Source organism: Acinetobacter sp. Ag2 (assembly GCF_001005515.1).
In the GTDB taxonomy this organism is placed as follows: Bacteria; Pseudomonadota; Gammaproteobacteria; order Pseudomonadales; family Moraxellaceae; genus Acinetobacter; species Acinetobacter bereziniae.
Genome location: NZ_LBNA01000030.1, coordinates 1 through 55,139, shown reverse-complemented (window position 1 = coordinate 55,139; position 55,139 = coordinate 1). Strand labels below are relative to the sequence as shown.

Sequence of the window (55,139 nt, the reverse complement as noted above, 5' to 3'; positions counted from 1 at the left end):
GGCGATTCTAGGCGCGAAATACGAAATTTAGTCATTCTACACGAGTAGTTCGGAACGACGAAGCGACAAAAAACACACTAGTCACGAAGGGTTGTGGCTAAAATTATCTCAGGCTACGTTATGAAACTTAAAAATAGTCTCGCTATTCTCTTCATTTCATGCTTTACCTGCTCAATCTTAACCTACAACGCAAGCCATTTATGAAATGTCCACAGCCCCTATTATGTTCATCAAAATGAGCATTCAATTTTTGGATGCTCTTAAGTTGGATGCTCTTAAAGTTGAGCACTCTCAAAGATTGATAAAACACCCATAGGCTTTCTACCGTAAAGCGACATGGATGTCGCTACTCCATTGTAAGCCTGTATGGAAGGCTTCTCTGCAATAAAAAGTCTTAAAGATCTAGAAGAAGCTAAAATAACAATTAGAATGATTTGAGCTTAAGAGACCCGAATGCGGCAACGCCATTGTTGATCTGGTTGTTTAGAAGACTCCCAAGCTCTGATATGAACCAATTCAATATAATCTTGTCCCGGTTTCTCTGCTGTAAAACGGAAAGTTTTGGTTCCACCCACACCTACAGCACCTTCTTCACTGTCATTTTGTAAATAAGTTTCTTCAGTTTTAAATATTTTAAGTGGCTGTAATAATTGCCATTGATAACCCGTGCTTGGATTTTCAGGAGCATTGAACAACAACACCTCTCCCACTTTCATATCCATGAGCGTTGGGCACTTTTGTTTGAGGGTGTATTCATGTGTTTTACCTACGCTAGGATTTGGACTTTGACAAGCAACCAGCCCCAAACTGCAAACCAACAAAGTAAAACACGCTAAACCTTTCATTTACCACACTCTTTATTGTTCAATTGACCTAAAATTATACATCTCACCTTAGCATCTTCTCGGATTTGGCTCAATTGAATTTAGATATTTTGCTTTTCTAACCATTGAATCGAATTGACTCGAATCAGTTTACAAGCACCATCTCCCACCCCATTCCAATCTAAAGCCGATTTCCAAACCAAATCTTTATCATTCACCTGAACCAAATCGCCCGTTAAACGAACCAAGTCTCCACGTTTAACTTGTTTAATTTTTTTGGCAATTTCAGGATTGGCAGGAATGATGTGCATATTACTGACCAATTGAGTTGCCAGTTGTGCAGGAATAGGCGGGCGAGCCATTTTCCAATTGAGGAATCGGTCATATTGATTGATTGAAATTTGACGGGCAATTTCAGGTTCAGTAAATAATCCCCGTGTCACAGCATAGTCAATCGGTGAGAATTTTGCCTGTGCATCGTCATGATATTCTTTTGACCCTAAAATACGAAACTCACCACGGAATGGCTCCAGAACAGAGACTTTCTGATTTTGATCAATCGGCGCTAAACCATTGGCGATATTAAAGGCCGGATTGGATAATTGTGCCTTTGGCACAGCAGTAGATTGAAAAGCATTGACCTGAAAAGCACTCAGTGCCATCAATGCTGCACAGACTAACTTTTTATTCATAACATGCTCCTCAAACTCAGTACTCAACCAGCAAAATATCTAGACTTAGTATTAACCGATAAACTTAAAATAAAATCGAGTTTCGGTAACAAAATACAGAAATTTCGTCCTATTTTTGTCTTATATTCAAAACTCGCATTGGTTAGAATCATGATCATACTCTTAAAATGACCAAATTATGATTTATAAATATTATCAACAACGCATTTTTCCTCACCTGCTTAATCAAGTCATGCAAACACCCAGCATGATGGAAGGTCGTGCAGAACTGATTAAAAAAATCCGTGGCGAAGTATTAGAAATTGGTTTTGGGACAGGCTTGAATTTACCTTTTTATCAAGCAGTTGATCAACTCTATGCACTTGAGCCAAATCCTGATGTATATCGTCTTGCTCAAAAGCGAATCTTTGATACTCCCTTTCATATCCAGCATATCCAAGCCAGCGCCGAAAAATTACCTTTTGCAGATCATTCAGTTGAAAATATTGTCAGTACATGGACCATGTGTAGTATTGCCAACTTAGCACAAGCACTCCAAGAAATTCATCGTGTATTAAAACCTGAAGGCAACTTACACCTGATTGAACATGTTCAGTATCATGACAATTCGACCTTGAAAAAGTTACAAGACCTTTTGACCCCAATTCAAAAAGTCCTCGCTGATGGATGTCATCTAAATCGCAATATTGAACTTGAGTTATTAAACGCTGGCTTCAAGTTTTCTGAAAAATATTATTTCGATGCAGAAGATCTACCTAAAGTGGGAAGACGCATGTTTATGGCAAGAGCACAAAAAATTTAATCGGCAAAATCAATATGGATTGTTTCAAAACGTACCCGCCCTTCACGGATGGCTTGAGCAATTGCTTGTTGTCCTTTGGTCAAACGTGCGCCACCACTCTTGATATCAATCAATACCACTTCAATATCTTCAGCCAAGCCTTCACCATCTCGAAAGTCGGTATAGCCATCAAAAATCACATAGTCGATAGGATCACCTAAAAACTTGGCATCACTCGGCAAATATTGGAACTCAGGCATGATTGGCGCAAGTTGTTCCGCCATCTTTCCTTTTAGAACAGCACGACTGGTATTCACACTGCGCTTTTGCGCATGTGCAAGTGCCTGTTGATGTTCCAGTTCAAGCTCAGTGATGTATTGTTCATACTCTGCTTTAATCTTGCCATTTCGCGTACTTGATAACACGATTGTCGTTAAAACGATGCCAATACATGCTCCTATCAACATCGCCATCCAGATAGACATGCACTTTCCTTTCTGTAAATCCTTGGCACAATGTAAACAACTACTAAAGTTTTGTCATGTGTAACCTATATGCTTAAAATTAATGCTAAAGTAGCCAAGGGCTAGCGGACAGATATTATTGATATACGATGAAAACAATACTTGTTGCAAATTTAAAAGGCGGTTGTGGAAAAACAATTACAGCAATTACTTTAGCCACAGCATTGGCACAAAAAGGTTATAAAGTTGCATTAGCCGATGCTGATGGACAAAAGTCAGCACTACAATGGTTAAAACAGCGCCCTGAACAAGCAGCGAAAATTCAAAGTCTCGATTGGCGACATGAAAAATCAATAGGAGATGCACCTAAAAATCTCGATTATTTGGTCATTGATGCACCTGGTGCTTTAACTGGTGAGCATGCTGAACAGTTAATCAGTGAAAGTCATGCTGTGGTCACTCCACTACAACCCTCATTTTTTGACATCGACAGTACTCGACGCTTTCTCAAACACATCCAAGACATTAAAAAAATTCGTAAGGGGAAAGTTGCGGTACACTTGATTGCCAATCGGATGAAAGCCAACAGTGCAAGTTCCAAAGATATTCAACAATTTTTTGAAAAGATTGATCAGCAACCCGTTGCATGGATTTCAGAACGTACAGCATATGGTCAATTGGCGATGCAGGGCTTAAATATTTTTGATAAGACCCAAAAGAATTTTTTAACCATTCAAGAACAATGGCAACCACTGCTTGATGCTTTAATAGATGATCCAAGTGATTGGTTCTAAAACCAATCTAAAGCAGGTCGGATAAAGCAAGCTTAAAATTTGCCACATTTGATTTTTCAGTTAATATTGAGTGAATCACTCAGCAATTTTTAGAGTAGTTAGTGCAAGACTTCACTTCAAACTTACAACGCATCTTATTGTTTGGGTTATTGTTTATCCTGATTTTCTTGGGCTACGATATTCTCAAATATTTTATTGTCCCTGTATTATGGGCATGTATCATCGCCTATATGACATGGCCAATGTATAAGCGCATATTAAGAATGTTTGGTCCGAACCGACCTACATTAAGTGCCTCAGTAATGATTACGCTGGTTGTTTTAGTGGTTGGCATTCCACTCACCTTTGCGATTTTTATTTTGCAGCATGAAGGTCGAAATTTGTATTTTGACCTACAACGCCAATTATCATCGGGTCATTTAACCGTTCCTGATTTTATTCGTGAACTGCCTATTATCGGAAAGGAAGTCAGCCGAACTGTTCGTGAAATAAATGCAGATCCGACATCACTTTCTCAAACCATTGGTCTTTGGATTCAAGGACATTTGAACTATGGCAAATTCGTACTGAATGAGATCACCAAAAATTTAGTCAAACTGGGCTTTGCCGTCATGTCTTTGTTCTTTTTCTATCGAGATGGTCAAACCATTTTGGAGCAAGTCAGCAAGGCATTACAAATGCTGATTGGACCTCGTATCCATCATTATCTGGATACGATTTCTGAAACCACACGTGCTGTGGTCTATGGCGTCGGTTTAACTGCGGTTGCACAATCTATTCTTGCAGGCATCAGCTACTTTGTTGCAGGCGTACCAAATCCGATGGTGCTAACGATTGCCACTTTCCTGATGGCACTCATCCCATTTGGACCACCTGTCGCTTATGGTGCAGTATCATTATGGCTATTTTCCCAAGGTCAAACAGTTGAAGCAATCGGCGTGATGGCTTGGGGTGTCTGTATTGTCAGTACCGCAGATAATGTGATTCGTCCATTGGTCATTTCAGGTGCAACAAAAATTCCATTCTTATTGATTATGTTTGGTGTGCTGGGCGGATTGGCGAGTTTTGGGCTGGTTGGACTCTTTATTGGTCCTGTTATTTTGGCAATATTATTGGCAATTTGGCGTGAATGGCTACATGAAACCACGGAGTCTGGTATTTTAATGCCTGATGCGACAATGGCATATGAAATTGAAGAAAACGACCCGAAAAAGCCTGATTAACTCGATCTCCTGATACATGATCTGCTAAATATTTTATTTGGCGGATTGTTTTTATCTCGCTACAAGATACAGCATAATCAATGCCAATTTACCAGTTATTAAATAAATTTATACAATCAGATATTTAATTCACATTGTTTATCCATACATGCTTTGTTTGAATGGTATTTAAATCATGATCAAAGCTATTGGATGCGAATAATGACATCTACTTTTTTTAAAACATCAATACTTTGTATGTGTGTAGCGCTTTTTACAGCTGCATGTAGCACAACACCGCACACGACTAAACTTCAAATACCTCAAAAAACGATCGATGTTCATGCTGTTTCAGCACAAGGTATTGGTGCAAAGATTGGTACAATTAGTTTTCAAGACTCGCCAAACGGTTTAAATATTTCAACTCAACTCAGCCAACTTCCTTCTGGTTTTCACGGTTTTCATATTCATGAAAAAGGGTCTTGCGCGCCTGCTGAAAAGGATGGAAAAATGGGGGCTGCCCTCGCTGCTAGCGGGCATTACAATCCTCTCCAAACTGGACATGGCACACCAAATGATGGGCATATGGGTGATTTACCTGTATTGAATGTTGATTCAAATGGGAATGCTAAAACCACATTGATTGCCCCACGATTGAAACTTGCTGATATACAAGGTTTAGCCATTATGATCCATGCAGGTGGTGATAACTATTCTGATCATCCAAAACCTTTAGGTGGCGGTGGAGATCGTATTGCTTGTGGTGTAATCCAGTAACCAAATCATTATTCTATAAAAGCCAGAGATGTGGATAAACATATACTTATCCACATCTTTCCTTGTTTTTCTATCAACGTGTATCACAAAGACACTCATCCAAATCATTCTGTTGATCAGTAATTTGTACTTTTAAAACATTTAATTCGTATCTACATCATAAAAAATGATGCATCATCAATCATATTGAAATTAAAATTTTCTTCTCTTCATCATCAAAAGGAGAAATAGAATCAAGGCGCTTGATTGTTTAAACACCTCATTTGATTTCAATCATCCATATGCAATGCGCTTTATCGTTTTATACAAATTATTGAAAGACTTGGCGACTTCTTTATTCTGTACTGTTGAATCATCGTGAATATGTCTAGCATAAGGTGATAGGAATGTCGCCATGCGGAGCGAAGGGATATAGGCAAAAAAGCAATACTTTATTGGCAGTGCAAAAATGCAGTTAAACAAAAAATTTTGATTAGAGTGACGTTCGGATTGATTCTCTTATTTAAGTGAAACTATATTTTACTCTATGCGTTTTTCAACAGCTTGACTATAGCAGATTCTACTCAAGATCTTCCCCAAAAAGTATATAAAAATTTAATCTAAACGGTTTTTATTAATATGAGATAATTTAAATAATAATAGATAAAAATGTTAATATTGTCACGCTTTAATAATAATAAATAAAACACATTTTTACTTTATTAATAAAGTATTACCCAACCATACACTTAGAAAAACCAATGCGATAAAATAAAATTCCAAACACTTCAACCAAAAAATTTTTAACCCAATTTGAATTTAAAATGAATTTTTTTAAAATAAATACAACTTAAAAACCAATCAAACAACTCACTGATATTTAAAAAATAAATATATTTAACAATTAAATTAAAAAGACATTATCTGCAATTAAAATAATATTTTTAATTTTACAATCTAGTAAAAATCAAATAAATTAAATCCGCACTTTAGCAAATTAAATAATTAACTCATTTAAAAAGGCTTTTATTTTAATGAAAAAGATCGTAATACCAATACTTATGCTGTGTATAAACTCCACGTTTGCAAGTGAAAATAATGGGTCGAGTCGATTTACACCAAGCGATCTTTCTATATCTTTATCTTCTGGGCTTTTACTGAACTCCAAAGCCAAAGAACTGGTTTATATGGATGATCAAAGCAAAGCATCCGAACTCACTTGGGACACCAACAGCGCGAATATCATCAATGCTGAAATAAATTGGCAAATCCATCCTAAGTTTTCTTTTAATGCGAGAGGCTGGAGTACATTATCTAAAAACTCATCGGTGATGAATAACTATGACTGGATGTCGGAAACAGATAGAGATTTACTGACGGATTGGTCTCATCATGATCGTACACCACTCAACTTTGCGAATGAGTTTGATTTCAATGTCAATATCAATCTACTGGATACACCACATTATAAGTTAGGTACTTTATTGGGTTATCAGCAAAATAGGTATTCATGGTCAGCGATGGGTGGCTCATATTATCATTCAGAACAAGATGATGATGGGGATTATATTGAGGGATCAGCCCTAAGTAATATAGGTGAATTTGATCCTAATGAGAAAGTCATTGGTTATAAACAAAAATTTAAAATGCCTTATATCGGTATCTACAATAAGTTTGAATACAATAACTTTGAACTTAATACCACATTGAAATATAGTAATTGGGTCAATGCATCAGATCGTGATAATCATTACACACTTGATACTACATTTGATACTAAAGCCAATAATGGAACATATTATGGAGCTATTGTAAATGCGGGATATAATATTCGACCAGATACAAAATTATTTACTGAGTATGCATGGAATGAATATAAACATGTGAAAACTGACTCAATCATGATTGAAAATCAAACCAATGAAATCACACGCTCTAAAAACGGTGGTGGTATTTCAAATAAATCTCAAAGCGTGAGCTTGGGTATCGCTTATACGTTCTAATGCTTTTTTAATGTGAATGACTGTCTTTATCTACTCGGTTAAAGCCAATTTGATGTTGTGCTTTAAAAATCTTACGATCCAAGACCTGTGAAGATGAAAATTCAGCTTTACAATATGTGGATAACCATGCAGTTATCCACATATTACTTTATTTTTGATGAGCAAGTGCATAACGGCGGCAGTGATCCAAATAACCCGCTTCATGTACACTGATTAATTCCACAATACTGCGCCATAACCAAAATGGAGCATCTATGGTTTTAGACTGATTTCGTTGCAGTTCTTTGAGCCAACTATTTCGAGTTGAATCATCCATTTGCCGAACATGTGCCCGTCCTACCACAAAAGCCAAATAAAACGCCAAATATCTCGCCCCAGTTTGATTCATGCCCTCGATTTCTAATTTTAAATCCTGCGGTAATAACTCACGAATAAAGATCGATCGCTCTAAAAATTTGGTTGCTCGCATTCGCTCACCCAGATAAGGGGATAAATGTCGTGCACCTTCCACAATTCGCATTGCATTGTCTTTCGGCATCGGCGCATTTGAATAGCGAGGTGCTAAAGCTGTGGTGGCTTCTTTTAAATCCATTAAACACAAGCCTTTACCATCTCTGACAATATGATTGGATGAATCCATTAAAACAATATAGCGCAATAAGCCTAAAGAACTGCAACCTTTCACCCAGTATGCCGAATCAATCACTTTGAGCTGTGCTGATGCATCACGCTGCCCAATCATTTTGACCAAATCTTCTATATCTGGTTGAGCAAAAACATTGTGTATTTCCAACTGCTCTTTTTTTAATAACGGCCAAAATCGTTTACCCAAGGTAATTTGTGGTTTTACATCTTCCAAACGTTCTTTTGCTAAGCTTTTCCATGATCGTTTCACTGCTTTTTCCATCACACTGTGTACTAAAGCAGGACGCTGTAACTGATCACTTGTTCGACCACTACGTTCCAGCGCATAAATATAGCCAGCATACAGCGCTTCAATCATTTGTGCAGTCACCACACCCGGCAAGTCTGAACTGCGTACTGCTGTTGCTAAAGATAAACCTAAACGAATCAAATCATTGGCTGGATTACCAATCACAGTCTGATCCAAGTCCCTAATTTCAATGTCAATCTTCCCTTCAGCATTGGCAACAGGACCTAAGTTCCCAGTATGGCAATCGCCACAAATCCAAATTGCAGGACCTTGAGGAATGGAGCTAATTTCAGCTTGTTTGAGCCAATCATAATATTTAGCAGTATTGCCCCGTACATAAGCATGGATTGAACGTGCCATTTTTAAATTACGGCGTTCGGTTAACTCAGCATTACGATAACGCGGTTGTGTAATTGCGGTGTTTTGTTTTTTTGACATTGTCGATATTTTTAAGCATTCAATGATTTATTCTGGATGTTTTTAATCTGCTGCGTAATAGGCAATCTGTATATAAAATGTTGAATTTTCCTATTAATTTTTACATTTCCACAGCGAATAAAGCATCTGAAAGTATCTTAAATGGGTAAAATATAAAGACTCCCTATCTGCGAAACGATATTGTGAATAGCGTTCATCAAATCTTTCAAAATCTAAAGTCAAACTCAACATTCATTTATTGCTTACAGATTTTGATTGTTTTCACAGGAACAACGCTGGGGCTTTATTTTCTTGGTTATCAGCAATTGATTGTTCCTTTGACGCTTGGAGCAATTGCAACAGCATTGACTGACTTTGATGATCGTCTCAGTATTCGTTTAAGAAATCTTGGATTGGTGTGTGTTCTATTTTTTAGCGTCAGCAGTATCTTAGATTTTTTACATCCCTATAAACTTTTATTCTTAATTTATTTATCCCTTTCCAGTGCCGCTTTTATATTAATGGGTGCATTGGGGCAACGCTATGCCACCATTTCTTTTGGTACTGTGTTACTTTCAATTTATACCATGTTTGGCTTAGGTGAATATTCTGAGTGGTATCAACAGCCGAGTTACTTTGTCATGGGAGCGCTCTGGTATGGTCTGACTTCGATTATTTTTTATCTACTTAAACCAACGCAAGCTGTACAGGACAATTTATCAAACAGTTTCAATAATCTTTGCGATTTACTCATGGCAAAAGCCAAACTGTTCGACCCTGATAATAAAGACAATGTTGAACAACTTTTATATGATCTTTCATTAAAAAATAGTGTTGTGGTACACAGCTTAAATACCACCAAAGCATCATTACTGACTCGTTTGAAAGCCTCACGCGCCAATAAAAATACCATTTATTGGCTGAATTTATATTTTCTCGCCCAAGATATCCATGAACAAGCCACATCCAATTATCTACATTATGAAAGGATCCAACAGAACTTTAGCCGTACCGATTTAATTTATCGAATTCAAAAGAATGTACGTTTACAAGCACAGCATTGTCAAAAGCTCGCTGAGTCTATTTTAAAACGTCATACTTTTACAGTTCATGCAGACCATAGTACGGTCTTAGCACATTTAGAAAGTTCCATGCATAATTGGATTCAACAAAATCCACATAATTTAGAAGTAAAAAACTTAGTTTTGGTTTTAAGAAATTTAAAAAATGTTCAAGACCAGTTCACCAACCTCAGTATTGAACAGGTCAATTATCAACAAAGCTACAGTCAACACCGGGATAATTTAAATTTATTGGATGATGATATCCACGGCATACAAGATCTTTGGCTCAAGATCAAACAACATTTAACCCCAAAGTCAGCCCTGTTTCGTCATGCTGTCCGGATTGGTTTTGTGTTCGCTGTGGGCTATGCCATGTCTTTATTGCCTTTTGCCAAAAATGGTTACTGGATTTTATTGACCAGCTTATTTGTCTGTCAAATCAGCTACTTTGCCACGAAAAGCCGTTTAAAAATGCGAACCTTGGGCACTGTTTTAGGTGTCATTTTAGGAATTCCAATCTTATATTTTGTACCCAGTATTGAAGGTCAGTTGGTACTTACCATTATTTTTGGGGTGTATTTTTTCTATTTGCGTTCCAAAAAATATGCCATGGCGACATTAATGGCAACCCTGATGGTCTTGTTGATTTTTAATCTTAAAGGTGCAGGCTATGCCATCATTTTACCGCGCATCATAGATACACTTTTAGGCTGTTTAATCGCATGGTTTGCTGTCAGCTTTATTTGGCCGGATTGGAATTTCCGAAATATTTCCAACAATATTCTAAAGAGCAGTAAAGCAACCCTAGATTATTTCGATGCTGTGGTAGAACAATATCAACAAGGACGCACAAACAGTATTGATTATCGTAAAGCCCGTCGTGCAGCCCACAATGCGCAAATTGAATTATCCACCATGATTTCCAGCCTTAGTGCCGAACCCAATCCCAATCAAGATTTAATTCATCATGCATTTAGGTACTTGGTCTATAGTCATAGTCAACTCAGTTATGTATCTGCTCTCGGCAGCCATCGTGAACAGGTACATGATCAACAAATTTTAGATTTAATGCTTTGGTGTAAACACACCTTGAATGAGGCTTTACTCAATCAAGCCCCTTTAAATGAGGCTGCGATTGACCAGAAATTGGCAGAAATACAAAGTTTAAGTGATCAAGACAATTTATCAGATGATTTACTATTAGCCTTAAAACAAATCAGTTTATTATTGGAAACCTTACCTGAGTTGTTAAGACTTAAAACAACTTTACTTGGATTAGAAATTAAATAGAAATGACGACATGATTTGAGAGGGTTCAAATGAAACTTAAACAGCATTTAAAATTATTCGCCGCTTTATTCACGCTAGGTGCCATGACATCTAGTTATGCAGATACTCAATTTAATCAAAACTTAGAGCAATTTTTAGAATGTAAGAAAACGCTCAGTGATTATTATGGTCTAGGTTTTGAGTTTGAAGACAATCTAAAAAAGAATGGTTGGATCAAACAAGGGGAAGATTATTCATATGTGAGTAAAGAACCCATCAAAGTCTTTGGTCAAACAAGCCATGAAATTAGTTTGGTTGCTGGTGGCATGTTGGCTGTATTTAAAAATGCCAATACCAAAGAACTTGCTGAAAAATTTAAAATTTCTCAAAATCGATTTTTTAAAGATATGCCGTATTTTTCAGGCGAAAAAATTGTAAAAACTGATCCTGCGACCAAAGACGCTGAAAAGTCTGTTCGAAAACTGACCCTTGCTGAATCCAATCCTGTTATCAATGAAGGAGAAAATAAAACTTATCTGGGTTGCGTTTATATCTCCGAGTTTGAACAACAGCAACAAGAAGCTGCACTTGAAGCCGCACAGTAATCAACAAACATTGAAATCGAGAATGCTTAAAGATTTAATGCAATCCCAATTCTGCATACTTTTCAATAAATCATAAAAAACTGATGTGTAATAATGACTTTCGATTGTGATATTTTAACAACATGATCGAGGTCATTTTTTACACTGAATAACATCACTTAATGGAACTGATGAGAGTGATAAATATATTCAACTTTTGAACACAATTCGGTTAGACTCAAGATTCATTCTCATTTGACTAAGTGACCATGAATATCAAAACTTTACGTCTTGTTGGTTTTCTTGAAGGGATTTCCTTTCTTCTCCTGCTGTTTATTGCAATGCCGCTCAAATATATTTGGGATAACCCAATCTATGTGAAATACGTTGGTATGGGACACGGCTTACTCTTTATTGCCTTTCTTGCCGTTCTATTTATTGTTTGTCAAAAGCAAAAATGGTCACTCAAAATGTTTATTTTAGGCTTAATCGCTTCAATTTTACCTTTTGGACCCTTTGTCTTTGATCATAAATTAAAGCAAGCGCAATCTTCTTAATCTCCATTAGGTACACAGTTTTAAAGCTCCCTTTCCTTTAGGAAAGGGAGCTTTTTGAATTTTAAAAAATACCGTCTACCTGACGTTGTTTCATAATTGCTTTTAATAACCCACGTGGAATTGTGAACCATAAAGCAATCAATGCAAAACATGACAAAGCATACGCCCAGAGATGGAAGTGCTCATATAAAATTCGTATCAGTTCAATGACAAAGAAAAAGGTAAACATCATCAAGACTGAAACAGCAGCGGCAACTGTACCTTTAGAAACCTCTGAAGACATCAAGGCAAAACGATACAGCACGGAGAAACTGATCCCTTCACCAAAACTCACCAAGGTCATGCCTAAAATGACGCAATATAAAAAATATTCGCGCCAGATCACACCTGCGAACACAATCACAGTGCCCAAAAGCATCAATGGCAAGCCAATTAACACTGTTTTTCCAAGCGCCAAACGATCAATCACTCGAATCAGCACAATATTACCTAAGATCAGCCCGCCCAATACAGGAAACTGCGCTAATCCATATTGCAGACTCGTCAGCCCTAGTTCTTCAACCAACATCACTGGGGACAGAGCAATCCACAGCATTAAAGGCATCGCCACCATAGGCAGACCTAAAGTCATTCCCATAAAGGTCTTATTCTTAAAGACTTTCTTATAGTCATCCCAAATATAACTCAAGGGGTGTTTTGGAATACTGATGCGACGCGCTGGCATTTTAGCCTTTAAACCAAACCAACTCAGAAAGGCTAAAAATGCAATGCCAATAAAGCCCCAATGCCACGATACATGATCAATCAGGAAAGCACCTACGACAGGTCCAATTAACGGCGCCAGTAGAGAAATGTTAGCCATGAGTGCCATGACTTTAATTGCATCACGTTCTTCAAAAGTTTCCTGAATTGCAGCATAACCAACCGCTGCAATCACGGATAAACCAAAGCCTTGTAAAAATCTCAAAGCGAGAAAACTTTCAATATGATGTGTCAGTAAGATCAATAAGCAGGTGATAACAAAGAATGCCACACCAGCCAATAAGACTTTTTTTCGTCCTAATCGGTCAGATAATGGCCCCAATAAGCCTGCGACACATGCACCACCAAGCAGATAAAAGGACATCGACGACGGTGCCCATGCACTACTTACGCCAAATTCCTTGGTAATCGCGAGCATAGCAGGCTGAACCAAATCATTTCCGATATACACTGAAAACTCAAAAAGCACCAACGCCAATGGAAACATGAGCGTAGCGCGACTCAAACTTGCAGTGTGTTCTTGTTGCACAGAATTTTGCATTGTTTTCTACATATCATTATAGGCTTGCTGGAGTGACACTATTTTTCTAAAGATAAGCGTCATCCCAATGACAAGCACTGAAATTTAAATATTAAGTTGTGGAATTTACGTTGAATAAGGGGTCAACACCGCATTCACAAGATGTCTAATTCAATAGGTAAAAAAGTAATGCTTGCAGCAAATTTGTGAGATTTATAACTGAACCCTACTATAAAAAAGTTTATAGAATGTACACACAGGGTTGAGTTTTTGTAGTGTAACACAGACATTTTTCGAGAGGAAGTTGAACATTTAATATTCTTAGGCTACTCTAAATGTCACATAAATCTATATGAATAAATTAAATGAAAAATAAAAATCCAGTTTCATTGATCATCATCGGCATGATTTTACTTCTGGTCGGTGGTGGGCTTTATTTTATGAGTTCCGGATCCCATATCAGTGCTTCTGATCAAGCCAGATGTGAAGAATTAGTGCAAAAAAAATATGGTGAAAACTCTGGCTCAATTATCTCAAGCTGTAAAACGGATACAGGTTTTGTTGCCATGATGGACGCTCAAGCCAATGCGACAGGCTCAGCAGAAGATACAGCGAAAGCAATTAGCTCAGCCAATCAAAAAGAACTTGGTTTAGGTATATTCGGCAAATTCCTGATGGGTCTATGTGTGGGAATTGGAATTGCATTGCTGATCAAAGGTCTGATTGGTTTAAAAAATAAACCACAAACTGGCATTTAACACTTTACAGTAAATTATACGTTGAGCTTGCTGTCATTGATCATCTAATACCTTAAACTTGATGAATGTACCATTTTTAATATCATCATATGCTTCAAGAATTTGATCATAGCTGTTCATTACAAATGGACCATGACCATTGATCGGCTCTTGAAGTGGTTTGCCTGTCAGCAACAATAACTTGCAATACTGTAAAGCGGTGATCTCAATATCCTGCCCTAAACTCGACATCACAGCCAAGCCTTGTTCTTCGAGAATTTCATCTTCAGGCTGAAATTGAACTTTACCAGTTCTTAAATAAATCATAGTGGTGTCGCCAATATTCGCAGGTAGAACCACACGATGCCCTGGCTGGACTTCGATGTCTAAAACTTGGAGTGGCGAATGCGTTTTGGCTGGTCCTTGGGCATTTCCATAATGCCCAGCAATGACCCTGACTGTTCCTGCGGAATGGCTAAGTTCAATCACTGGAATATCCGCTTTGCGCAGACTTTGATAACGGGGTGGATTCATTTTATCTTTGGCAGGCAAATTCACCCACAACTGTACCATTTCAAAATACCCCCCTGTTTTTGAGAATGCCTCACTAAACACTTCTTTATGTTGGACTCCTGAAGCAGCCGTCATCCATTGCACATCGCCTGCAGAAACGATCCCTCCGCCACCCGATGAATCTCGATGTTCGAGTTCTCCAGCAAAAATCAGCGTGACGGTTTCAAAACCTCGATGTGGATGTTCACTCACGCCTTTGCGTAAATTGGTCGGTTTTAAAACTCCAGGTCCCAAGTGATCAAGTAACAGAAAGGGAGAGACGGTATTGCCTAATTCATAGTGTGAAAATACAGAAAGTACAGGATAAAAATCCCCTATCGCAAAACGCGTATCATTACGATGGATAAAGGCGAGGGTTTTCATACTGTCGATCTTCTCTAATAGTTAAACGCATTAACCGTAAAAATGCTGTTTTAAATTAAAGCTATATGCTGTGAGATATTGCTTTAATTTTTCAATATCATTGGTCGGTTCAATTGCCCTTAAATTTAAAGCTTCAATCTTATCTTCCAATAATTTTAAGATCTGCACTTGTTCAATCACCGGTAATTGCGCTTTTTCTTTTTGCTGTTTTTTGATTTCTAAATAATCCTCTGCCCAATGACGAAGTGGGTCATTGGCATCAATTTGATCGAACAACTGTGTGATCTGGAGTTCAGGCATAATCTGTTGTGTTGCAAGTTCTGCGGACATCAAACCACGAATCGAATAAAACACTTTTTTATAAGTAAAATTATCTGCCGTTTGCATGACTTGCATACCGCCTTTAGCTAGCGATAAGTAATGATAATACAGCGCTTTATAGTCTATTCGTTCCAGCAAACCTGCTCTAAAGCTTTCCCACTCAGGAAATTGATTAAAATAGACAATATGCGCTCGTACCCATTCAAGTACTGTAGGATTACTCTTTGCCAAAAGTCCAAACATCTTATTTTAATCAAATGAAACAAAGTCAAAATCACCATCCATGATTTCGATTAAGTCACGATGTTGACGATAATCATAATATTGAGCTTTAGAAGGTAAATGGAAACCACGCACATCGTAATCGCTGTCTGGACTTGCCATGCCCCATAATCGACTACCACTTTCGATATAAAATAGTGGATGTTCATCTCGATTTTGGAATAAGTTTTGAATTTCTTGTTGGATGTTCATTGTGTTCACATTTTTGGTAATCTATAAGTTTTATATCATTAATTTCAATGAATTTTGAATTTTCTTTAGTTTTTGAATACCTATTTTTATCGAATTGATTAAGCATGCTGAAGCCTGATTAAGCTCAAACTATCACTCAGACAAGGGAGCAAAAATTCACTCTCGTTAATTGATTCTATTGATATTCTAAAAACGCATCATATCTGGTGCGTTCTCAAGCAAATGTCTTATCCATTCTTCAATAAAACATATGAATAGCGAAAAACAGCTATCCTTTGGACACCAATTTTGGATTTCTTAATAAATTTTCATGACGCTCTAAAGCCAATTCTATGAGTTGAGTAATTAATTCAGAATAAGTGATCCCGCTTGCTTCCCAAAGCTTTGGATACATACTGTTATTGGTAAACCCTGGCAAAGTATTTACTTCATTCAGAAAAATATCACCATTTTCAGTCAAGAAAAAATCGACACGTGCAAGTCCAAAACAACCCAGAACTTTAAAAGCTTTAATCGAAATCTCACGGATCTTATTACTTTGCTCATTTGAAATTGGAGCAGGAATCACGACTGCAGAAGATTGATTATCTATATATTTTGCTTCATAAGAATAAAAACTAGACTTTACAACTACCTCACCGCAAACACTGGCTCTTGGATAATAATTTCCCAAAACCCCGCACTCAATTTCACGACCTTTGATAAATTTTTCGATCAATACTTTGCTGTCATATTGAAATGCATTTTCTAAAGCAGCAATAAATTCCTGTTCATTTTCAACTTTACTCACCCCGACGGAAGAACCTTGATTTGCAGGTTTTACGAATACAGGAAGACCTAAAGTAGTTTGAACCTCATCGAAACTTACCTCATTTAGGTCATAAGCATGAATCGTTAGAAATGGTGCAACAGCAATACCAGAACCTTGTAATAAACGCTTGGTAACATCTTTATCCATACAAATTGCAGAACTTAAAACATCTGAGCCCACAAATGGTAGATCTAAAATTTTAAGCATGCCTTGTAATGCACCATCTTCACCTAAGGTCCCATGAATAATTGGAAAAATAACATCAAGGGGCGCTAATCCTTGTGCATTTTCAATTTCAAAAATTTGAGGTGGCTTAGACTGTAAATGATCTTGCTGTTCACGTGCGGCAAGAGAAATTAATTTAGGATCGTGACCATATTCTAAATAATGTGTAGCATCTAAAATACGCCAAGTACCATCTTGATCTATCCCAATCAAACTAAGATCAAACTTTTGCCGATCTATTGCATCCACGATGTTTTGTGCTGACTGTAGTGACACGCGATGCTCTGATGATTTTCCACCAAAAATTATTCCAACTCTCGTTTTTGCCATTTCGTTGTTCTCTATGCTTAATTTTTCAAATCTATAATTCCCGGTAAATCATTGATTAAGGACATTTTGCCTTTTGGAATGTCTTGGTATTTTTACCACGTAAACACTGATATTCCTTTTGTACGTCTATGCGTTTCCACTGACCATCTACATTTTTAAAGCTATATACCGTACGAATTGAACGAACTGAATCATCCATCAAACCCGTTTCAGTCAATTTCACCTCAGCGACTGTTGGCGATTCAACACGGTTAAAATATTGACGTAATTCAACAGTCGCTAAATCTTTGCGCAGATCAGGACGCTCATTTAAAACTTGGCTCAATGGCGTTTCAGAACCACCCACTTTATTGATTAAATTTTGTGTTGTTGCACAACCCGACAGAGTCACTAAACAAAATACTGAAATTAAACTCAAACGGTTCATTCTGGTTATCCTTAAAACTCAAAGCATCGCTTTATGATGCTATGCACATTCAACTTACACTATTTAAAAACTGTGACTTTATGACTCATCTGCAATATGAGCAATATCGAGAGCAATGACTTGTTGATCTTGATCATCAAACATCAATGCTTGATCACCTAAATCCAGCATATAGAAATGCCCTTGTTCCGTTAGAAAATGCCAAGCGACAATCTCTTGTCCATTATATTGATGCGATGGATCACCGATAGTAATACGATCCAGCTCTTGACCAAGCTGCTGACATAATTCTTCAATAATTTTAAAATAACGGGGTTGATTTTCAGCTGCCTGTTGTTTCCGCTGTTCCAGATTTGGAATCTTCGCTGAAACTTGTTCAATAACCGTCAATATTTCAACTTCATCCACTGCTCGTAACTTTGGATGCTGTCTTAACCATTGGCTATTGATTTCAATCAGATCTTCACTTTCATTCAATGCAAAGAATTTATCATCAAAGCTATTGAGTACATCACGTTGCTGGTTCTCACCAAAATATTCACCCTCTAAAAACTGTTCAAATTGCTCATCAGAAAATTGTTCAATCAAATTAGCGCTTTGTTCAAATAAAGCTAAATGTTGAGTGGCATTCATGGCTTTTAAACCATCACGAACATGCTTCACCATAAATGCATCCCACCCCGTGTTATACACAAATTGAGAGAATCCACCGTTATTGACTTGGGCGAGATAATAATCCACAAAATAGCTATATAGCGCTTCAGCTGACACTTCATCGTATTCGATATAGTGTTCAAATAATCCATTTAATGTATCGATATTGGACATAATCACATCATAATGATCATCACTTTCTAAACTTTGTTTAGAAATTAAAATATTATCAATCAGCATCATTTTCAGTTTCTTATCAATGTTTAAGCGCTACAAACATAACAAATTTTTAACGACAAATAACCACAACACTGTAAATTTATTTTTATTTTTGTGTGTCCATAAAAAACGCTCCCTGAGGAGCGTTTTTGGTTCAAACTTTTAAAGATCAAAGAGTTTACCCGGGTTCATAATCCCATTTGGATCAAATACTTTCTTTAAAGCCTTCATGTATTCAATTTCTTCAGCAGTACGGGTGTAATCAAGATAAGGCTTTTTGGTCATGCCCACACCATGCTCAGCAGAAATCGAACCATCATATTTCTTCACTGTTTCAAACACATATTTATTGACTACCTGACACTTTGCAAAGAATTCATCTTTCGACAAATTTGCAGGTTTTAAAATATTTAAATGCAGGTTGCCGTCACCAATGTGCCCGAACCAGCAAATTTCAAAGTCTGGATAATTCTCCGCAACAATCGTATCTATTTCCTTAATAAACGCAGGAACATGCGTAATCAGTACAGAAATATCATTTTTATAAGGGGTAAATGGTGCAATCGTTTCTGAAATGTCTTCACGTAAGCGCCATAAGCTTTGCACTTGTTCGAGACTTTGGCTCATCACGCCATCAAGTACCCAACCTTGTTCCATACAGTGTTCAAAAATTTCCATCGCCGCATCCATAATCGGTTCATACGGCGCTTCAAACTCAAGCAAAACATAGAATGGACATTCAGTTTCAAATGGACGTTGAACATGACCACGGTCTAATACCTTTTGCATCGCAAGTTCACCAAAGAACTCAAATGCTGTGAGGTCAATTTTATTTTGAAAAGCATGTAATACTGGCATGATCGCATCAAAATCAGGTACACCCAGTACCATCACTTGTAAGTCATGTGGTTGACGTTCAAGTTTAATTTCAGCTTCAGTCACTAGACCTAAAGTACCTTCACCACCAATGAATAGGTGCTGCATTGCATAACCTGTAGCATTTTTGATCATGCCTTTGTTTAAACGCAATACATCGCCTTTTCCTGTCACGACTGTCAGACCAAGCACCCAGTTACGTGTCATACCATACTTGATGACTTTAATCCCACCTGCATTGGTTCCAATATTTCCACCCAGTTGAGACGAACCTGCAGAAGCAAAATCAACGGGATAATACATACCCTGTTCTTCAGCATAATTCTGCAATTGCTCAGTCACGACACCAGCTTGGATACGCACCATACGATCAGCAGGATAAAACTCTAAAATCTGGTTCATTTTGTCGAAGCTCACGACAATTTCACCATTCGCTGCAACAGCACCAGCCGATAATCCAGTACGCCCACCAGATGGTGTGATCGCAACATTAAATTGATTGGCCAATTGAACAATGGCTTGCACCTGCTCCGTACTAGAAGGAAAAACGATAATCGAAGGTTTTGGATCGAAATGCTTAGTATGATCTTTACCCCAATTTTCTAAACTGTCCGCATCGGTTTTAATTCGGTTTTCACCGACAATTTGCGTCAATTGGGTCAATAATTCTGGTGCTATCGTTACTGGAGCATTCATCGTTTTGCGGACCTAGCAAGAAGTAAATAAAAGGCGTCGTATACAACATTTGAGATTTTAAATCAGTCAGTGAAAATTTTTCAGCATATTTTTTAGCCTAAATCTTCAATCTCACCGATTTCAGCACTATTTTACCCAGATGACTGCTCAGGATAAAGTACAGATTTGATTCACATTATCCACACTTTGTATATAAAGCCATCAGCAATCATGATAAAAATCAATGCATTAGCATTTCATTTGATTTTTGAATAATGCTTATCAGAAATCGTAGATAAAATATCCACTGTAGTGTCACAATCAAAATATCTATAGAACAAGGTCTATGGTATCATATTGCGACTAAATTTGGCCTTTGTAGCGGAGCCGTAATGAGCCAACATCTTTCACTACCTAAAGATAAAATTCGTTTCTTGTTGTTAGAAGGCGTTCACCAAAACGCGATCGACACATTAAATGCTGCTGGATATACCAATATCGATTACCGTAAAACTGCGCTTGAGGGTGAAGTGTTGAAAGAAGCGGTGAAAGATGCTCACTTCATTGGTATTCGTTCCCGTACACAATTAACTGAAGAAATCTTTGAAGCTGCGAATAAATTGATCGCAGTGGGTTGTTTCTGTATCGGAACAAACCAAGTGAATTTAAATGCAGCCATGATTCGTGGTATTCCTGTATTTAACGCACCATATTCAAATACTCGTTCAGTTGCAGAACTTGTTCTTGCAGAATCGATTCTTTTACTTCGCGGTGTACCTGCTAAATCTGCATCTACACACCGTGGTGGTTGGAACAAGTCAGCTGTCGGCTCGTTTGAAACACGTGGAAAAACTTTAGGTATCGTGGGTTACGGCTCAATTGGTTCACAACTTTCAGTTTTGGCTGAAAGCATGGGTATGCATGTGATTTATTATGATGCTGTGACCAAGCTTCCTATGGGTAATGCACGCCAAGTTGGTTCTTTAGATGAATTACTTGCCAATGCTGATGTGGTTACTTTACATGTTCCAGATGTTCCTTCAACACGTAATTTCTTTGCAAAAGATCAATTTGCAAAAATGAAAGAAGGTTCAATCTTCCTCAATGCAGCACGTGGTACATGTGTTGTTATTGAAGATTTAGCGGATGCGATCAAATCTGGTCATATTGCTGGTGCAGCAGTAGATGTATTCCCGAAAGAACCGAAAGCCAATGGTGAGGAATTTGTTTCTACTCTTCGTGGTTTAGACAATGTGATCCTTACACCACACGTTGGTGGATCAACGATGGAAGCTCAAGCCAATATCGGTTTAGAAGTTGCAGAGAAATTTGTTGCTTACTCAGATAAAGGTATGACTTTATCTGCTGTAAACTTCCCTGAAATTGCTCTTCCATTGACTGAAGGGAAACACCGTTTACTGCATATTCATAAAAACGTACCTGGTGTTCTTTCTAAGATCAACAACCTGTTCGCTGAACATGGAATCAACATTTCTGGTCAGTCTTTAATGACTAAAGGTGACGTTGGTTACTTGGTAATGGATGTAGACGCAACTGCATCTCAAGAAGCGCTTGATACTCTTCATGAAGTTGAAGGTACAATCCGCGTTCGCGTATTGTTCTAAGGCTATTAAGCTTGAAAAACCACAGGAACATTCCTGTGGTTTTTTTATTGGTCATTACTTCAGATCAAATGTACAATCATCTCTAAGACTGCACTTCGTTAAAAATTCAAATTCTTAATACATATCATCCTTATTCTAAGTATTTCATAGCATGCTCAATTTAAAAAATGCACCACATCTACAAGCGATCGCTTTACTGTTTTTTGCCATGATCAGTGTGCAAAGTAGCGGTGCTCTTGCCAAAACGCTGTTTGAACAATTTCCAGTATTGACGATTTCTGCGATGCGTCTGCTTTTAGGTGGCTTGATTCTAGCTGTCATTTTTAAAATCTGGCAGGTCAATTTAAAGCAAGTCAAATGGTCATCTATTATCAGTTACGGTTTGGCACTTGCTGGAATGAATGCTTTATTTTATCTGTCTATTCACCGTATTCCGCTAGGCATTGCTGTCGCTTTTGAATTTATCGGTCCACTGAGTGTTGCACTTTTCCATGCGCGTCGAAAATTTGATTTTATTTGGGTCGGGCTTGCAATTCTCGGCTTAGTTTTATTGTTTCCTTTTGACCAAGCACAACATCACCTTGATCCTGTTGGAATTGCTTTTGCCTTAGCTGCTGGCGCATGTTGGGCTGTTTATATTGTTGCAGGGCAACGTCCCTCTGGTGTTTCGGGAAATCACACCGTATGTTTGGGCATGTTTGTGGGAACACTGTGTTTATTACCGATTGCCTTGTTCTCAGGGATGCCGATTGAAATTTTTCAGCCATCGAATTTAGTCTATTTTATTACATTGGCTATTTTGGCAAGTGCTTTGCCGTTCTCTTTGGAAATGATTGCTTTAAGAAATTTATCCGCTTTAAGTTTTGGGACACTGATGAGTCTTGAGCCTGCAATTGCAGCATTCTCAGGGTTTATTTTCTTAGGTGAACAATTGTTATGGACACAATGGTTAGCTTTAGCCACCATTATCAGTGCTTCAATTGGCTGTACAGTGACTGCCCAAAAAAGAAAGCAAATCTAAAAAACCACCTCGAAAGGTGGTTTTAATGAGTTTTATTTAAAAACTACCAATCAGGTGCACCCATCAATAGTTTGATCATGGCATTCTGATCAGGCTCAGATTCAAAACCTATTCGCTCAACCCATTCTTGCCCATTGTCTTGTATCAATGCATAAATACTTAAATAACCAATAGGACCTTTTCCACTTGCAAGAAAACCTGAATATTGATTTGGTAGTTGAATTTGTACTGGTTTTCCATAAATAGCATTAAACGTTAAGGTTTCCTCCTCTACACCATCTAAGCCATATACCGTAATTTCTATATTGCAAGACTTTCCAATTAATTCAGGCATAACTTCCCAATTGCCATTAGGTTCAATGGGTCCATTTGAAGAATCAATCAAACTGGTACAAACGGCAGGGAAAGTTAAACCTTTACTACTGCTGTAAACAACTTCACGATCAGTCAAAACAATATTCACATTACCATTTAAACCTGAAACTTGTTTACCTTTGTAACGTACCCATTGATTGGTTTCAAAAATTAAAGCGCTTTGTGCTGACCAGTCCAACTGTCCATCTGAATCGTTTATACCTGTGATCAAGCGTCCGCCATCTTGCGCTACAGAAAAGTCAAACTTCTCATTTATTTTTCCAGAGCAGGACAGTGCTGTGCCATTAGGAAGCTCACATTTTATAAAATGATCCGTCGTCGGTTTTCCGAGATCAATGATCACATTACCTGCGGTTGTTGAAGTTTTTTCTCCCAACAACGTACCTGTGAGGTCTTTGGCTGACCAATAAATTGTACCGCTTGAAGGCATATTCACTACGGTTAAGCCTTCTTTAGCAACACTATTTGATTTGGTTAAAGCAGAACCATCATTTAGGGTGATTTTTGCCGTGACATAACATGGAATCGCCTCTCCACTAGATTGACACTGGACAAAGACTGAACCCGCATTTTCAAATTTTAAATCCCAGTTCCATGTCGAAAAATGACGCACTGTCGCATGTACAGCAAGACCTGTAGCAGATTGATTTGATGTAATGACTTGACCTTTACCTTCCTCAATCCACAATCCACTGCTTTCGTCGAAATACCACATAGGAATTTCAGTTCCAGCTTTCATTTCTTGGTTATTGAGACTTTTTACAGGTAAATTCATTTGAATATCTGCTGTTTTCCCATTTGCAAGTTGTAGTTCCTGACCATTGGCATCTTTAAATGTTGCGGTAATCATCCCTGCGCTAATCAGATCAACAATGTTACCTTGTGCATCTTTTGCCACGCCATTGGCAGGCATCGCATTTAGATCAGCATTGGTGATATCCCAAGGCGTAAATTCGACATTTACTGCACCCATTGCCAACTCACCATTATTTTTTACAAAAGCGTTTGCAGGAATCGTAATGGTTGCACCCAAATTTTGAGATTGAATCACTTGAGCCATAGAAATTTCAGATACAGGGACAACCTGTTTGATCGCCAATAAATTTACAGATAGTGCTTTTAAATTTGCCACCTCATACACGATGGACTGACCAATAAAACCGGCTTTTTCAAACTGAGCAACCACTGTTTTTGTCGCTTGAGGAAGTATAAGGTTCAAACTTGCACGACCATTTTGATCCGTTTTTATACGCTGCCCTAGTATGGTAACATCCGCATCAGGAATGGATGCACCATTAACAGTTTGAACCAGAATTGCAACTTCTTTATTGGTTGTGATTGCACCCTGTTTTACTTTTATTTTTTGTGTGGTGGAGCTGGTTTGTCCCGCAAGATCGGTGACATTCAATGTCACTGTATATTGCCCCACTTGCGTATAAGTGTATGTTCAACTGTGGCACCCGTTCCCTGAGTACCATCACCAAAATTCCAAGCATATGTGCGAATTGCATTGCCTTCTTTTGCTTTATATACCGTACTTTTCGTCGCATCAAATTTGACAATTTCGCCTGTACTTGGTGCAACAGGACTATATTCAAATTTTGCGGTCGGCTTACATGCAACCAAAAATAAGCCAATGAATGCCAAAAGTACCCATTTTATATAGTTTTTCATTTTAATCGCCTTTTTTACTAATTTTGTGACACGCTTAACAAAATTAAGTTTAGTATGTATTTATTTTTCGATATAGGCATTTTATTTCAAAAATTTGATGCTATTTTTCTTATGATGTACCTAGCTTATTCAACAAAATAACAATAAATTTCAATCAATAGAGTCGTAAAGTGTAATGAGATGATTACTATTAGGAGTGATTCTAAAATGAAGTTGATTTAAAACAACATAGAATTTTATTGGATTAAGATTTGATTACACGTTGCTGTTTTTCTATAGGAAGCTGGCAATCTATTTCAACAAGTGTTAATTCACGCCCAAAACAAGCACCCGTATCGAGAAAATAGCAGTTGTGCTTCTTTGTCACATAATCAACCACAGTATGCCCCAGAAAAACCTGCTCAACCCCTTTAACATTCGAATAACGCATAAAGCGTTTATTTTTAATTCGTCCTCTCCCCCAAAGTGCCAACTCTCTACTTTTCGCTTTTGTCGATAATTTAAAAGCTTCCCAATCATTAAGATCAATATCTGCATGCACAAAACCATATTTTTTGTTTTGATGTATGACTTCTAAAAGTACAGGTAATGTTTCCAGCTTCTCAATCACTTGTTTTTGTTGTTGCAAACTTAAAGCATAAAACCATTCACCCCCATGTTGGGCGTGCAGATTTTTCATCAGGGGATCGACATGGGATAAAATGCACATTTCCTCATGATTGCCGAGGATGCTTTTAAACCACGGCTCATCAATTAAATTCAAACATTTCAGACTCTCAGGACCTCGATCAACAAGATCCCCTATAGCAATTAGCACATCAGTTTGAAAATCAAAGCGTACATCTGCCAATTTTTGCATCAATGCATCATAGTGACCATGAATATCCCCCACCACAAATAAGCGACCTGTGTGGTGAATATATGTCTCTACATGTGCAAAAGTGCGTTGTGATAAATTATTCATCTGCTGAACTTTGATTTAGAACTCAATCGATGCCGCTTCAATATGCTGATTTTCTTTTGCTAAATCTAGATATTTACTGGCTGTTTTCTTATTTTTTCGTACACCGATTCCATCTTTATAAATTTTAAACAGTTCGAAATAAGAATCTATATCACCATGATCCGCTGCCTGTTTAAATAAATCTGCACTTAGACTCAAATCAACATCAACACATTTACCCTCTCGATACATTTGTCCGAGTAGAAAAAATGCACGTGGTACTTGGAGTTCTTTTGCCTTATTTAACCAATCTAGTGCTCCTTGAGCATTGTCTTGACGCTGTTCAAAAATCGACATACACAGCATCGCCTGTGTATGTCCTTTCTCAGCCGCAGCATTTAATAAGGGTAAGTGATGTTCATGTTCTAAAGGCAATAACATAGACAGTTCAAATTGTGCATCTGGATGATTTTGCATTGCTGCTCTTTCTAACCAAGAAACACCTTGATCCAGATTTTTTTCAGTGCCTAAACCATAACGTAAACATTGAGCTAGCGAATATTGTGCGGGTACATGCCCAGCAACTGCTGCATGTGATAATAATTCAACAGCCAGTGTGGCATATTCTTGGTGTTTTTGTTCAGTCTTGGCATTTTCAGCGTTTTTGAGCAAGTTTACTGCGGCTAAGTAAGCCGACTCAATATGTCCATTTTTCGCAGCTTTGAGTAAAAACTCTTGAGCAAGTGTGGCATCACCTTGATCACGTTGTTGCTCAACTAAAGCACGAACATAACAACCAAAAGGGTCATTGTGTTGTTGAGCAATTTCAGCATATTTGAAAGCAGCATCTAGATTGTGCTGCGTGAAATAACTAAATGCCAATAAGGCACAGGCAAAATGATCTTTTTCAGCAATTTTGAGTAATTCATTTTGTACTTTGATCGGGTCAAATCCAGAAAACTCGACACAAAACTTCAAACTATTTTGATGCTGGTTTTTTAAATAATTGTCTAAAAGCAATTGGTAAGCAGTTTGCGGATCTTGTGCAAGTTGTTGTTGTGCATAGACAAAAATTGCCTCTGGATGGTTCAATTGGACAGCTTGTTGCAAGTGCATCAATGCTTGTGCCTGAGTCAACTGATCGCTTGCATGGTTCAATCCAAGATAAGCGAGCTCTAAATGTGCTAAACCATGATTAAGCTTTGCGGCATGTTGAAAAAAAAGAATGGCGGAAGGAATACTTTGGTTTAAATAACGTCCCAAGACATGCCACTGACCTAACAAGGTACTTGCGGGCGCAAAGTCTTGATTCGATGCATTGACCAACAAATCCACACGTGCCTGAGCATCTTGTTCAGTTTGTGCAAAGCCTTGTTGTTCTAATTTGAGGACTTCGATATACCAAGCTTCTGCTTGTGAATGTTGCGCCCCATTTAAGGCTATATTTTCAGTATTGTTCGTATGTCCTGACATCTTTTATTCCTAACACATGTGCCATTGCAAGTATAATCTTTCACATCTTACAGAGGAGTACCCATAATCTCAAAGCAAAATATTAAATGAATATTCATATATTTACGAAATACCAAAATAAATTTAAGAAAGTGTTAAAATCTATCCAATTCTTTTTTACACCATAAACATGCCAAACTCTCAACTCACTGCTGTGCTTTTCATGGTTTTATCTATGGTGGCTTATCAGATCAGTGCTTCATTTGCCAAACAGTTGTTTGAAGTTTTAGATCCCATTACGGTCGTGACTCTAAGGTTATGTTTTGCTTCCATTTTAATTATTTTGATGTTCCGTTCATGGAAAATTATCAAACGTTTACCTTATCTAAGATGGAAAGAACTTTTATATTATAGTGGTTCCGTATGTCTGATGAATGTATTGTTCTATGCATCTTTAGGCAAATTACCGCAAGGAATTGCTGTTGGGCTCGAGTTTTTAGGTCCACTGACTTTAGCACTACTCTCGATTAAACAAAAAAGTGATTATATTTGGGTATTCCTCGCCATCATAGGTATCGCCTTAATGGTGCCTTGGCATGATGCCAATGCGCATAACTTTTCTTATCTTGGTGCAGCATTTGCGCTTGGTGCGGGTATTTGCTGGGCAAGTTATATTTACTTTGGTCAGAAAGTGGTACGCCAAAATATAGGTATGCATGCGCTCAGTATTGCGATTGTTCTCTCGGCACTGGTGATGTTACCAATCAGCACAGTACATGATTCACAGGCTTTATTACAAACTCAATATTGGGGTAAAGCCTTACTGATTGCGCTTTTGGCAACAGCAATCCCTTATGCTTTAGATCTACTGGCACTCAAACAACTCAGTAAAATGAGCTATGGTACCTTGTCCAGCTTATCCCCTGCTCTGGCAGCAATTGCTGGAATGGTTTTACTCAATGAACATATTACAACATGGCAAATTATTGCTTTAATTTGTATCATGACCGCTTCTGTAGGGGTAACCTTCCGTTCTGCACGAAATCCAGCAGCACTCAACAATGACTGATCTTTTTCAGTCATTGTTTTAAGCGTGCCCTATCCAATGTATGAAGATCTAGCGTCAAGCTAAATCGAATTGATTTTAATCAAATCTTAGTGGTTACGATCAGGTGAATTGAGTAGGATTACTCAATCAAACGCATTATTTCTTTTGCTTTATATTTTTTATATTCTGACAAATATTTTTTCGCTAAGGTTATTTTCTGATTTTCATCTAAAATTTTCCCTGCTTTCATAAAAAAATTTTGCTCTTTCTGGTAGATGTGCCCTGCAACAGTATCTGATAACCTCTTTGCCAACACCAACCAACGTGAATGACTAAAATCAGTTTGTTCTAAAGAATCTAAGATCGCCTCCATTTCTTGATATTCAGCAAGCGCCAAACGAGTAATATTTAAACCTGAATCCGTCATCATTAACGGACTATAAAAATAACGATCCTCGGCAACTGCATGTGCAAATAGTTCATTTTTGAGTAAATTAAAAATTTTCCGTCGTTCAGGTGTATCACCTGATGTATGAATGAGCTGTTCAGACAAATCCTTCTGAATCCTGTGGCTTTCTCGTAAAGCCTCGAATATGTTCATCAAAATCCCTCTTTTTTTGATTCTACGTGAGCGCTGATTTCTTTTTTATTGAGTCGATAAATTTCGCTGAATAAGTCATCAATCATAAATAAACCATCAAAAAAAAGCCCCACAAAATTTAAGAGTTTTTTGTATCAAAAAAACTTAAATTTTGTGGGGTGTTTTGAATATAAGACTTAAGCCATGAACATTTGGTATCCCAAACGACAAATCAAGATACTGACTAAAATTAAAAATAAAATTCGAATAAAACCACTTCCATATTTCAACGCCATTTTCACGCCCACCAGTGAGCCACAAATATTGGCGACTGCCATCATTAAGCCCAATTGAAATAGCACATGCCCTGTGGGAATAAAGAAACTCAATGCTGCAAAATTGGTCATGAAATTGCCGATTTTCGAAAGTGCCGAAGCATGGAGAAAGTCAACTTTCAAATAACGAATAAAATAAAAAATAAAGAAACTGCCTGTGCCTGGTCCAAAAATTCCATCATAAAAACCGATCAATAAACCACCGACACCTGCGATCAACAGCATTTTATGGGTGACTTCCTGTTGAAAATGTACTTGTCCAAACTGTTTCTTAAAAAACGTATAGATTGCGATGACAATCAACATAAATAAGACAAAGGGACGTAAAATTTCCTGTGGAATTAAAGAGACACAAGCAGCACCACCAAATGAACTGATGAAAGCTGTGATCCCGATAACCGCAAGCAATTTCCATTCAATTTTGACTTGTTTTAAATAGGAAAACGCTGCGGATGCTGTTCCGCAAATGGATGCAAGCTTGTTAGTACCAAAAACCGTTGCCGTCGGATAATGAGGCAACGCCCCCATCAAAGCAGGAATTTGAATCAGTCCCCCACCTCCGACAGCAGCATCAATCGCGCCCGCACAAAAGGCAAAAAACACTAAACTGAGAATAATATCAAATTCCATAACATTCACTTATCTTTTAACGGTGCTATATTTGAACAGTGCTCGTTCTTCAATCCACTGAATTTTGAGGCAATATTTCTAATCAAAGATTTAAAACACGTTTCGGTACCAAGCGCTTCTTATCCGTAATTTCAGCCAGCCCTAAACATTTTTCACCATCGAATACAAGCACTTCTGCGACTGCAACATGATCTATATTACTTTCCATACCGCGGCAGAAATATTCTGCACGACCTTGAGGTACCTGAACCTTTAAAAAATGATCAATTGGTGCATATACAGGAAGCAACAACTTTTCTCGCTCTTGTTCAGTTAAGCTTTCCAAATATTCAATGGTATATTCGGGGATTAAATCAAAGTGACCTGTCTGAATCCGATGTAAATAAGTCAAATGCCCATAGGTTCCTAATGCTTTGGCAATATCTTCACCTAGCACTCGAATATAAGTCCCTTTCGAACAAGTGATATCTAAAGTCAGGCTTTGCGATGTAAACTCAATAAGTTCAACAGCAAAAATATGGATAGGTCGAGCCTCACGCTCAATTTCAATGCCTTGACGAGCCAACTCATACAATGGACGTCCTTGTTTCTTTAAAGCTGAATACATTGGAGGAATTTGCTGTATGTCACCAGTGAATTGTTTCAAAACCTGCTCAATATTCGCTTGGCTTAATTCAGGTACATCTTTTTCTAACAAGACCTCGCCTTCCACATCACCTGTAGTTGTACTGTGCCCCAACTGAATGGTTGTACGATAACGTTTGTTCGAATCTAATAAATAATGCGAAAACTTGGTCGCTTCGCCTAAACAAATCGGTAGTAAACCCGAAGCCAAAGGATCAAGTGCACCTGTATGCCCGGCTTTTTGTGCTCGATACAACCAACGAACTTTTTGCAATGCTGCATTTGAACTAATGCCCAATGGTTTATTCAATAAAAATACACCACTGATATGACGACGTGGAATCTTCTGGGCTTTTGAGGACATCTTGATCTTTATACATAAGTTGATGGGTTATTTTAACAAAAACCACTCATCTATTTTTACAAATTTTATATTTGAAACTTGCGGTTTTATGGCAAATTATTTTTGAATAAAAATACAAAAAATATAGGACATTAGATGGATTCATCTAGAAAAAAAGCGCTTGGGATAGTGTTGTTTATTATTTTAGTGGTGATTTTGGCAGTCATTTTCTGGCTTAAACCCAGTCATCAAACAGCTGAAGCACATCAGACTTCGGACGATACAAATCAGTCTGAAGGACAAATTGCCGCTTCTCAGCTTTCAACATCAGAAGCGCTAAGTTTTGCCAGCAAGAGCCAACAAGACACGCAAATTAATTGTCAAATTCGAGTAGATGCTTCCAACCGCTTAATTGTCAATGAACAAACCAAAGACTGTTTTGAATATTTCATTACCCAGTATGGTGAAAAAACAATTGAACAAATCAAGACAGATTTCCAGCGTTATCTTCAAACAAGCTATAAAGAGCCTGTTCTATCTCAGTTGAGTGATTTATGGACACGCTACATGGATTACCGAAGTAAATTAGCAGATTTACAAGCACCCAATGCGGACAAGGAAAGTGCAAAATACTATCAACAGATTGTGGACAATACCAAAAATTTAAGAAAGAAATTCTTCTCAGATTATGAAATCCAAGGTCTATTTGGTACGCAAGATACCTATGACCAATATACCGTCGATCGAATGGCTGTGATGGATGACGCATCCTTATCTGCAAGCGAAAAAGCCAAAAAACTCAAAGCATTGTTTGATCAACTTCCTGAAGATTGGAAAGAAAATCTGCAACAACTGAATCAACTTGAAGACCTCAGAAAACTCACAGCAGACATTAAAGCACGCGGTGGCTCAGCACAAGAACTGCATCAAATGCGTACTAATCTTGTTGGTCCAGAAGCAACTCAACGTTTAGAAACATTAGATGTCCAAAGAGGTGACTGGAAAAATAAAGTGAACCAGTATTTATCTGAGCGAGACACTATTCTCAACAGCAATATGAGTGATTCCGCTAAACAAAGTGCAATACAACAACTCAAATCACAACAATTTTCCAATCAACAAGAACAACTTAGATTACAAACATTTGAAACGGTACATGACCAAGGAGGTAAATTACCGTTTGCAAATTAGTCAATAAAATTGTGACATAACCGGAAAAAAAATGAAAAACAGGACAATAAAAAATCGTTTGGGGCTCAGTATATGCTGTGTGTTGGGACTTGGTTTAGCCAGCTTGACACAGGCATCTCCAGGCATTTTGCAAATCAAAGATACAATCAAATCAGATTATGCAAAAACTGCATATCCTATAGTCATGACACATGGTTGGCTCGGATGGTCTCGAATCGGAAATGAGCGTTTTAATATTGACTATTGGTATCAGATCTTACCCGACATGGCGCGTAATGGTGCAACAGTATTTGCAGCACAATTGTCTCCTGCCAATACCACTGAAGTGCGTGGAGAACAACTGATCACTCAAGTAGAAGAGGTTTTAGCACTCACAGGAAATGACAAAGTCAACTTGATTGGACACAGTCATGGCGGTCCAACTATCCGCTATGTTGCAGCGGTTAAACCTCAATATGTCGCATCTATCACGGGTGTAGGTGGAACTTTTCGAGGTTCTCGTGTTGCCGAAAGCATTCAAAATAATCAAGCAAGTAAAATTTTGATGAATATTTTGGGACAATATATTGTTGGTCCACTGATCGCATGGGTACAGGAAAATCCAGATTTAGCGATTAACTTTGATGCCTCGATGAAATCGCTCTCAGAAACAGGCTCTTCTACATTTAACAGCAAATTTCCAACAACTGCACTCGCCACAGATTGTAATAAAACGGGTGCGAAAGTAGAAAATGGAATTCATTATTACTCTTGGGGAGGAACTGCGCAAACCACAAATTTATTAGATATCGATACCCTATTAATGCAACTTGCCCCCTTAGTGTACGGCAACACTGATAATGACGGCATGGTACCGCGCTGTAGTACGCATATTGGGCAAGTGATTAGAGATAATTACGATTTAAATCATACCGATTTAGCCAATATGATGTTTGGTTTACGAGGTTGGTTCTCACAAGATCCCGTAGCCTTATATCGACAGCATGCCAATCGTTTGAAGTTACAAGGACTGTAATCTACTCCAACTTACAATTCTAGAAATTGTGAGTTATTTATCCAGTTAAAACAAAAAGAGTATTTAAAATGAAATTAAAGATCGGTTCACTCGGGCTGGGTCTCGTCCTCGGACTCAGTGGAATGACAGTCTCAGCATCAGGGCTACAAAGTGTCACTCCAACCTATGTCAGTTCTGACTATGCAAAAACCAAATATCCAATCGTATTTAACCATGGCATGTTTGGTTTCACTCGGCTTGGTACATCATCATTTGGCTTAGATTATTTTTATCAGGTGCTCCCCGATCTTGCTCGAAATGGTGCGAAGGTCTATGCAACACAGGTTTCTCCTTTAGAAAGCACTGAGGTTCGTGGTGAGCAACTTTTACAACAAGTTGATGAGGTTTTGGCATTAACAGGATCAGCCAAAGTGAATCTCATTGGACATAGTCATGGTGGTCCAACCATTCGTTATATTGAAATCGTTGCACCTGCCAAAGTAGCATCTTTAACTGCTGTTGCAGGAACGATAAAAGGCTCTAAAGTTGCAGATGATATATTGAGTAATCAAGGCGCGAGTGCGCTGTTAACCGTTGTAAGTCAATATATTTTAGCGCCGGTGATTACGTTACTGGAAAATAATCCATCATTACCCAACAGCTTAAATCGTTCTTTACAAAGTATTAGTGAAAAAGGTTCAGCTGAATTTAATGCAAAATATCCAAGTGCAGCGATTCCCAAAGATTGTGGTCAGGGGCAAAAAGTGACTTCAAATGGTGTCTACCATTATTCATGGACGGGTAAAGCACAATTGACCAATGTTCTTGATCTGACTGATGCTGCAATTTCTACCCTTGCACCTTTGTCATATAAAAATCTAGATAATGATGGCTTAGTCACTCGTTGCAATACCCATTTAGGACAAGTGATTCGAGATAATTATGATCAAACCCACTTGGATGAGGTCAATCAAATTTTAGGGTTACGCGGATTATTTTCACCGAATCCAGTTGATCAATTTCGCCAACAAGCCAATCGCTTGAAATTAGAAGGCTTATAATATTTCTAATCTAAAATATTTACTGTGAGGTCAACAACAGTAGATTTTATTTATGTTTGATTTAAAAATAAAGCGCTCAAATCCTGTTGCCATACGACCGTTATGGCAACACATCAATTCATTTTTTACCAAGAAATAAAATATTAAGTTACAGTTTAGGTTGTTTTTCATCCAAATCTCATCGATAACCTCGCTTCAGCTTTGCTAGGTTAAAAATCGATACATACCAAAAACCCCTCAATAATAAAACCAACGGAGATTTATGATGAAATATGGACATCTGATCACAGGTCTATTTCTCGCATGTACTTTATCCACGACACATGCATCCAATGCACAACAAGTCACTGCAACAAAAGTAAGTTCTGATTATGCAAAAACCAAATACCCAATTGTATTTGCTCATGGTATGGCAGGATTTATTCGGGTTGGTGATGTTTTAGGACTCGATTACTGGTATCAAATTTTACCTAATTTGGCACGAAACGGCGCAAGCACATGGGCGACACGTGTATCACCGTTTAATTCAACCGAAGTGCGCGGCGAACAACTGGCTCAACAAGTAGAAGAAATTTTAGCCATCACAGGTAGCCAAAAAGTCAATTTAGTCGGTCATTCTCATGGTGGTCCAACCAGTCGCTATGTCGCGGGTGTCATGCCTACTCGCGTTGCATCCGTGACTGCGATTGGTTCACCACAAAGAGGCAGCCCAGTTGCAGATATCATTTTGAGTACAGAAGGTACAGTTCTTGAAGGACCCGTCGTCAGTCTTGTCAATTTATTCTCAAAAGCCATTGTTTGGGCGCAAGGCTTAGATCCAAAAAGTTTTCCTCATGATGCACTTGCTGGCGGAAAAAGTGTTACGACCGAAGGCTCAGTTTTATTTAATCGTAAATTTCCAATGGGCGTCGGTGCTACAGCATGTAGCGAAGGTGCTTATCAAGAAAAAGGCATTCAGTTTTTTTCATTTACAGGCAATACAGCCGTCACCAATCTTCTAGACTTGGATTCAGCACTGCTTGGTACAAGCTTATTGATCAACCTCGGTCATGATAATGATGGTTTAGTGTCACGTTGTAGTGCGAAATTCGGCAGAACCATTCGAGATAATTACCGCTGGAATCATTTGGACGAAATCAATCAATTTTTAGGTTTACGCGCACTCTTTGCGCCAGACCCAGTACAAGTCTATCGTGAACATGCCAACCGTTTGAAAGTACAAGGTTTATAAGTTCTCAACTTAAATTAGCCATATTGTATCTCTTTTTACAATATGGCTTTTGGTTTTGCTCATATCCCTTCGCTCAACATAACAACATCCATGTCGCCTCACAATAAAATGACCATCTATGAGTCAAAAGTGCAAAATAAACCAATCACCAAAGCTTCTAACAATTTTTATAAAACATAAAGCGCATTGGATATGAATGATTGAGATCAAATCACTTGTATGAATATTCTTTGACCTAGTTTTAAGCTTTCCATAAATTTCAATGGCTTTTATGAATTTAACACTGAATAAACATTTTTCCGAAATAAAATATTACATTTAAGGTTGTTTTTCATACTTTTCCGCTCGTAATTCATGACAATTTTGATATTTTTAAATTTCACTTAGAAGTGAATCAATAATAAATAACAATTTTAAATGGAGCTTCCCCATGAAATATGGATCATTGATGGCAAGTCTAATCTTGGCTTGTTTAGTACCCAGTGCGTATGCGTCTAATGCCCAGCAAATCACCACAAGTCAAACAACATCAACTTATGCTAAAACTAAATATCCTATTGTATTGGTACATGGCATGGCTGGATTTATTCGTTCAGACAATGCTTCAGGACAAGACTACTGGTACCAAATTGCACCTGACTTAGCACGTAATGGTGCAAATACATGGGTCACACGTGTTTCACCATTTAACTCAACAGAAGTTAGAGGTGAACAATTGGTACAACAAGTTGAAGATATCCTCGCCATTACAGGACAAACAAAAATCAACCTCATTGGTCACTCACATGGTGGTCCTACTGCACGTTATGTTGCCGGAGTGATGCCGAACAACGTTGCTTCGGTAACAGCTGTTGGCTCCCCAAACAAAGGGAGTCCACTTTCGGATGTGATTTTACGAGCAGAAGGCACTCCAGCTGAAGGTCCATTGGTCAACATGGTTAATTTTATTTCCAATATGATTGTTTGGTCTAAGGGCTTTGATCCCAAAGAGTTTCCGCATGATGCATTGGCAGGTTCAAAAAGTTTAAGCACCGAAGGCTCTGCACTTTTCAATAATCAATTTCCAATGGGCGTTCCGACAACAACATGTGGAGAAGGTGCATATCAGGAAAAAGGCATTTATTTTTATTCTTTCACAGGAAGTGCTGTTTTAACAAATCTTGCAGATTTAACGGATGCATTCTTGCTCAGCACCAGTCGCAATATTCCTGAAACCAATGACGGACTTGTCTCTCGCTGTAGTGCCAAATTTGGTAAAACGATTCGTGATGATTATCGTTGGAATCATTTGGATGAAGTCAATCAGGTTTTAGGCTTGCGTGCAATCTTTGCACCTGATCCGGTACAAGTCTATCGTGAACAAGCCAACCGTTTAAAATTACAAGGATTATAATAGCAATCAATCTTATTGACTTAATATAACTGAAATGGTCTTTGCTTTTTCATCAGCAGATTTTACCTGACATCGCTATCGCGGTTGGCGGCATGGATGCCGCCATCGGTCAAGGACGATATGAGCAAAAACAAAGCACTGCTTTGTTTGCAGCGCAAGATCCCTGTCAAACAAAGGATTTTTGTTACTTTTCGTCTCTAAAAAGTAAGACATCGCCAACGCAAATCAATTAAAACTTTAGATCTAAAACGTGACAGTGCAAGCTTTAGATCTTCAAGCAATCTATTGATCACTTTGATTTTATTGATCAAGAAAAATGATATTTTACTGTATGCATTTTTCAACAGGTTGACTATATACTATTTTCATTCATCAATGAGTCATAAAAAATGCGCCCAATAAGGCGCATTTTTAGCTGTAAAGCAAAGTTAAAATTAACCTTGTTTACGCGCTGGTAATTTCTCACGAATACGTGCAGCTTTACCAGACAATTCGCGTAGGTAATAAAGCTTAGCACGACGAACGTCACCACGACGTTTCACTTCGATTTTAGCAACGATTGGAGAGTGAGTTTGGAATACACGCTCAACACCAACACCGCTAGAAATTTTACGTACTGTGAACGCTGAGTTCAAACCACGGTTTTTCTTCGCAATCACCACACCTTCAAACGCCTGAAGACGCTCACGGTCACCTTCTTTTACTTTTACTTGGACAACAACTGTGTCACCAGGAGCAAAAGTAGGGATGTCAGTTTTTAACTGTTGGTTTTCAATTGCTTGAACTAAAGGATGTTTACCACTCATTGTGGGAATCTCCGATTTTGCGGAACAGAAGAGGTCTGTACAACCGCTGGGGACAGAGGCTAAATCGCATATCAACCCGTTTATCTTTCCCCTTAGCCTCATTCAAATATGAGAGAGTTTAAGGAGCCTATAAAAGACATTTAACCAAGGCTAAATATCAATTTGTTGAAGCATTGCTTCTCAATCTTGTGCTCGAACCAAACATCATTTTGCTGAGTCTTGCTGATCTTTTAGCCATTTCTTTTGCTGCTTGGTCAACTCAACTTTTTCCACCAACTCAGGTCGGCGTTCCAAAGTGCGTTGATAGCGTTGCAAAAACCGCCATTTTTCAATATTTGCGTGATGACCTGACTTTAAAATATCAGGAACATCCAAACCTTCAAAATGGTCTGGCTTGGTATATTGTGGGCAATCGAGTAGACCGTCCACAAATGAATCTTGCACTGCTGACTGTTCATCTGACATAGTATTCGGCAAACGTCGAATCACACTGTCTAATAGAACCATCGCAGGTAGTTCACCACCCGACAATACGTAATCTCCAATCGACCATTCCTGATCTACATATTTTTGGATCAAACGTTCATCGACCCCCTCATAACGTCCACACAGTACAATCAATCCGTCATAATGAATAAATTGCTGTACCGCAGGTTCGTTTAGGGTTTTACCTTGTGGAGACATATACACCACAGGGACATGAACCGCTCCTGCTTGCTTTGCAAGCTGTTTGGCATGCTGTATTGCTTTTGCCAAAGGCTCAGCCATCATCACCATACCTGGACCACCACCAAATGGACGTTCATCCACTCTTTTGTAGTTGCCCTCGGCAAATTCTCGTGGATTGATACAATGAACTTGTACAATGTCACGTTTCACCGCGCGTCCGCTAATGCCGTACGCTGTAATCGCTTCAAACATTTCAGGAAAAAGCGTAATGACTGCAAAAAACACCGCAGACTCCTCTATTTTCCTGCTGTGCCAATCCTAAGGATTAATAATCCACGCCCCAATTCACGTAGATACGACCAGCTTCGAGATCAACGCGTTGTACCACATCTTTATGCCATGGAATCATTCGCTCTTCACCATCGATGCTATCTGTTGTTGCACGAACAACCATTACATCATTGGCACCTGTTTCAAACAGTTCATGGATTTTACCGAGATTTACTTCTTGCTCTTCATCATTCAAACCTAACACTGTTAGACCTTTTAAATCAGACCAATAGTACTCATCCACACCCGGTTGAGGCAGTTGCGACTTTGAAATCCAGATATTAGCGCCAACCAAATTGTCTGCTGCGGTGCGATCAATCACACCTTTTAGCGCAACAACAAGACCTTTGCCATGTGGTTTCCAACGTTTTACATCGATAATTTGCCAACCTGCTTTGGTTTCTATGTACCAAGGCAGGTAGTCAAAAATGTTGCTCATGGGTTCAGTATTGGAATAGACCCAGAGCCACCCATTTAATCCATATGCTGAACGTAGCTGTCCAATCTGAATACGATCTTCGGGCACATTCTGTGTTGGTGTCATGGGCTACCTACTGCTGAATAAATTATGCAGCAGCTGCAGCTTTCTTCGCTTGAGCAGCTAAAGAAGCAACACGTTCAGAAGGTTGAGCACCTTGTGAAACCCAGTGAGCAAAACGGTCAGCATCTAAACGAAGTTTTTCTGCTTTACCTTGAGCTGTAGGGTTAAAGAAACCAATACGTTCGATGAAACGACCGTCACGTGCATTACGGCTATCAGTCACAATGATTTGATAGAACGGACGTTTTTTAGCACCACCGCGTGCTAGACGAATTACAACCATGATAGAACCTTATAGTTTTTACGGATTATCCTTGCACCGACCATCGATACATTTCAAACCCCTTTCATAGAGGGCGGTATTTTACGTTATCTTGAGTGTGAAAGAAAGATCAATTTTTGTTTATCCACAATTTTGAATTTAAATTTTATCTACCGTCCCAGTTTGTAGTTGCGGACGGGGTGCATGGCGTACCGTTATTCTTATCTGAACCTTTCGTCCAACATTTCTCTCCGCGGGAATTTAACACAATATGTCCATCCTCATATTGTTGACCTGATGACTTTGGCGTAGCAACAAGAAGCCATGTGTTTACATTAGCTCCACTAGCGGATAATGCATTTGTCCCACCTATATCAGTTAATTTCAGATCATAAAGTGCTGGACCACTTTTTGGGTATACCGTACCTCCAAATATCTGACTATTAGTTAAAACAAGACCTGAAAAATTATTATTCGCCATTTTATAATTTGCTAAATTTCGAGCAATTTGAATCATAGCCGTCTGCATATCAGTACGTTTAGTTTTTTTTACATACTGCTGATAAGATGGATATGCAATCGCAGCTAAAATAGCAATGATTGCTACCACAATCATGAGTTCAATCAATGTAAAACCTTTTTTACTAATCATCACCAACTCTCCATACCCGTCGCAGTGGTACCACATGAAGTATAATCGACATTAGCTTTTGTTTTGTTTTTACAACGAATGCCTGTACTTGTTAATAAATACGTATAGTTTTTATCTGAATTAGAAACAGCCTTTATTGCATAATTACGCCCTAAAGCATCATTATCCGTAAGATCCAGATTGGTATCATTTAAATCCTTAATCGTAATTGTATATTTGATATTTGTACCCGTTGCCCCAGTTGGTAAAACGATACTCGTCAGAGCGCTATCATTGTGACAACGATTACTGCCACTGATACTCACAGTCTCTCCATATATATACTTAGGATCAAAACATCTATAAGTAAAGTTTCGAGCTTTATGTTTTTCCATTTGTTCAGTTATTTTCTGAATTTCTTGCTCAGCTGCAGACGCATCAGCTCTTCTTGCATATTCTTGATATGAAGGAATTGCAATTATCGTAAAAATCGTAATTATGATGATTACAACCATCAATTCGATCAAGGTAAATCCGATCTGATTATTTTTTTTAGAACTTGCATAATGGCAAGTTCTAAAAAAAGCTGAAGGGTTGATAAAAGATTTTATTTGAGCCATTTATCGTACCATCTAGTTGGATTAATGATTTGCTGACAAGCCCATTTACCAGTCCCTTTTTCATTTCCCGCCAAAGTTTTATCTGAGCAAGCACTATTTGGCGTAGAACTTGTAATCGGTGCCATTGCTAGACCTCGAATACCAGTACCTATGACATTATCATTACACTCAGAAACACCAGCAGGGCAACCCGTTGTCGTGGTTTGGAAGCCTGTTTTTGACTCTTGCCCAGCTGCCCCCCCATCCACAGTACCATCTGTTTTTAAGCATGCACCATAAGGTAAACAAAATACTTGACGATCGGTTTCACCGACTACACGCGGTTTACATGGATCTTGCCCAGAAATACCTGTACCTTGTGGATCATAAACAGGAATAATTAAATTACCTGTAATTGCAAATGGTTCTTCATAGGCTTTCATTCCACCAGCAACGCGAAAAGCGGTCCCACCTCGTTCCGTACCATTGCTCATACTTGATAATGAACGATACCAACCTTGTTTTAAATTACCTGTTCCAAAAAAGGCATTTGCAATTTTACCTGTAAGCAATTGAGGGTTTTTCTGTAGTAGATCTAAGCTTAGACTACTCGTCTTAACTGAATATGTTGATTTCATTAAATTGGGTTCAATGAAGTCTCGATCAATCAGACCGTATACATTATTAACAGGTCGCCCAGATAACGCTGTCGTAGGTAATAACTTTTCTCGTCCTACTGTTGGAACAACATCGAGCGGTGTACTTCTATTTCCTGATGCTAAACCAACAACAAGAAAAGTATTTGCACCTTCGTCATGGATAGTTAAAGTTGGAGCTTCATAGAATCTAGGTGCTTTACTGCCAGTATAGTCCCAATCTTTATTATTCAAAGAATCATTAGTTGCAAGATTCGCAATTCGACTCACTCTAACACCAAAGTTACTGTAAGCTGATCCTGATTTAGTTTGATAATTATCTAAATCTGCTCGGAAAACCTGTCCGCCTAAATCCCCAAAATACAAGTTATCAACCAAACCATCTCCATCACGATCTATCGCACTGATACGACTAACAATGCTATGCTTTAGATACTTTTTGTCGTCAGTTGAATTCGCTCCATATGTTGCTGACCAGATCAAAGTCCCATCATTTGCATCAACCATATAGACGGCATTACCTTGTGCTTGTATTTTCTTATCACAACTAGTATCAGGGAAGTCTGCGTTAGACACGACCTTGCCTAGTTCAAATTGAGGGTTTTCATAACACTGGTCATACCCCCCTCCCACAATCATCACTCGTTTATTAACACCATTATATCTGACATTGGCAAGTACAGGTTTGGACCAAGACTGACCAATACGCTCAAATCCAGTAACGTCTGCGCCCAGTCTAAATTTCAGTTTTGGAGAAGAGGGGTTCAAGACATCCAAAGCATAATAGCTTGATCCCCCCATCCGCATTCCACCATAGATATTCATTGACAGCGCTTTAACAGCACTTGAGTTTGATCCAGAACCACGTTGAGTCTGATAAGTGGAATCGGATATCCAAGCACCATCTGTCCCTGAAACTGGGGCATTTGTATCTGTCTGCCCTTTAATTAAAGCTTTTGAACCTGTATCACTTCTTAGGAGCTCTGCTGGAATAAAAGCCATTTGTTCAGCTCCAGTTGAGCCATCCACAATATGTAATCCACCATCCATAGTGCCATATAAAACGGATTGACTACGTGTAGAAGTTAAATTACCAGTTTCATCTAATGTTCCAGAATAGGTCAATTGAACAGGAAGTGAATGGATACTGCCTCCCATAGCTAAGAAAGGCGAATTCGGTGTTTGCAATGAAGTAGGTAGTGTTGTAGCTGTTTCATCGTATGGCACACTAAAACCAAGATAGTTTAATAATTTTATTTTGGTTAAAACAGGAAAGTCTTTTAAAGTTGTTTGGTTTTTAAATTGATCCAACACATAGTTTGCCGCTCCACTCGTTGGTATACCACCCCCAGGCACCTTAATCAGATTTGCATTTTTGCCGGCATTGGTTAAATTTGCCCCACCAGTAGACTGAACATCTGTAAATAAATTACGTAAAGCATTTGGATTAGCTGTATAAGCATATTGCGGAGGATCAATCGCAAGATTTTCTGTTTGACCAAGTATTGGCATAGGAACTTTAGAATAAGCTCCACCCAAGCGAATTACCCCTCCATCATTATAAACCTTGCCACTATACACATTTGAACTATTCCACAAATCACGTGTTCCTGTATTAAAACCACCTTGTTTGTCATACACAAGTTTTGATCCAATAGCCGCAAATGCACCGGCATTACTCCCTGTTTGAATGACTTGGTATTTTTTTAAGTTCCCCGCCCAAATAAGATCTGAAGATTGGGGATTAGGTTCAAGTCCTCGTAAATATCCATAAGGTTGGAGTCCAGAGGGGTTTAAATTATCCACTGGAACAGAAATCGCACCAGTCGTTAAGGGTTCTAGAGGTGCTTTACCCAAGTTATTAATAAATGCAACAACACTATCTGTTACACCTTGAGCGGACTGAGTCGTAAAAAAACCTCCATTACCATAACCTGGAGACGTAACTGAAACAGAACCATTTCCTGGTGAGCAAGCATCATCACCTGTACGATCTGCTTGGGTGCGCGAGCTCAGTTTACATGCTTGCTGAACATGCGTCTGTGATAAACTATTAAAGTCACTGCCAAAACCGACAAATGCTGTTTGAATAGAAACTTGAGCAGGATTGCTTGTTTTATCAAACAGTCTTTTGGCAAATTCCCCCATACAATGCCAAGAAGCAGCTGATCCAGTATTTAATCCATTAGATGGGCAAGAGAAGTTAGTTCCATTATCATCTAAAACTACCGACATAATAGATGTTGCTTCAGATGGACTTGAACCATTTGCCTCACCATCCGACAAAATATAAACACCTTGCCCATCACAACTTACTCGCTCATCAACTGGAGGTAGAGGAGAGAGATATTGATTTCCATTTTTTGTGCTACTTGCTGAGTTATTAAAACCACTCAATGAAAGAATTACTTCGCTCCCTGAATAACAAGTACCTGAATAACTTCGCCCTTGGTCATCAATATATTTCGTACAGCTTTGTGAGCTCAAACCTGTTGTATTCCGTGTCGATGTAGACGTTCCACCCCAACTTGTACATGATGTCTTAGCACTATTCCATGATAAACAGCTCGCCCAATATGATGAATTACTTCCACCATATCTAAAATATACTTCGGCATTATTAAGCTTTAAAGCGGGACTTGTCCCCATTAAGTACGCAGCTGCTTCCGCAAACGCATGAGCTGTAGGTGTATTTCCTGAAGCAGATAAACCAGCAACAGCTTTCTTCAATGCCTGACGTTGACTCGAATTTACAGTTCCTAAAGCATTTGCCTCAACCAAAATTCTTGCTGTTTTACCATCACCATTTACAGAATAATGTCCTAATCCAACACGTACATCGGTTAAAATCGGATTATTACTGTCTAAAAAGGTGTTCATACCATTTTTTAAACGCGTTAATCTTGACCCTGATTGACCAGAGTCTCCACCGCTCATACTTCCTGATGTATCCAACATCATGACAATGGTTTTTTTCCCAGCTGTTGGTGTTGCATAAATCTGTAAATCACTTGCCTGTACAACAGAGGATGCGATTAATGTTGTCCCCACAAAACCAGCGACAAATGAAACACTTCGACTTAATTGAGTCAATTTTAATTCAGTAATGAACCAATTTCTCTGTTTTTTCATTTTCATTCTCCCAATTTACATTGGTGCTTCAATTTGAATATCACGAGATCGCATCTCAAACTCTTGAACTTGCGTGCTAATAGGAACACCGTAATTAGTTAAACAATCTGCTACGGTTTTTTTACCTTGCAATTCTGTACCTAAGTTATCGTTGATATAGCCCACAGTTCCTGCACTACCAATACAGTCATTTTGAATATCTGATATGTTGGAATGCGCAAAACTAGGCATGATTGCTGTAGTTGTGACACGAACCTTCGCATCGACCTTATCTTTAGTTTCAGTGGCGCCTTCTGCTTGATTCGTTCCTCGCTCTAAGTCAGCACCAATAGCACCTGGCTCTGAGATAATTTTAACCGCAACTTGAGTCACAACAGCTTCACGTGAACTACCAAAATCTTTGGTTAAATCACAAAATCCGCCGCGGTTTGAATAAACAGAATCTATTGTTGCTTTTGTATCATCATTTGCTGATTGTTGAGGAGGCACCAAAACTGTTGTATCAAAAGCAGTATCTATAATCTCTTTTGAGGTTGGCTTATAACAAAATATGACTTCTCTTCCTGGCCTTTCTTTGTGTAATGTAATTGCTTGACCGACAGCAGTTGTAATTCTTGTTAAATCATTATAATCAGAAGTATTCAAAAAATAATTGCTTGGTGTATCACCTGTTTGCGACAATAATTGTCCAACTTGGCTATTTGTTGCAATATTTAACGATGTCATGGCAGTGCGAATCCCCCAAACACCAAGAATTGTGACAAGTAACAACATAATCAACACGACAATTAATGTTGCACCTTTTTGATGTCGTAATGCCCCTCTTGCTGTTAAATTATTTTTCATTTAGGAACTCCCAAACCATTACGTAAGGCAACTGTCGTTGAATATACTCGACGCGCATATAAAGTCGATGTATCCTTCAATGTAATATCTTGATTTAAAACTGATATAGTTTTTGACAAATCAATATTCTGATTTTTCGTATCATCCATGGAGCGTACTAATACTGCTATTTTTACAGCAACAATTCGTGGAGGAACAACAGCAGGCGTTTTTGCTCTTGCCTTGCTGGCTTCAGCTCTATATTGATTGATTGAATAATATGCAAGACGATTATTACTGTCCCTCACCCCCAATTGCACAACAAAATGATCAACTCGCGGCATAATCACTTGTCCAGCATCGCCAAACCCTGAAATTGTACTCGGGTTTGCAACTGGAGTTACTCCTGAAGCTGTTGGCGTATTCGCATCACAAGCCAGAGCAAAATTATTTCCAGAACTCGCATCAGCAGGATCTTGTCTTAAGAAATAACGTTGAATCACATAATCGCCTTCTTGAACGTTATTCCCCTCACAATTCACCATTTCATTTGGGGCTACAAATTGAATCGTCAACTGATCACTAGTTTGGTTTACGTTAGATAGACCTTGCCACTCATTTTTGACCCCACTAACATCTTCCTGATTACCTTTGCTATGGCTTAATAAACCTTTAGAAATAAATGGTGCCGAAGATGGAAATGTAATATTTGTATTAGTATCTACAGCATCTCTTGCCGTTAAAATAATTCCACCACGAGGTGTCTGATCGTTTAAATCAGGACGAGTATTACCAAAATTGGCAAGGCGAATATCTCGGGTCATATAATCTAAACCAAAGATACCACTGTTTTGTAATTCTGCATTTGCTTCCTGCATTCGTGATGTCAAAAACCCACCTATAAAAAGTTGCATCGCTGCAGCGGCAATGATGAGTCCAATTGCTATTGCAACGATCAACTCTAAAAGTGTAAATCCTTTCCGGGCATGCAAATTATTTTTATATTTCACTAGTATGCCTCCATCATGAGACATTTTGAACCCGACACATACACTCCAGCGTCAGACATACAATTACTAATATTTGCAGCTGTAGCTGTAGCCGTTAAAGTCGTATCATCCCAAGCAATAAACAAACATTGTCGTTTCACAGGTGCAGCCGCCACACCTGGACAGTCATCCATAGTGATATGCATACCCAAATCAAAAGCTGCTTTTTCAGCAAGGTAAGCATCATAAGTAGCCATCTGTGCTGGAGTACATCTTTGTGCTTCAGCGACATTAAAACAATTGACGGTTGGGGCTGTAGGTGCAGTTGTAGATGAAGTATAGCTTCTCACTGCAGTAGGATAATTACTCTGACCAGCTGGATTTGCACGAATATTATCAGCGATACCGCGAAGAATTAGCATACCTTGAGAACGGTATAAAGCTTCAGAAGATGCATCTATTGCTCTTAGTTGCAATGCTGAATAACCAAGCACACCTATCGCTAGCAACAAAAGCGCAACAAGAACTTCCATTAACCCCACACCCTTTTGATTATTTATTATTATCATTTAACAAGTTCCCGTCGTTTGCGTCACATTACCAAGTTGCAAAACTGTAATTGTTCTTGAATTATTGCCTGCACATAGAATTATATTTTTCGATGCTCCACTAGCCCCCACCTCATTAAACACAACATTCGTTACACTGCCTGATTTCAATTCTACTTTTGGATCTATTTGTACTAAAATCACTCTGTTATCTAACACATCTTGCTTTTCTATAGCATTTGTAATTGTTGCAAAGTTTGGGATTGCTGATGTTGCGCAATCCAATTTAGTATAACTTGCCCCAGCAATCGTTTTATTTGGACAAACTGCAACAGCTCTTTTTAAAATTGCGGCTTGAGATTTAGCCAAATTAAAAGCATTGATCAATCCTCGCGTACTGCTAGTTAGTTTTTGATTGACAATTAACTTATTAAATGAGGGTGCAGCCATCATAACAATAACAGCGAAAACAGCTATCGTCACCATCAACTCAATTAAGGTGAATCCCCGATTATTTCGCATTACAACTCCATCACAACAAAACTTTACCCTATTTAAAATCATAACTTAAACACTTACAAAACCAATACAAGTTGGATAAAAGGCATAAAAAAGCAGATAACTGAAATATTCAGCTATCTGCTTAAAAATTAAGACTTATCTTTATGCTTGAGTTACATGAATCCGTAACTCTTTTGGCAAGCTAAATGTGATATTTTCCTCACGACCGTTGAGTTCTTGTGGTGCTGTTGCACCCCAGTCCTGCAAACGCTGGATGACCTGCTTAATCAAAATCTCTGGTGCAGAAGCTCCTGCAGTCACCCCAATTTTATGCTCAGGACTAAACCATGCTTGTTGCAACTCGTCCGCATTATCCACCAAATAAGCATGTTTCCCCATTCGCTCTGCCAACTCACGTAAACGATTTGAATTAGAGGAGTTTGGAGAGCCTACCACCAACACTACATCACACTGGGTTGCTAAATCTCGTACAGCATCTTGACGGTTTTGAGTGGCATAACAAATATCATCTTTTCGAGGACCTTGGATATGCGGAAATTTATGACGTAAGGCATCAATGACTTTGGCTGTATCATCAATAGATAACGTGGTTTGAGTAACAAATGCGACTTTTTCAGGATGTTTAACGCTTAATGATGCAACGTCTTCTTCATCTTCAACCAGATAAATTTCACCACCATTTTTTTTGTCATACTGTCCCATCGTCCCTTCAACTTCAGGGTGACCTTCATGACCAATGAGAATTGCTTCTGTGCCCTCACGAGCATATTTGGTGACTTCGATGTGGACTTTAGTGACCAACGGGCAAGTTGCATCAAACACTTTTAATCCACGACGTTCAGCTTCTTGTTGTACGGCTTTGGATACACCATGTGCACTAAAAATAACAATATTATCATCTGGAACTTCATCCAACTCATCAACAAAAATTGCACCACGTTGACGAAGATCATCCACCACAAATTTGTTATGCACCACTTCATGGCGAACATAGATCGGCGGGTTAAAACATTCAAGTGCACGATTGACAATGGCAATTGCACGATCTACACCTGCACAAAATCCACGTGGATTAGCCAATACAATTTCCATAAAATCCTCGTTGCTCACTTCAATGGTTGGATATATTTTAGCGATTAAACACAAACAATGTGTAAAAACTGTTTTGTTTGTCTGCGCTCTACTCTAAAATAGAGAAGATATTTTATCATATCAGGAAAAATATCATGTCGGGTTTATTGTTTGTCGTTTCTGCGGCTTCAGGAACAGGCAAAACATCTCTCGTGAAGGCGCTACTTGAACGTGTAAGCAATTTACATGTTTCTGTTTCTCATACGACTCGTGGTCAACGACCTGGCGAACTCGACGGTGTTCATTATCATTTTACGTCTAAAGAAGACTTTCTTGACCAAGTCAATCAAGGTGGTTTTATCGAATATGCAGAAGTGTTTGGCAATTACTATGGTACTGCACAAGCAACAGTAAAAGAACAATTGGCTAAAGGTCATGATGTGCTTTTAGAGATTGACTGGCAAGGTGCTGAACAAGTTCGTAAACTTTTTCCTGAATCTAAACAAATCTTTATCCTCCCACCAACTCAGTTTGATTTACGTCAACGTCTTTCAAATCGAGGAACTGACTCTGTAGAAGTAATTGAGCACCGTCTCAGCTGTGCGGTTGAAGACATGCAACAATATGTTAATTTTGAATACATTATTATCAATGATGATTTCAATAAAGCTTTGCATGATTTAGAGTCTGTGATCAACGCCAATCGCTTAAAAATTGAGCAACAAGCGAACCGTCATCAAGCTTTGATTACAAAGCTCATTACCCCGCAAAGTTAATTTTTTGAGTTGAAGTTTATTCAATAAGCTTCGATTAAAACTTGAGTATGTGATGAAAGCATTTTATACTGCGTAGTCTATTTAAAAATTTTGTATCCAAACGAGAATTCCTATGGCACGCGTAACCGTTGAAGATTGTTTAGACCATGTAGACAACCGCTTTGAGCTTGTACTAGTGGCAAGCAAACGCGCGCGTCAATTGGCACGTCAAGGTATTGAGCCTACTGTTGAGTGGGACAATGACAAGCCGACTGTTGTTGCATTACGTGAGATTGCGATTGGTCATGTGACAAAAGATATTTTGAAACAACGTGATCAAGATTATCAAACATCAAGTCTTGACCTTGCTTTATCTGCAAACAATCTTAATCTTGAAGGCTTTTCTTTCCAATAAGATCAGCTTTTTCTAAAAGCCTAGTTTTTCAACTAGGCTTTTTTATTGCAGTCGCTTCTCAACAAAAATCGCCTATTGATCGACAAATTTCAAAATATTTGTTAAAAAAATAAATATTTTTTCGATCTAGAAATTGACAAGTCGCTCAATATGCTTTTCATTAAGCATTAGGAAAAGATTTCAAATTTGTAATTTAGGATAGGTGTTTTTATGCCAGGCCAAGAGGTCAGCCAAGCCAAGCAACAGCTTAACGTAATTATCGACGCTTACTTAAAACCAAGCGATGTCGAGCGGGTTCTTACGGCTTGTGATTATGCTGATATTGCGCATGATGGTATTACACGTAAAAGTGGTGAACCCTATATCCTACATCCGATTGCTGTGAGCTGTATTTTGGCGCATATGCGTATGGATGCTGAAACATTAATGGCAGCTTTGCTGCATGATGTCATTGAAGATACTGATTTTACCAAAGAAGACATTACCGAAAAATTTGGCAAGACTGTTGCAGAATTGGTTGATGGTGTCACCAAACTCAGCCACTCCAGTGACAAAGAATATAATAAAGCCGCATCTTTCCGCAAAATTCTCCAAGCCACCTTGCAAGACCCTCGTGTAATTATCATCAAGCTTGCCGATCGCTATCACAACATGACCACGCTCGGCGCTTTACGCCCAGATAAACGTGCACGCATTGCTCAAGAAACCTTTGATATTTTTGTACCTATGGCACGTCTAGTGGGTATGAATGAAATGGCAGATAACTTAGAGCATCTGTGCTATCAAAATCTTGATCTTGATATGTACAATGACGTCCAAGAGAATCTACTCAAAACCAAACCAGAACGATGTAAATATCAATCTGTCTGGGAACAAAATTTAGCTGAATTGCTGAATAATTATAATATTCAAGGGCGTATTAAAAAGAAGAATAACAATATCGAATTATTGCGCCATTTTGTTAAAAATGAAATTGATTTGCAAGAACTCACCCATAGCCATGCTTTTGAAATTATCCTGCAAAGCATTGCCGACTGTGACCGTCTGGTCGATGCATTACGGGAAAACTTCCAAGTTTTAGACTATGAAGATCATATTCGTCGCCCACTCCCCGGTGGTAATCAATCTTTAATGATCAAACTAAAAGGTGAACGTACTACACTGTCACTGACCATTCAAACTGAATTGATGCGTAAAGCAGCACGATTTGGTGTGGTTCTAGGTGAAAATGCACCGCAAGCTTGCCGTTCAGCAATTCAAGCATCCATGAAGAATCTAGATCTCTTGGTGGGTAATGAATGTGCTAAAACTACATTTAGCGACTTATTGGATTATTTACATCAAGAAAAAATTTGGGTTTATACCCCACATGGTCAATTGCACGAATTACCGCAAGGCGCGACTGCTGTTGATTTTGCCTATTCAGCAAGTTTATTTTTGGGTAACCATGCTGTGGGTGCCAAAATCAATGGGGAAATTAAGCCACTTTCAACACCACTGGTCAGTGGTCAAGTGATTGAAATCATCACAGATGTATTGGCAACGCCAAACCCAGATTGGTTAAGCTTTATTAATACCCAAAAAGCACGACGTGCGATCCAAAATATTTTGCGAGATCAAGATCCTGATGAACAACGATTGGTAGGACAACAAGCATTAAACCGTGCTTTAAAATTGTTCAATCGTTCAATCAAAGATTTATCAGAAGCAGATTGGGCTGATCTGTTGGAATGGCGCCATATTCAAGATAAAGACACCTTATTTGAACAAATTGCTGTAGGTGATTTGCTTCCTCAATTGGTTGCCAATCATTTATATGCGCAATCGCAAAATACCGAAGAACATGCTTCAAATCGTTTAATTCAAGGGACAGATGGCGTAGATGTTAAATATGCACATTGTTGTAACCCTGTATTAGGTGATCCAATTCAAGGTCATTTATCACGTCGTGGTTTAATTGTTCATCGTGAGCGCTGTCATAACCTGTTGCATGAACAACATTTACATCCTGAAAATATCATGTTGCTCCATTGGACTTCTGAACAAGAAGACGATGTAAACTTCAATGCTTACTTAAGTATTGACTTGGTACTCACTGATGAGCAAATTTCGGAATTAATTTATCTCTGCCGTAAAGCAAAAACGGGCGTCGAATCAGTGCGTACACACGAAGATAAAACTTATGTGAATATCGTGGTGAATAATCGCAAACAAATTGCACAAATCATTCGTGAGCTCCGTATGCAGTTTGGTTTCCCTCGTATCAGTCGATTGGCAATGCCCATTGCAATGAATGAAACACTGAAAGCAAAAGCATGCTAAATTAAGCTGTACGCTATTTATCGTTATTCATTGATGAATGGTGTCTCGTTTATGCGTCATGATGAAATGATTAAAAATCAAGGAGAAATCAATGTCCCGCCAAGTGATTCATACTGAAAATGCCCCTGCTGCGATTGGAACTTATTCACAAGCGATCCTCGTAGACAATACTTTGTATCTTTCAGGGCAAATTGGCTTAGATCCATACAGCATGGAATTGGTTGATGGCATTGAAGCCCAAATTCGACGTGTTTTTGACAATTTAAAAGCGGTTTGCGAAGCGGCAGGTGGCTCATTGGCTGATATCGCAAAACTCAATATTTTCCTCACAGATTTATCAAATTTTCAGTTGGTCAATCAAATCATGGGAGAGTACTTTGCTCAACCTTATCCAGCACGCGCTGCGCTAGGTGTTGCTGCATTGCCGAAAGGTGCATTGGTTGAAATGGATGGTGTGGTGATTATCCCGCAATAATTGTGAAAAAAGCGTTTTTAGCTAAGCAATTGATTTAAAATGTATTAAAAATATACAAAAAATACTACCGATCAGGTGGTATTTTTTTATTCAAAAAGCCAATCATGATCAGTCGTATTTTAAATAAACACTATTGACAAGTGATAATAATTATCAATAATATTAGTTATCGCATTTAACCGCTAGGTTGAGTTTTCATGTATGTATGCTTATGTCGTGGTATTACAGATCAAGATATTAAAGACGCTATGGCTAATGGTGCGGAAAGCTATCGTGACGTGCGTGAATTATTAGATTTGGGTACCTGCTGTGGTCGTTGCGCACCTGAAGCAAAAAGCATTATCAATGAAGAACTCTCACTAATTGCTGCACGTATTTCTGTAGCAGCTTAGCAAAGCGATACCAAGAATTTTCCTATAACGATAATAAATAAGTTTTCTAATGATCTCCGGATCATTCTCCTCCCCCGCTTCGACTCAAAGCGGGTTCATTTTTTAAGATCATTACTCATCATAAAACGACATCCCTATTGTTTTTGATTGCGATTTTCATTTGCCGTTCTATAAATAACTCGTCAGCATCTCAAAAGTTGATTAATATAGACTGATATCAGATTGCCTTAATTACTATATTTCAATGACATCCTTTTGAGTGAAACATTTTGGATAGGATTTAAGGCAGAAATTTAGAATGGAGCTTTGACCATGAAAGGCAATCGTGACGTTATCAACCAACTCAACCAAGTGCTTTTTCACCACCTGACTGCAATTAACCAATATTTTTTACATTCTCGTATGTTTAATGATTGGGGAATTGAACAACTGGGCTCAGCTGAGTATAAAGAGTCTATTCGTCAGATGAAGCATGCCGATAAAATTATTGAGCGTATTCTTTTTTTAGAAGGCTTACCAAACCTTCAACATTTAGGAAAACTGTATATCGGTCAACATACGGTTGAAGTTTTGAATTGTGACGTTCGCAAAGTAAAAGAAAATATTGAAGCATTAAAAACTGCCGTTGCATTGGCAGAAACACATTTAGACTATGTGACACGTGATTTGGTTCAAGAAATTCTAGAAAAAGAAGAAGAGTATTGGGATTGGACCACTACTCAATTAGATCTTACTGAAAGTGTAGGCATCGAAAATTATATTCAAAGCCAAATGTAAGTTTGAGTCTGTAAAAAAATCCCCAACTGGGGATTTTTTAGCACTATGATTTGGGACAATTTACAGCTTTGTTTAAAGTATGAAATATAGTCAAACCGCCGGATTATTCATACAAATGATTCTGATATCACTCATCGATATCCAAAGAGCTTTATGCTCATTAGAATATTTTGATGATTCATTTATTTTGTACTTTTGAATCATCGATGGTCTTGCTATCGTGAAGCGACATGGATGTCGCTATGTTGAGCGGGGGTATATGAGCAAAACAATTTAAACTTTAGAGGTAAAGCGTGGTATTGCAAACTCTAGATCATCAAACAATATATTTATTGCATTCATTTTATTGATCAAGAAATTATATTTAACATGAGTTCGATACAGCTACACTTTTAACTTGTATTAGTTCAGATCTGATCAGACATTGATCTTGAAAAAGAGAAAGTTACCCGTTTTGATAAAGGTGTCGAATCTTAATCAAACAAAGGTAACTTTCTTATGTTGCATACTAACAATCAAATCATCAAACACAAAGTAGGCTTACTCAATTTAGCTGAAGAACTTCAGAATGTATCCAGAGCTTGTAAAGTCATGGGTGTCTCTAGAGATACCTTTTACCGTTATCAGGAACTCGTTGAATCAGGTGGTGTTGATTCACTCATCAACAAATCCCGAAGAGTACCGAATCTTAAGAATCGTGTAGACGATGCCATAGAACAAGCCGTTATTGATTTCGCAATCCAATATCCAGCTTATGGTCAACACCGCAGTAGTAATGAATTGCGTAAAAATGGTGTATTCATTTCAGGTAGCGGGGTTCGATCTATTTGGCTTCGCCACGATTTAGAGAATTTTAAAAAGCGATTGAAAGCCTTAGAAGCCAAAGTGGCACAAGATGGCTTTGAGTTAAATGATCATCAGATTGCTGCACTTGAGCGTAAACATGAAGATGATGTTGCTTGTGGCGAAATAGAAACACACCATCCAGGATATCTTGGAGCCCAAGATACATTTTACGTTGGCAATCTGAAAGGTGTTGGTCGAATCTATCAACAAACTTTTATCGACACCTACAGCAAAGTCGTTCATTGCAAGCTCTATACAACGAAAACACCGATTACAGCAGCAGATCTGTTAAATGATCGTGTACTACCATTTTATCAGTCGCAGGATCTACCAATGCTGCGTATCCTGACAGATAGAGGTACTGAATATTGCGGTAAGGTTGAACAACATGATTATGAGCTATATTTAGCCATCAATGATATTGATCACACCAAAACAAAAGCAGCATCCCCACAAACGAATGGAATATGCGAGCGTTTCCATAAGACGATCTTGCAGGAGTTTTATCAAATTACATTTAGGAAGAATCTATATAGTACATTAGAGGAATTACAAGCTGATCTAGACGTTTGGCAAAAATTCTATAATACTGAACGAACTCATCAGGGAAAAATGTGCTGTGGTCGCACACCACTGGAAACATTACTTGATGGGAAGCGAATTTGGGCTGAGAAGAATTTAGCTCAAATTTAACCTGACAGGCACACTAAAAAATGGGTAACTGTCAGATCTGGTTTGAGCTAGTACA

At 38.3% G+C, this 55,139-nt stretch carries 53 protein-coding genes and 1 pseudogene; 24 read left to right on the top strand and 30 right to left on the bottom strand.

Annotation, left to right across the window (positions count from 1 at the left end; translation table 11 throughout):
• Positions 1–440 precede the first annotated feature (440 nt).
• Together AAV97_RS03325 and AAV97_RS03320 are read right to left on the bottom strand one after the other, a co-directional pair.
• The gene (locus AAV97_RS03325; protein ID WP_004826493.1) at positions 441–845 is read right to left on the bottom strand and encodes a protease inhibitor I42 family protein; all 405 of its coding nucleotides are present in this window, start codon (positions 843–845) and stop codon (positions 441–443) included.
• Between the two features lie 80 nt (positions 846–925).
• A complete protein-coding gene (locus tag AAV97_RS03320) occupies positions 926–1,516 on the bottom strand; it encodes a hypothetical protein (protein ID WP_004826492.1) in 591 nt (196 codons plus the stop codon).
• A 178-nt stretch (positions 1,517–1,694) separates the two neighbouring features.
• On the opposite strand from AAV97_RS03320, the gene AAV97_RS03315 reads away from it, so the two are divergent.
• A complete protein-coding gene (locus AAV97_RS03315) occupies positions 1,695–2,318 on the top strand; it encodes a class I SAM-dependent methyltransferase (protein WP_046759802.1) in 624 nt (207 codons plus the stop codon).
• Here AAV97_RS03315 and AAV97_RS03310 read toward each other — a convergent pair.
• Positions 2,315–2,782 carry a Holliday junction resolvase-like protein gene (locus tag AAV97_RS03310; protein ID WP_009586148.1) on the bottom strand — a complete coding sequence of 156 codons (468 nt, stop codon included), beginning with the start codon at positions 2,780–2,782 and terminating at the stop codon, positions 2,315–2,317. The genes AAV97_RS03315 and AAV97_RS03310 overlap by 4 nt on opposite strands.
• Before the next feature lie 128 nt (positions 2,783–2,910).
• Here AAV97_RS03310 and AAV97_RS03305 point away from each other — a divergent pair, with 128 nt between their 5' ends.
• The 4 genes from AAV97_RS03305 to AAV97_RS03290 all read left to right on the top strand — a co-directional run bounded on the left by AAV97_RS03305 (position 2,911) and on the right by AAV97_RS03290 (position 7,516).
• Positions 2,911–3,555 carry a ParA family protein gene (locus AAV97_RS03305; protein ID WP_004826486.1) on the top strand — a complete coding sequence of 215 codons (645 nt, stop codon included), beginning with the start codon at positions 2,911–2,913 and terminating at the stop codon, positions 3,553–3,555.
• 101 nt (positions 3,556–3,656) lie between these two features.
• Positions 3,657–4,778, top strand: coding sequence for an AI-2E family transporter (locus AAV97_RS03300; RefSeq protein WP_046759801.1), 1,122 nt, complete (start codon positions 3,657–3,659; stop codon positions 4,776–4,778).
• Positions 4,779–4,979: 201 nt separating this feature from the next.
• Positions 4,980–5,534: a superoxide dismutase family protein gene (gene sodC, locus AAV97_RS03295; RefSeq protein WP_046759800.1), complete on the top strand. Its 555-nt coding sequence runs from the start codon at positions 4,980–4,982 to the stop codon at positions 5,532–5,534.
• A gap of 1,013 nt (positions 5,535–6,547) precedes the next feature.
• On the top strand, positions 6,548–7,516 hold the full coding sequence (locus AAV97_RS03290) for an omptin family outer membrane protease (RefSeq protein ID WP_046759799.1): 969 nt from the start codon (positions 6,548–6,550) through the stop codon (positions 7,514–7,516).
• A gap of 148 nt (positions 7,517–7,664) precedes the next feature.
• Here AAV97_RS03290 and AAV97_RS03285 read toward each other — a convergent pair whose 3' ends face one another.
• The gene (locus AAV97_RS03285; protein WP_046759798.1) at positions 7,665–8,888 is read right to left on the bottom strand and encodes a DUF2252 family protein; all 1,224 of its coding nucleotides are present in this window, start codon (positions 8,886–8,888) and stop codon (positions 7,665–7,667) included.
• 182 nt (positions 8,889–9,070) lie between these two features.
• Here AAV97_RS03285 and yccS point away from each other — a divergent pair, with 182 nt between their 5' ends.
• The 3 genes from yccS (at position 9,071) to AAV97_RS03270 (ending at position 12,341) form a co-directional block, all read left to right on the top strand.
• Complete coding sequence (gene yccS / locus AAV97_RS03280) at positions 9,071–11,221, top strand: YccS family putative transporter (protein ID WP_046759797.1); 2,151 nt, start codon at positions 9,071–9,073, stop codon at positions 11,219–11,221.
• Positions 11,222–11,250: 29 nt separating this feature from the next.
• Complete coding sequence (locus AAV97_RS03275) at positions 11,251–11,805, top strand: hypothetical protein (protein ID WP_046759796.1); 555 nt, start codon at positions 11,251–11,253, stop codon at positions 11,803–11,805.
• 248 nt (positions 11,806–12,053) lie between these two features.
• On the top strand, positions 12,054–12,341 hold the full coding sequence (locus tag AAV97_RS03270) for a DUF3817 domain-containing protein (RefSeq protein ID WP_005035475.1): 288 nt from the start codon (positions 12,054–12,056) through the stop codon (positions 12,339–12,341).
• 61 nt (positions 12,342–12,402) lie between these two features.
• Here the strand turns inward: AAV97_RS03270 and AAV97_RS03265 are convergent, their stop codons facing one another.
• Positions 12,403–13,644 (bottom strand): MFS transporter, encoded by a 1,242-nt coding sequence (locus AAV97_RS03265; RefSeq protein ID WP_081409717.1) that lies wholly within the window; start codon positions 13,642–13,644, stop codon positions 12,403–12,405.
• A gap of 344 nt (positions 13,645–13,988) precedes the next feature.
• Between AAV97_RS03265 and AAV97_RS03260 the strand changes: the two genes are divergently transcribed.
• Entirely contained in the window at positions 13,989–14,381 is a 393-nt protein-coding gene (locus AAV97_RS03260; RefSeq protein WP_009586147.1) for a hypothetical protein, read from the top strand.
• A gap of 33 nt (positions 14,382–14,414) precedes the next feature.
• Here AAV97_RS03260 and AAV97_RS03255 read toward each other — a convergent pair whose 3' ends face one another.
• The 6 genes and pseudogenes from AAV97_RS03255 to AAV97_RS03230 all read right to left on the bottom strand — a co-directional run bounded on the left by AAV97_RS03255 (position 14,415) and on the right by AAV97_RS03230 (position 20,329).
• Positions 14,415–15,296, bottom strand: a complete 882-nt coding sequence (locus AAV97_RS03255; protein ID WP_046759795.1) for a pirin family protein — start codon at positions 15,294–15,296, stop codon at positions 14,415–14,417.
• 30 nt (positions 15,297–15,326) lie between these two features.
• Positions 15,327–16,091, bottom strand: a pseudogene (locus AAV97_RS03250) (DNA polymerase beta superfamily protein).
• 268 nt (positions 16,092–16,359) lie between these two features.
• Positions 16,360–17,457, bottom strand: coding sequence for a D-alanine--D-alanine ligase (gene ddlA / locus AAV97_RS03245; protein ID WP_005035467.1), 1,098 nt, complete (start codon positions 17,455–17,457; stop codon positions 16,360–16,362).
• Positions 17,458–17,512: 55 nt separating this feature from the next.
• A complete protein-coding gene (locus tag AAV97_RS03240) occupies positions 17,513–17,884 on the bottom strand; it encodes a hypothetical protein (protein ID WP_004826467.1) in 372 nt (123 codons plus the stop codon).
• A gap of 78 nt (positions 17,885–17,962) precedes the next feature.
• Positions 17,963–18,781, bottom strand: a complete 819-nt coding sequence (locus AAV97_RS03235; protein ID WP_046759794.1) for a DMP19 family protein — start codon at positions 18,779–18,781, stop codon at positions 17,963–17,965.
• Between the two features lie 138 nt (positions 18,782–18,919).
• A complete protein-coding gene (locus AAV97_RS03230) occupies positions 18,920–20,329 on the bottom strand; it encodes an FAD-binding oxidoreductase (protein ID WP_005035462.1) in 1,410 nt (469 codons plus the stop codon).
• 371 nt (positions 20,330–20,700) lie between these two features.
• Here AAV97_RS03230 and serA point away from each other — a divergent pair, with 371 nt between their 5' ends.
• Both serA and AAV97_RS03220 read left to right on the top strand, forming a co-directional pair.
• The gene (serA, locus tag AAV97_RS03225; RefSeq protein ID WP_046759793.1) at positions 20,701–21,933 is read left to right on the top strand and encodes a phosphoglycerate dehydrogenase; all 1,233 of its coding nucleotides are present in this window, start codon (positions 20,701–20,703) and stop codon (positions 21,931–21,933) included.
• A 151-nt stretch (positions 21,934–22,084) separates the two neighbouring features.
• The gene (locus AAV97_RS03220; protein ID WP_005035458.1) at positions 22,085–22,954 is read left to right on the top strand and encodes an EamA family transporter; all 870 of its coding nucleotides are present in this window, start codon (positions 22,085–22,087) and stop codon (positions 22,952–22,954) included.
• Positions 22,955–22,997: 43 nt separating this feature from the next.
• Here the strand turns inward: AAV97_RS03220 and AAV97_RS03215 are convergent, their stop codons facing one another.
• The 4 genes from AAV97_RS03215 to AAV97_RS03205 all read right to left on the bottom strand — a co-directional run bounded on the left by AAV97_RS03215 (position 22,998) and on the right by AAV97_RS03205 (position 27,419).
• The gene (locus tag AAV97_RS03215) at positions 22,998–24,743 is read right to left on the bottom strand and encodes an FAM171 family protein (protein ID WP_228136504.1); all 1,746 of its coding nucleotides are present in this window, start codon (positions 24,741–24,743) and stop codon (positions 22,998–23,000) included.
• Positions 24,740–25,003, bottom strand: a complete 264-nt coding sequence (locus AAV97_RS21350; protein WP_228136503.1) for a PKD domain-containing protein — start codon at positions 25,001–25,003, stop codon at positions 24,740–24,742. Before AAV97_RS21350 ends, AAV97_RS03215 begins: the two co-directional genes overlap by 4 nt.
• Before the next feature lie 244 nt (positions 25,004–25,247).
• Positions 25,248–25,967 (bottom strand): metallophosphoesterase, encoded by a 720-nt coding sequence (locus tag AAV97_RS03210; RefSeq protein WP_046759792.1) that lies wholly within the window; start codon positions 25,965–25,967, stop codon positions 25,248–25,250.
• A 15-nt stretch (positions 25,968–25,982) separates the two neighbouring features.
• Positions 25,983–27,419 carry a tetratricopeptide repeat protein gene (locus AAV97_RS03205; protein ID WP_046759791.1) on the bottom strand — a complete coding sequence of 479 codons (1,437 nt, stop codon included), beginning with the start codon at positions 27,417–27,419 and terminating at the stop codon, positions 25,983–25,985.
• A 169-nt stretch (positions 27,420–27,588) separates the two neighbouring features.
• Between AAV97_RS03205 and AAV97_RS03200 the strand changes: the two genes are divergently transcribed.
• On the top strand, positions 27,589–28,467 hold the full coding sequence (locus AAV97_RS03200) for an EamA family transporter (RefSeq protein WP_046759790.1): 879 nt from the start codon (positions 27,589–27,591) through the stop codon (positions 28,465–28,467).
• Between the two features lie 118 nt (positions 28,468–28,585).
• Here AAV97_RS03200 and AAV97_RS03195 read toward each other — a convergent pair whose 3' ends face one another.
• The 3 genes from AAV97_RS03195 to truB all read right to left on the bottom strand — a co-directional run bounded on the left by AAV97_RS03195 (position 28,586) and on the right by truB (position 30,979).
• Positions 28,586–29,047, bottom strand: a complete 462-nt coding sequence (locus AAV97_RS03195; protein ID WP_046759789.1) for a hemerythrin domain-containing protein — start codon at positions 29,045–29,047, stop codon at positions 28,586–28,588.
• 176 nt (positions 29,048–29,223) lie between these two features.
• A complete protein-coding gene (locus tag AAV97_RS03190; protein ID WP_046759788.1) occupies positions 29,224–29,991 on the bottom strand; it encodes a sulfite exporter TauE/SafE family protein in 768 nt (255 codons plus the stop codon).
• 82 nt (positions 29,992–30,073) lie between these two features.
• Complete coding sequence (gene truB, locus AAV97_RS03185; protein ID WP_004826452.1) at positions 30,074–30,979, bottom strand: tRNA pseudouridine(55) synthase TruB; 906 nt, start codon at positions 30,977–30,979, stop codon at positions 30,074–30,076.
• A 135-nt stretch (positions 30,980–31,114) separates the two neighbouring features.
• Between truB and AAV97_RS03180 the strand changes: the two genes are divergently transcribed.
• The 5 genes from AAV97_RS03180 to AAV97_RS03160 all read left to right on the top strand — a co-directional run bounded on the left by AAV97_RS03180 (position 31,115) and on the right by AAV97_RS03160 (position 36,828).
• Positions 31,115–32,149 (top strand): lipase secretion chaperone, encoded by a 1,035-nt coding sequence (locus AAV97_RS03180; protein ID WP_046759787.1) that lies wholly within the window; start codon positions 31,115–31,117, stop codon positions 32,147–32,149.
• Positions 32,150–32,180: 31 nt separating this feature from the next.
• The gene (locus AAV97_RS03175) at positions 32,181–33,164 is read left to right on the top strand and encodes an esterase/lipase family protein (RefSeq protein WP_046759786.1); all 984 of its coding nucleotides are present in this window, start codon (positions 32,181–32,183) and stop codon (positions 33,162–33,164) included.
• A 68-nt stretch (positions 33,165–33,232) separates the two neighbouring features.
• Positions 33,233–34,204, top strand: a complete 972-nt coding sequence (locus AAV97_RS03170) for an esterase/lipase family protein (RefSeq protein ID WP_046759785.1) — start codon at positions 33,233–33,235, stop codon at positions 34,202–34,204.
• Between the two features lie 265 nt (positions 34,205–34,469).
• Positions 34,470–35,435: a lipase family alpha/beta hydrolase gene (locus AAV97_RS03165; protein ID WP_046759784.1), complete on the top strand. Its 966-nt coding sequence runs from the start codon at positions 34,470–34,472 to the stop codon at positions 35,433–35,435.
• Between the two features lie 430 nt (positions 35,436–35,865).
• Positions 35,866–36,828: a lipase family alpha/beta hydrolase gene (locus AAV97_RS03160; RefSeq protein ID WP_004826444.1), complete on the top strand. Its 963-nt coding sequence runs from the start codon at positions 35,866–35,868 to the stop codon at positions 36,826–36,828.
• A 434-nt stretch (positions 36,829–37,262) separates the two neighbouring features.
• On the opposite strand, the gene rplS is transcribed toward AAV97_RS03160, so the two are convergent.
• The 12 genes from rplS to ispH all read right to left on the bottom strand — a co-directional run bounded on the left by rplS (position 37,263) and on the right by ispH (position 48,430).
• Complete coding sequence (gene rplS, locus AAV97_RS03150; RefSeq protein ID WP_009586157.1) at positions 37,263–37,634, bottom strand: 50S ribosomal protein L19; 372 nt, start codon at positions 37,632–37,634, stop codon at positions 37,263–37,265.
• Between the two features lie 204 nt (positions 37,635–37,838).
• Positions 37,839–38,588, bottom strand: a complete 750-nt coding sequence (trmD, locus tag AAV97_RS03145) for a tRNA (guanosine(37)-N1)-methyltransferase TrmD (RefSeq protein WP_046759783.1) — start codon at positions 38,586–38,588, stop codon at positions 37,839–37,841.
• A 40-nt stretch (positions 38,589–38,628) separates the two neighbouring features.
• Positions 38,629–39,177 (bottom strand): ribosome maturation factor RimM, encoded by a 549-nt coding sequence (gene rimM, locus AAV97_RS03140; RefSeq protein ID WP_004826439.1) that lies wholly within the window; start codon positions 39,175–39,177, stop codon positions 38,629–38,631.
• A gap of 22 nt (positions 39,178–39,199) precedes the next feature.
• Positions 39,200–39,457 (bottom strand): 30S ribosomal protein S16, encoded by a 258-nt coding sequence (gene rpsP / locus AAV97_RS03135; protein ID WP_004826436.1) that lies wholly within the window; start codon positions 39,455–39,457, stop codon positions 39,200–39,202.
• A 145-nt stretch (positions 39,458–39,602) separates the two neighbouring features.
• Positions 39,603–40,088, bottom strand: coding sequence for a type IV pilin protein (locus AAV97_RS03130; protein WP_005035428.1), 486 nt, complete (start codon positions 40,086–40,088; stop codon positions 39,603–39,605).
• Positions 40,088–40,687 carry a type IV pilin protein gene (locus AAV97_RS03125; protein WP_052945849.1) on the bottom strand — a complete coding sequence of 200 codons (600 nt, stop codon included), beginning with the start codon at positions 40,685–40,687 and terminating at the stop codon, positions 40,088–40,090. The genes AAV97_RS03130 and AAV97_RS03125 overlap by 1 nt, the downstream gene beginning before the upstream one ends.
• The gene (locus AAV97_RS03120) at positions 40,675–44,454 is read right to left on the bottom strand and encodes a VWA domain-containing protein (RefSeq protein WP_046759782.1); all 3,780 of its coding nucleotides are present in this window, start codon (positions 44,452–44,454) and stop codon (positions 40,675–40,677) included. Before AAV97_RS03120 ends, AAV97_RS03125 begins: the two co-directional genes overlap by 13 nt.
• A gap of 15 nt (positions 44,455–44,469) precedes the next feature.
• A complete protein-coding gene (locus AAV97_RS03115; RefSeq protein WP_005035422.1) occupies positions 44,470–45,300 on the bottom strand; it encodes a PilX N-terminal domain-containing pilus assembly protein in 831 nt (276 codons plus the stop codon).
• Positions 45,297–46,313: a PilW family protein gene (locus tag AAV97_RS03110; RefSeq protein WP_171249343.1), complete on the bottom strand. Its 1,017-nt coding sequence runs from the start codon at positions 46,311–46,313 to the stop codon at positions 45,297–45,299. The genes AAV97_RS03115 and AAV97_RS03110 overlap by 4 nt, the downstream gene beginning before the upstream one ends.
• A complete protein-coding gene (gene pilV / locus AAV97_RS03105) occupies positions 46,289–46,837 on the bottom strand; it encodes a type IV pilus modification protein PilV (RefSeq protein ID WP_026040258.1) in 549 nt (182 codons plus the stop codon). Before pilV ends, AAV97_RS03110 begins: the two co-directional genes overlap by 25 nt.
• Entirely contained in the window at positions 46,838–47,338 is a 501-nt protein-coding gene (locus tag AAV97_RS03100) for a GspH/FimT family pseudopilin (RefSeq protein WP_046759780.1), read from the bottom strand.
• 141 nt (positions 47,339–47,479) lie between these two features.
• Positions 47,480–48,430 carry a 4-hydroxy-3-methylbut-2-enyl diphosphate reductase gene (gene ispH, locus AAV97_RS03095; protein WP_005035414.1) on the bottom strand — a complete coding sequence of 317 codons (951 nt, stop codon included), beginning with the start codon at positions 48,428–48,430 and terminating at the stop codon, positions 47,480–47,482.
• 134 nt (positions 48,431–48,564) lie between these two features.
• On the opposite strand from ispH, the gene gmk reads away from it, so the two are divergent.
• The 7 genes from gmk to AAV97_RS03060 all read left to right on the top strand — a co-directional run bounded on the left by gmk (position 48,565) and on the right by AAV97_RS03060 (position 55,084).
• Entirely contained in the window at positions 48,565–49,185 is a 621-nt protein-coding gene (gene gmk, locus AAV97_RS03090) for a guanylate kinase (RefSeq protein WP_005035411.1), read from the top strand.
• Positions 49,186–49,297: 112 nt separating this feature from the next.
• Positions 49,298–49,579, top strand: a complete 282-nt coding sequence (rpoZ, locus tag AAV97_RS03085; RefSeq protein ID WP_004718302.1) for a DNA-directed RNA polymerase subunit omega — start codon at positions 49,298–49,300, stop codon at positions 49,577–49,579.
• Positions 49,580–49,789: 210 nt separating this feature from the next.
• Positions 49,790–51,901 carry a RelA/SpoT family protein gene (locus AAV97_RS03080; RefSeq protein WP_004826400.1) on the top strand — a complete coding sequence of 704 codons (2,112 nt, stop codon included), beginning with the start codon at positions 49,790–49,792 and terminating at the stop codon, positions 51,899–51,901.
• Positions 51,902–51,992: 91 nt separating this feature from the next.
• Positions 51,993–52,376: a RidA family protein gene (locus AAV97_RS03075; protein WP_004826398.1), complete on the top strand. Its 384-nt coding sequence runs from the start codon at positions 51,993–51,995 to the stop codon at positions 52,374–52,376.
• A gap of 197 nt (positions 52,377–52,573) precedes the next feature.
• Positions 52,574–52,768, top strand: coding sequence for a bacterioferritin-associated ferredoxin (locus AAV97_RS03070; protein ID WP_042088554.1), 195 nt, complete (start codon positions 52,574–52,576; stop codon positions 52,766–52,768).
• Between the two features lie 312 nt (positions 52,769–53,080).
• Positions 53,081–53,545, top strand: coding sequence for a heteropolymeric bacterioferritin subunit Bfr (gene bfr / locus AAV97_RS03065; protein ID WP_004826395.1), 465 nt, complete (start codon positions 53,081–53,083; stop codon positions 53,543–53,545).
• Between the two features lie 498 nt (positions 53,546–54,043).
• On the top strand, positions 54,044–55,084 hold the full coding sequence (locus AAV97_RS03060; RefSeq protein ID WP_046759779.1) for an IS481 family transposase: 1,041 nt from the start codon (positions 54,044–54,046) through the stop codon (positions 55,082–55,084).
• The last annotated feature ends 55 nt before the right edge of the window (positions 55,085–55,139 follow it).

Coding starts and splice junctions, on each gene's coding strand:
- ispH (WP_005035414.1), bottom strand. CDS start 48,430: ATGGAAATTGTATTGGCTAATCCACGTGGATTTTGTGCAGGTGTAGAT.
- AAV97_RS03165 (WP_046759784.1), top strand. CDS start 34,470: ATGAAATATGGACATCTGATCACAGGTCTATTTCTCGCATGTACTTTA.
- AAV97_RS03325 (WP_004826493.1), bottom strand. CDS start 845: ATGAAAGGTTTAGCGTGTTTTACTTTGTTGGTTTGCAGTTTGGGGCTG.
- AAV97_RS03320 (WP_004826492.1), bottom strand. CDS start 1,516: ATGAATAAAAAGTTAGTCTGTGCAGCATTGATGGCACTGAGTGCTTTT.
- AAV97_RS03200 (WP_046759790.1), top strand. CDS start 27,589: ATGCCAAACTCTCAACTCACTGCTGTGCTTTTCATGGTTTTATCTATG.
- AAV97_RS03195 (WP_046759789.1), bottom strand. CDS start 29,047: ATGAACATATTCGAGGCTTTACGAGAAAGCCACAGGATTCAGAAGGAT.
- AAV97_RS03260 (WP_009586147.1), top strand. CDS start 13,989: ATGAAAAATAAAAATCCAGTTTCATTGATCATCATCGGCATGATTTTA.
- AAV97_RS03275 (WP_046759796.1), top strand. CDS start 11,251: ATGAAACTTAAACAGCATTTAAAATTATTCGCCGCTTTATTCACGCTA.
- rpoZ (WP_004718302.1), top strand. CDS start 49,298: ATGGCACGCGTAACCGTTGAAGATTGTTTAGACCATGTAGACAACCGC.
- AAV97_RS03110 (WP_171249343.1), bottom strand. CDS start 46,313: ATGTCTCATGATGGAGGCATACTAGTGAAATATAAAAATAATTTGCAT.
- AAV97_RS03285 (WP_046759798.1), bottom strand. CDS start 8,888: ATGTCAAAAAAACAAAACACCGCAATTACACAACCGCGTTATCGTAAT.
- AAV97_RS03125 (WP_052945849.1), bottom strand. CDS start 40,687: ATGGCTCAAATAAAATCTTTTATCAACCCTTCAGCTTTTTTTAGAACT.
- AAV97_RS03075 (WP_004826398.1), top strand. CDS start 51,993: ATGTCCCGCCAAGTGATTCATACTGAAAATGCCCCTGCTGCGATTGGA.
- AAV97_RS03060 (WP_046759779.1), top strand. CDS start 54,044: ATGTTGCATACTAACAATCAAATCATCAAACACAAAGTAGGCTTACTC.
- AAV97_RS03070 (WP_042088554.1), top strand. CDS start 52,574: ATGTATGTATGCTTATGTCGTGGTATTACAGATCAAGATATTAAAGAC.
- AAV97_RS03230 (WP_005035462.1), bottom strand. CDS start 20,329: ATGAATGCTCCAGTAACGATAGCACCAGAATTATTGACCCAATTGACG.
- rplS (WP_009586157.1), bottom strand. CDS start 37,634: ATGAGTGGTAAACATCCTTTAGTTCAAGCAATTGAAAACCAACAGTTA.
- AAV97_RS03130 (WP_005035428.1), bottom strand. CDS start 40,088: ATGATTAGTAAAAAAGGTTTTACATTGATTGAACTCATGATTGTGGTA.
- AAV97_RS03315 (WP_046759802.1), top strand. CDS start 1,695: ATGATTTATAAATATTATCAACAACGCATTTTTCCTCACCTGCTTAAT.
- AAV97_RS03190 (WP_046759788.1), bottom strand. CDS start 29,991: ATGGAATTTGATATTATTCTCAGTTTAGTGTTTTTTGCCTTTTGTGCG.
- rimM (WP_004826439.1), bottom strand. CDS start 39,177: ATGACACCAACACAGAATGTGCCCGAAGATCGTATTCAGATTGGACAG.
- gmk (WP_005035411.1), top strand. CDS start 48,565: ATGTCGGGTTTATTGTTTGTCGTTTCTGCGGCTTCAGGAACAGGCAAA.
- sodC (WP_046759800.1), top strand. CDS start 4,980: ATGACATCTACTTTTTTTAAAACATCAATACTTTGTATGTGTGTAGCG.
- AAV97_RS03170 (WP_046759785.1), top strand. CDS start 33,233: ATGAAATTAAAGATCGGTTCACTCGGGCTGGGTCTCGTCCTCGGACTC.
- AAV97_RS03240 (WP_004826467.1), bottom strand. CDS start 17,884: ATGAACCGTTTGAGTTTAATTTCAGTATTTTGTTTAGTGACTCTGTCG.
- ddlA (WP_005035467.1), bottom strand. CDS start 17,457: ATGGCAAAAACGAGAGTTGGAATAATTTTTGGTGGAAAATCATCAGAG.
- serA (WP_046759793.1), top strand. CDS start 20,701: ATGAGCCAACATCTTTCACTACCTAAAGATAAAATTCGTTTCTTGTTG.
- AAV97_RS03310 (WP_009586148.1), bottom strand. CDS start 2,782: ATGTCTATCTGGATGGCGATGTTGATAGGAGCATGTATTGGCATCGTT.
- AAV97_RS03305 (WP_004826486.1), top strand. CDS start 2,911: ATGAAAACAATACTTGTTGCAAATTTAAAAGGCGGTTGTGGAAAAACA.
- AAV97_RS03210 (WP_046759792.1), bottom strand. CDS start 25,967: ATGAATAATTTATCACAACGCACTTTTGCACATGTAGAGACATATATT.
- AAV97_RS03180 (WP_046759787.1), top strand. CDS start 31,115: ATGGATTCATCTAGAAAAAAAGCGCTTGGGATAGTGTTGTTTATTATT.
- bfr (WP_004826395.1), top strand. CDS start 53,081: ATGAAAGGCAATCGTGACGTTATCAACCAACTCAACCAAGTGCTTTTT.
- AAV97_RS21350 (WP_228136503.1), bottom strand. CDS start 25,003: ATGAAAAACTATATAAAATGGGTACTTTTGGCATTCATTGGCTTATTT.
- AAV97_RS03265 (WP_081409717.1), bottom strand. CDS start 13,644: ATGCAAAATTCTGTGCAACAAGAACACACTGCAAGTTTGAGTCGCGCT.
- AAV97_RS03220 (WP_005035458.1), top strand. CDS start 22,085: ATGCTCAATTTAAAAAATGCACCACATCTACAAGCGATCGCTTTACTG.
- pilV (WP_026040258.1), bottom strand. CDS start 46,837: ATGATAATAATAAATAATCAAAAGGGTGTGGGGTTAATGGAAGTTCTT.
- AAV97_RS03175 (WP_046759786.1), top strand. CDS start 32,181: ATGAAAAACAGGACAATAAAAAATCGTTTGGGGCTCAGTATATGCTGT.
- truB (WP_004826452.1), bottom strand. CDS start 30,979: ATGTCCTCAAAAGCCCAGAAGATTCCACGTCGTCATATCAGTGGTGTA.
- AAV97_RS03080 (WP_004826400.1), top strand. CDS start 49,790: ATGCCAGGCCAAGAGGTCAGCCAAGCCAAGCAACAGCTTAACGTAATT.
- AAV97_RS03160 (WP_004826444.1), top strand. CDS start 35,866: ATGAAATATGGATCATTGATGGCAAGTCTAATCTTGGCTTGTTTAGTA.
- AAV97_RS03120 (WP_046759782.1), bottom strand. CDS start 44,454: ATGAAAAAACAGAGAAATTGGTTCATTACTGAATTAAAATTGACTCAA.
- AAV97_RS03205 (WP_046759791.1), bottom strand. CDS start 27,419: ATGTCAGGACATACGAACAATACTGAAAATATAGCCTTAAATGGGGCG.
- rpsP (WP_004826436.1), bottom strand. CDS start 39,457: ATGGTTGTAATTCGTCTAGCACGCGGTGGTGCTAAAAAACGTCCGTTC.
- AAV97_RS03290 (WP_046759799.1), top strand. CDS start 6,548: ATGAAAAAGATCGTAATACCAATACTTATGCTGTGTATAAACTCCACG.
- AAV97_RS03270 (WP_005035475.1), top strand. CDS start 12,054: ATGAATATCAAAACTTTACGTCTTGTTGGTTTTCTTGAAGGGATTTCC.
- AAV97_RS03255 (WP_046759795.1), bottom strand. CDS start 15,296: ATGAAAACCCTCGCCTTTATCCATCGTAATGATACGCGTTTTGCGATA.
- AAV97_RS03100 (WP_046759780.1), bottom strand. CDS start 47,338: ATGCGAAATAATCGGGGATTCACCTTAATTGAGTTGATGGTGACGATA.
- AAV97_RS03115 (WP_005035422.1), bottom strand. CDS start 45,300: ATGAAAAATAATTTAACAGCAAGAGGGGCATTACGACATCAAAAAGGT.
- AAV97_RS03235 (WP_046759794.1), bottom strand. CDS start 18,781: ATGATGCTGATTGATAATATTTTAATTTCTAAACAAAGTTTAGAAAGT.